Source organism: Pauljensenia hongkongensis (assembly GCF_001746855.1).
GTDB classification, from domain to species: Bacteria; Actinomycetota; Actinomycetes; order Actinomycetales; family Actinomycetaceae; genus Pauljensenia; species Pauljensenia hongkongensis.
In genome coordinates, this window is record NZ_CP017298.1 from 598,388 (window position 1) to 656,058 (window position 57,671).

Consider the following 57,671-nt stretch of genomic DNA (forward strand, 5'->3'; position numbering starts at 1 on the left):
CCTGCCCCGGCCGCCCACGCCTCGAGGGCCTCCGCGAGGCGCACCGTGTCGGTTTCGGCCGGGATGTGGAGGAAACCCGCCGTGCCCCCGTGGGCTGCCGTGGCGGCCAGCGCCGCGTAGAACACGGAATTGCACACGAAGGTGCCCGCGCTCCACGACTCCTCCGCCTCGAATCCCGCCGATCGCAACCCGGTGAGGAGCGCCCGCCAGTCGATCGACGCGAATAGCCCGTCGGGCCCAGAGGGGTCGATGGGCTCGTGGTCGCATGACAGCCCGTCGTTGTCCGTGCCCGTGCGCTCGTTGACGGCGACGCGCTCCACGCACAGGGGCCGACGGGACGCCGCGAGGCCGACGCAGAGGACCGCGCGCGGCCTGATCCGCTCGACGAGGCCGCGCACGAGGCGGGGGCCCGCCTCGAAGCCCACGGGCAGCAGGGCGGTGGCGATCCGGGGCGGCCGACGGGCGCTGAGGCGCTCGATGAGGAGTTGCGAGGGATTGACGGCGTGGGGGCCGAAGGGCCCGAAGCCCGTGAGGAGAACATCCGCGTCCATGGGGGCACATTACCAAGACCCGTGCGGCGGACCGCGGGCGGCGCGGGGTCTGGGCGCGGCCTCGCCCCGGGATGTGGACGCCGACGGGCGCATGGCAAGGTCCGTGGGCATGTGACCTGGTCCGCTCAGGAAGTCTCCCTGGCCGCAAGTCTGTTCGGCGTCTCCGTTGACGCTCTGATGCCGCGCCCGGACGGGGCGGGGGGCTGGGTGCCGGCGGCGTACGTGCCGGGCACGCGGAAGGGCCCGGTCTCGGTTGAGACCGGGCCCTCTGGGTTGGTAGCGGGGACAGGATTTGAACCTGCGACCTCCGGGTTATGAGCCCGGCGAGCTACCGAACTGCTCCACCCCGCGTCGGCCCTACCGAGTTTAGCGTACGGGCACGGGGGGCACAAACTGAACGCGGTGATGTGGGTCCTAACAGCGCGCGGGCACTGCTCCAGCGGGGCGCGGCCGCGGGTTCAGCGCGACGGGCACGGGCGCTCCCGTCACTCCTGGGGCCCTTAAGGGGTTCGCGGCGGGTACTGGCGGCCGCCCGGGGACTGGAAGCCCTGCGCACCCCCCGGGTACTGGCCGTCACTGGGGGACTGGAAGCCCTGGCCCCCACCCGGGTGCTGGCCGAAGCCCTGAGCCGGCACAGGATAGGCGCCCTGCCCGGTCGGGGGGAACTGCCCGCCGGTGGAGCCGTAGGGCGCCATTGCGCCATGGGCCGGCACGGCGCCGCTGGGGCGTCCGTCGGGAACCGCCAGGCAGATCGCGCAGGCGATGCCGACCATGTTCAGCACCCACAGCACCATCGCCCGTATGAAGAAGTAGGCGTCCAACTCAGCCGGCGGCGGGAGGAAAACCTGGTACCAGTCCCCTCCGAAGTAGACCTGGTTCAAAGGGGCGAGCAGCAACGCCACCACGAGGTAGGCGCCGACGAGCGCGTAACGGACGGCGCTACCGCGCCGCGCCAGGAAGACCGCCGCCAGAACGATCAAGACGGCCCTGAGGGCGACCCACAACCAGGCCGCCCAGTGGAGCAGCGTCGCGCCGAACAGGCTCAGATCCTCGAAGTTCCACGGGACGAACTGGTTGAGGAGCAGGCACGCCTCGACGACGAGGATCGTTCCCGCGCACGCGCGCGCACGGGGCGAGGCGAACGCGCCCGGGCGGGCGCCCTGCTGGACGGGCGCGCCCGGCGCCGCCAATCCGTACTGGTAGGGCGCGCCTTGGGGAGGGTCGAACTGGCGAGGCGCCCCTTGGGGAGGGGCGAACTGGTAGGGCGCCCCTTGGGGGACGGACGACTGCTGCGCCCCGCCGGAATTGAGATCCGCGGAGTACGGGCCTTGGGGAGCGGTCATAGTGCTCCTTCCACTGAGTTGAGGGTTCAGCACTGCATGTGCTCTGCACCATAGTAGCAAGCCGCTGCTGACTGAACCGCATTGCCCCGCCCCGTCGACGGCGGTGGCCCCCGCCTCGACTGGGCGGGGGCCACCGGGGGCGGTGCTCTGCTCTAGGAGCCGGACTGCCCCCCGCCTGGAGCGGCGCTCGGGCTCGGAGCGGGCGCGCCCGCGGCGGCCTGGGCGGCCTCGGCGCGGTTCAGCGCGTCCTTCAAACGGTTCTGGGCCTCGCCGTAGGCGCTCCAATCGCCCCTGCTCATGGCCGACTCGGCGTCCCGCATCGCCGCGGAGGCGTCGGCGAGCGCCTGGGCCACCGTGGGCGTGCGGGGCTGCGCCGTGGAACCGGACTGGGCGCCGGACTGCGATCCGTCGCCGCCGCCCCCGCCGCCCGGCGACGGCCTCGTCGAGGACCCGTCGTCGGAGATCAGCTGCTTGAGCGACTCCTCCAACGTGGAGGCGAAGCCCACCTTGTCGCCGAAGGCGGTGAGCACCGAGCGGAGCACCGGGTACGAGGCGCTCCCCGTCCCCTGCACGTACACGGGCTGGACGTAGAGCAGGCCGCCGCCGACGGGCAGTGTGAGCAGGTTGCCCCTGATGACCGTCGAGTCGGCCTGGTTGAGCAGGTTGAGCTGCGTGGCGATCTTCTCGTCGGAGTCGTACTTGTTCTGCACCTGCCCGGGGCCTGGCACAGTGGTCGACGACGGCAGCGCCAGCAGCCTCAGTTTCCCGTAGCCCTCGCGCACCACGCCCGGCTGGGAGCCGGTCTCCGAATCGACTGCCAGGAAGCCGGCCATCGCCTCGCGCCGTCCCTCGCCGCCGCCTCCGGGCACGAACACGCTGGTGAGCGAGAACTCAGCGCTCTCCTGGCCCGGCATCTGCATGGTGAGGTAGTACGGCGGCTGCAGCGAAGTCGAGGCGGGCGCCTGCGAAGCGGCGGCCTGGGCCTGGGAGGCGCCGATCGTGGAGGTCTCCTCGGCCAGGCGCCACCTGTCGCCGCCCGCGTAGAAGCCGGCCGCGTCGGTCACGTGGTAGGTGGCCAGCAGGTTGCGCTGCACCTTGAACATGTCCTCCGGGTAGCGCAGGTGGCTCATGAGGTCGCCGGAGACGCTGGCGATGGGCTCGACCGACCCCGGGTAGATCTTCTCCCAGGTCTTGAGGATCGGGTCCTTGTCGTCCCAGCGGAACAGCCGCACGGAGCCGTCGTAGGCGTCGACGACGGCCTTGACGGAGTTGCGCATGTAGTTGATCTTGTTGGCCTGGACGTACTGCCCGACCTGCGTGGCCTGGGAGTCCACCGTCGCGTCGGACAGGGACTCGTGCTGCGAGTACGGGTACTGGTTGGTCGTCGTGTACGCGTCGACCACCCACACGAGGCGCTTGGGGGTCAAGGCGTCGTCGTCCATGTCGACCACCGCCGGGTAGGCGGACTGCTCGAGGGTCAGATAGGGGGCGACCTTGGCCACCCGCTGGAGGGGGTCGCGGTCGTAGAGGATCTGGGACGCCTCGTTGGTCTGCGAGGAGAAGAACAGGTCGGTGGAGCCGAACTTGATGGCGTAGAGGAGCTTGTTCCACACGTTGCCCACCGAGGGCCCGCCGTTGCCGGTGAAGGTCGTGGAGACCTGGCCGCCGACCGCGGTGTCGTCCGGGTAGTCGAGCTCCTGGGGCTCGGATCCCTCGGGCGCTCCGACGATCGAGTAGTCGGGCGCGTTGGGGCTGAAGTAGACGCGCTCCTCGTAGTCGCCCATCTCGCCGACCGAGGGAACGGACTGCTCCCAGTAGGAGGGCAGGCCGTCGCTGGTGAGCTGGTTGCCGTAGGCCGCGATCGCCCCGTACCCGTGGGTGTACACGGTGTGCTGGTTCACCCAGGTCTGCTGTTCGGCGGACAGGCCCGCCAGGTTGAGCTCGCGCACGGAGACCACTGTGTCGCGGCGCTCGCCGCCCACGTTGTAGCGGTCGACCTTCATCCCCGAGTTGAAGCCGTAGTACAGGCGGGACTGCTGCAGCTGCTGAACGGTCTTGGTGATGACCTTCGGGTCGAGCAGGCGCACCTGGCCGGTGAGGGCGTCGTTGTCGAACTGCCCCGCCGAGGCGGTCGTCGCCGCGTCGTAGTTGGTCTGGTAGTCCACGTCGTCCAGGCCGTACGCCTCCAGAGTCGCGTCGATGTTGCGCTGGATGTAGGGGGCCTCCAGAGTCCGCTGGTTGGGGCGCACCCGGAACTGCTGGATGAGGGCGGGGTAGGCCATCCCCAGGACCAGGGCGGCCACGACGGTCACCGCGATGCCCGACCCGGGCAGGCGCCACGTCCCGCGGTAGGCGGCGACCACGAAGAGGACGGCGACCAGCACGGAGATCACCGCCAGGATCGAGTGCGCGGGCAGCGTCGCGTTGATGTCGGAGTACATGGCCCCGTCGATGTTCATGCTGGAGCTCGTGCTGGTGAGCAGCTCGTAGCGGCCCAGCCAGTAGTTCGCGCCGATCAGCAGGGAGACGGCGGCGGCCAGCATGCCCGTCTGCAGGCGGGCGGGCTTGGAGGCGTGGGGGCGGGGGGCCAGTCGGACGGTGCCGTACAGGTAGGAGACGACCAGGCTCGCCACCAGGCAGATCACGGCGGCGCTCATCAGGAAGGACACCAGGACCTTCAGGGCCGGCAGGGTGAAGACGAAGAAGGAGATGTCGAGGCCGAACTCGGGGTCGACGCGGTCGAAGGACGAGCCGTTGACGAACTGCAGGAGGGTCTGCCAGTTAGAGGCCATGCGCGCCCCGGCGGTGAAGCCGAAGAACAGGGCGACGCCCCAGAACGCGAGCTTGCGGACCGGCGCGAGCGCCTTCTGGTAGGCCCGCAGCGACGCGGCGGCCTCCCCCCGCGTCGACGCCTCGCGGTGCTTGTAGGCGTGGGCCATCGACAGGTAAACGACGGCCGTCATCGCGCCGAAGCCCACCAGGAACAGCCCGATGTGGGCGCCCCACTGGGTGAGGAGCACCCGCGTCGCGCGCATCTGGTTGAACCACAGGACCTCGGTCCACACGATCGAGGCGGCGTAGACGATGCCCGCGATTGCGGCGAGGGCGGCGATGGTGATCCCGAGGGGCCCGACCCTGGGCGCGGACCCCCGCGAGGAGGGGCGGCGCTGGGGCCGGCCGCCTTGGGCGAAGGGGAAGGAGCTCACGGCGTTGTCCTCTCTGTCGACGTGCAGCTCCGCCCAGTCTAGCGGTGCCGGGCAGTCGGGACGGCGGCGGGAGTCACGCTGTCCGTGAGACGATGGGTGCATGAACGGATCCATGACCCCGACGGCCCCCGAGGTCGCGCTGGCCAACGTAGTGGTCGACATCGAGAGGGGCGCCGCCCGCGCGGGCTGGGACCAGGCCCCCACGCTGTACGCGCTGGTCCCCACGGCGCGGCTGCTGGGCGACCCCCTGCTGCCCGACGAGGTGGCCGCCCACCTGCGGTCGGGCTGGGACGGCAGCGACGACCACCTGTCTGCGGTCGTCCAGGAGGACATGGCCGACGACGACCTCGAGGAGGTGCTGGGGCACTTGGCGTGGCCGCCCGAGGTCGCGGGGGCCGCGCTGACCGTCGAGCGCGTCGTCGTCCCCCCGGAGGTGGAGGCCCAGGCGCCCGAGGATCCGGAGGCCGCGATCGAGTTCGTGTCCAACCACCCCTCCCGCACGGAAGTGCGCCTGGCCGTCGGCGTCCTGCGCAGCGGGGAGTCGTGGTGCGCGCTGCGCATGCGCCCCTTCGACTCCGACGACAAGGTGGGCCAGGGGTCGGTGCTGGTCCCGGCCCTCGTCGATGCGCTGCGCGTCTCCTTGGAGCCGGACGAGGCGCCGGCCTCGTAAACCGCGGGCCCGGAGCAGGCGCCGGCCTCGTATGACCGCTCAGCAGGGCCGCCCGTCTCACCACGTGGCCAAGTTCCCACGTGATGGGCGCCCGACGGGGTAGTCTAGGCGTATTCCAATTCTTTGACGATTTCTTGGGAGCGGCAATGAAGTTCGGTTTCGTCGGCACCGGGGCGATGGTGAGCGCCATCGTCCGGGGGGCAGCCGCGGCCGGATTCAACGCCTCCGACTTCGTCCTCTCGAACCGCACGCCCCAGGACGCGAAAGCCCTGGCCGACGAGGTGGGCGCCACGACCGCCCGCTCCAACGGCTCCCTGGCCCACCAGGTCGACGTACTGGTGCTGGGCGTCAAGCCCGCCGTCCAGCCCGGGGTCATCGAGCAGATCGCCCACATCGTGCGCGAGCGCCCGGAGATGTGCGTCGTCTCGCTGGCCGCGGGGCGGACCCTGGACGCGATCCTCGAGGACTTCGGCGCATGCGTGCCCCTGGTGCGCGTCATGCCCAACGTCGCGGCGCAGATCGGGCAGTCCATGAGCGCCCTGTGCTCCGTGGGGGCCGCCGACGACCAGGTCGCCGCGGTGCGCCGACTGATGGACGCCGTGGGCCGCACCGTCGTCATCGACGAGAAACTGTTCCCCGTTTTCCAGTCCTTGGCCAGTTGCTCGCCCGCGTGGTTGTTCCAGGTCATCGACAGTCTGGCCCGTGCTGGAGTGAAGCACGGCCTCCCCAAGGACATCGCCGTGCGGGTCGTCGCACAGGCGATGGCGGGTTCGGCCTCCCTGGTGCTCGCAGCATCGGAGGAGGGGCGCGTGCCCGCCCAACTCATCGACCAGGTGTGCTCGCCCGGCGGCACGACAATCGCAGGATTGCTCGCCGCCGAGGAAGGTGGTTTGTCGGCTTCGCTGGTAGGCGCTGTCGACGCATCCATCCACGCCGATTCCCATCTCGGCTGACCCCGCTCCCAGCGGGCATCCCTGCGGGCCGCGCGCCCGCCGGGCACCACCCCAGCGCACCGCCGCACCTCCTCCCCGTCCATGGGAGTCCCCAGCGGTCCGGTTGCGCCCCCTCCCATCACAGGAATAGTCATGTTGATCTTCAACGCGGTTGTCATCTCCGTGCTCGTGATGCTGGTCCTCTCGATCGCCCGCGTGCACGTCGTCATCTCATTGTTCATCGCCTCACTGGTGGGCGGCCTGGTCTCCGGCATGGGCTTGTCGGCGACGATGGTGGCCTTCCAAGAGGGCCTCGCCGGGGGCGCGAAGATCGCCCTCTCCTACGCGCTGCTGGGCGCGTTCGCCATGGCCGTCGCCCACTCGGGCCTGCCGCGGCTGCTGGCCAATTGGATCATCGTCCGGATGAAGAACGCCGACGAGTCCAACCAGGCCAGGATCGCCCGCAACGCCAAATGGGGGATCCTGTGCGGCGTGATCGCCATGGGCATCATGAGCCAGAACCTCATCCCCATCCACATCGCGTTCATCCCCCTGCTGATCCCACCGCTCATCGGCGTGATGAACCGGCTGGGGCTCGACCGCCGGGCCGTGGCGTGCGCGATCACCTTCGGCATCGTCACGACGTACATGTTCCTGCCCGTGGGCTTCGGGCGGATCTTCTTGCACGACATCCTCTACAAGAACATCATCGAGGCGGGCCTGGACGTGTCCGGGGTGAATCCGACTGCCGCTATGGCGATCCCGGCGGCCTCGATGCTGGTGGGCTGCCTCATCGCGCTGCTCATCTCCTACCGGGGGCGCCGCGAGTACGAGGACCGCAGTGACTCCTTCGGGCGCCCGGCCGACGAGCCCATCGACATGAAGCGCGTGTGGGCGGCTCTGGCGGCCCTCGTCCTGTGCTTCGCCATCCAGACGTGGCTGACGCTGATCGAGTCCGAGGCCGATCCCCTGCTGATGGGCGCCATCGTGGGCCTGTGCGTGATGCTGTCGATGCGCGTGGTTCCCTGGCAGCAGGCGAACGACATCTTCAGCACCGGCATGAAGATGATGGCGATGATCGGGCTCATCATGATCTCCGCACAGGGCTACGCCTCGGTCCTGAAGGCGTCCGGCCAGATCGAGCCCCTCGTCACCGGCACGGCCGCCATGTTCTCGGGGTCGAAGGCGCTGGCGGCGTTCGTGATGCTGCTGGTCGGTCTCATCATCACGATGGGCATCGGGTCGTCCTTCTCGACCCTGCCGATCATCTCGGCGATCTACGTGCCCCTGTGCGTGACGCTGGGCTTCTCCCCCATTGCGACGGTGGCGATCATCGGCACCGCGGGGGCGCTGGGCGACGCGGGCTCACCGGCCTCGGACTCGACGCTGGGACCGACGACCGGTCTCAACGTGGACGGCCAGCACGACCACATGCGCGACACGGTGATCCCCACGTTCATCCACTACAACATCCCGCTCCTGGCCGGAGGCTGGATCGCCGCGATGGTCCTGTGACTCCTTCCCCCGTCCCGGCCCGCGCCGGGGCGGGGGAACCGCAGTCAGCGGCGCCGGGGCCGACGAGATCGACGAGGCCGGGGCCGACGAGTGCGCTCATGCGCTGTGGCCGACGACCAGCACCGCCCTGTTGCCCTCCTCCTCCGTCCACACGCCCGCGTCCCATAAGTCCTGTCCCCTCAGCGCCAGGGTGTCGGTCTCCACCCATGACTCGCCGAACTGCTCGTCGGTCCAGGGGTCGTGGACGAGCACGTGGTCCCCGACCGCACCCCACGCCAGGATCCAGTGCGGCATGGTCTCCCCGTTGAGGGAGGCTAGGTCGACGAGCACCACGACGCGCCGCCCGGCCGCCAGCGCCCGCGCGAGGTCCTGGGGAGCGGGCTCGCGGTACTCCCACGTGACCCCGAGGGCGCGCGCCTGGTCGACGTGCTTGCGGTGGATCGCCTCGCGCACGTGCCCGGTGGCCATGTGGGCGCGGCTCACGCCGACGACAGGCCCGGGCGAGGAGGTGATGACGTGGACGCGGGCCCCCCGCCTCGCAATCGCCCCAGCGAGGCCGAAGTGCCCCACCCCCACCGTGTACGTGGCCTCGCGCCATATCTCCATCTCGGCGTCCAGACCGCGCGGCGGCGCGGTTCCGCCGCGGCCCAGGGCCATGAGCGCGCACGCGGGACCGCAGGTGAATTCAGTCTTCTGCCTCTCGTACGCGGGGGCTGGCGCCACAGGGGGCCCGGGAGCGAGCCACCGGATCCACCCGACGGTCCGCTCGTGCGCGAATTCGGCTGGCGGCGCGCCGGACAGCGGGTCGCCGCCCCCTGGCATGCGGGTGAAACCCTCGGCCACGAGCGCGCCCGCCAGGGGGTCCTCCTCCCCCTGGGTCTGCGCTTTGACCATCGGCAGTCCCCGCCTCCCGGCCTCGTCGACGATGGCGCGGATGATCCCGGCCAGGGCCCCGGCGGCGTCTGCCGTCCCGCTTCCGACCAGGGGCGCCCATCCGGCGATGCGCAGGTGCGCCGACAGGGGCCGGTGGACCTCGTGCACGGCGGCGCCCCCACTGATCCACACGGTGGCGCGGGCGATACCGCCGACGCGCGACCACCTGCGCGCGCTCGGCCCGGGGACGCCGAGGCCGGCCAGGGCAGCCCCTGCGCCCTCGCCGACGGGGACCGGCGCACTCCTCATGCCGGGGCCCCACGTCCCGGGACCGCGTCGATGAGGCTCGCCGTGTACGGGTGCGAGGGCGCGGCCAACAGGGCCTCGGTGGCGCCCTCCTCCACGATCGCGCCGTCCTTCATGACGATGATGCGGTCGCTCATCTGGCGGGCCACCGCCAGGTCGTGCGTGATGAACACCAGGGCGAAACCCTGCTCGGCCTGCAACCGGCGCAGCAGGTCGATGATGGTGGCCTGAACGGAAACGTCCAGCGCGGAGACCGCCTCGTCGCATATGAGCAGCTCGGGACGGGCCGCCAGGGCGCGGGCGATGGCGACCCTTTGCCGTTGGCCGCCCGACAGGGCCGCGGGCAGGCGCCGGGCGTGGGCGGCGGACAGGCCGACGGCCCCGAGCAGGTCGGGCACTTGCGCGCCCCCTTGCCCGCCGACCGCCAGGGCTTCGGCGAGGGTCTGCCCGACGGTGCGGGCGGGGTTGAGCGCGGAGTACGGGTTCTGGAAGACGATGCCGACGGGCGGGGGCGCTCCCCGGCCAGCGCCGGGCGCGCGCACGACATCGACGGTGCCCGAGTCCGGGGCTTCCAGGCCGACCATGATCCGCGCCAGGGTGGTCTTCCCCGAGCCGGACTCGCCGACGATCCCCACGGACTGTCCGGGCAGGATGTCGAGGCTGACGCCCGCGAGCGCGAGATGCCCCTCAGCGTGCCTGCCGCCGGAGCGGAACTCCTTGACGACGTCGCGCAGGGCGACGACGGGGCGCTCGTCGGCCACAGTGGTGGCGGGCACGGCACCTGCGGGGCGGGGGCTGGGCCCGTCGAGTCGGAGCTGGGCGTCCAGGAGCTGGCGCGCGTAGTCGGTCGCGGGGCGGGCGAGGACCCGGCGGGCCTGCCCGGCCTCGACGATGGCGCCGTCCCGCATGACGACGATGTCGTCCCCGTAGTCGCGGGCGAGGGCGAGGTCGTGGGTGACGAGCACCAGGGCCATGCCGCGGGCGTCGCGCAGGGAGGCGAGGAGCGTGAGGATCTCCTTCTGGGTGGTGACGTCCAGGGCAGTCGTCGGCTCGTCGGCGATGAGCACACCGGGGGCGGCGTCCAGGGCGGCGGCGATGGCGACGCGCTGGCGCATTCCTCCGGATAGCTGGTGCGGGTAGGCGCGGGCCGCGCGCGCGGGAAGCCCCACTTCTGCCAGGCGCGCGAGGGCCCGCTCCGCGCGTTCGGAGCGGGGGCCCTGGCGGTGGGCGATCACCTGGACGCCGCAGCGGTGCAGGGGGCTCAGGGAGGTGAAGGGGTCCTGGGGCAGCCACACGATGCCTCCCCCGCGCAGGCGGCGCAGGCTGTCGGCTGCGACCCCCAGGTCGATGGTGCGTCCGGCCAGCTCGACGGTGCCCGAGGTGGTGAACTGGGCGGGTGCGAGCCCGCAGATCGCGCGGGCGAGCATGGACTTGCCCGCGCCGGACTCCCCGACGATGACGAGGGTGCGCCCCGGCGCGGCGTCTACCGAGACGTCCGCGACGATCGGGCGGTCGGGGTCGGAGGGGTTGGCGACCCGGATCGCGCGGGCGCGGAGTCCCGTGCCCGTTCCAGTGCTCCCGGCTGTTCCGATGCGTTCTGCGCGCGCGGTCACTGTCCGCCCTTCGCGCTCGAGGACGTCCACCAGTCGCCGGCGATGTTGAAGGCGGCGGCGACCACGATGATGGCGGTGCCCGGTGCCAGGGCGGCCGCGGGGTTGAGGGAGAGGAACGTGCGCGCGTCCGCCAGTTGGCGCCCCCAGTCGGCGGCCTGGGCGGAGACCCCGAAGCCCAGGTAGGACAGCCCCGACAGGGACACCAGTGCGAAGGCGATGTTCACGAAGAGGTTCGCCCACGCGATGGGCGCCACGTTGGGGGCGATGTGCAGGGCGAGGATGCGAGGTGTCGGCAGGCGCAGCACCCGGGCGGACTCGATGTAGGGGGCGCCCATCTGGGCCAGGGCGGCGGCGCGGATCATGCGCACGTCGGAGGGGGCGAAGAGCACGGTGAGCACGGCCACGCTCACCCAGTAGGAGCCGCCGACGACTCCTGCGACCACGATGGCGAGCAGGGTGACGGGCAGGGACAGCAGGACCTCGACCCCCCGGGAGACGAGCGCGTCCCACCAGGAGCCGAACCAGGCGGCGCTGATGCCCGCGGCCATCCCCACCAGCATCGACCCGGCGGCGACCACCACGGGGCCGACCACGGTCGAGCGGGCGCCCGCGATGGTGAGGGCCAGGATGTCGCGCCCCAGCTTGTCGGTGCCCAGCAGGTGGCCGGGGGACCCGGCGGGCAGCGCGGCCGCCCCCAGGTCCTGGTCGAGCGCGCCGGGCGCGAGGAAGCCGGGCAGGGCCGCCCACACGGCGACGACCCCCAGGACCACCAGGGCGACTGCCACGGACCCGGGGAGTCCGCGGAGCCTGTGCCCCGGTCCTCGCGGCGCAGGGCGGGCGGGGGCGGTGTCCGCCCCGGTCATCGCGCCCTCCCCCGTCTGCCGGGACGGGATCCGCGGATGGCGCGCGGCCCCTGCGCGGACAACGCCCGACGGGACTGCGCCCTCCCCCGGGCGGGCCTCGGGTCGAGGATGCGCGCGACGATGTCGACGACCAGCGTGGTCGTCATGATGAGGGCGGCGACGATGAGGACGATGGCCTGCACGACGGGGATGTCCTTGTACGTGATGGAGTCGGCCAGCAGTTGGCCGATGCCGGGCAGTGAGAAGGCCTCCTCGACCAGCACCGTCGACCCGAAGAGGGAACCGAGGATCAGGCCCGCGCTGGTGACGATGGGCAGGGCGGCGCCCTTGAGGTACATGAGGGTAGTCCTGCGCTCGGACAGGCCCCGCGAGCGCGCGAAGAGCACGTAGTCGCTGGCGAGCTCGGTGATGACGGCGGCGCGGGTGACGCGCACGATCATCGCGCAGGTGCCGACAGCCAGCGCCACTGCGGGCAGCGCCAGGTGCCAGAGCCGGTCGGCGAAGCCGCTCCCCTCCCCGTAGATCGGGAAGAGCCCGCCCATGAGGGCGAAGACGTAGAGCAGGACCATGCCGAGGGCGAACCCCGGGGCGCTGACCCCCACGACGGAGGCGCCCACGATGAGCCGGTCGGTGCCAGTGCCCGCCCGGCGCGCGGCGACGACGCCCAGGGGAACGCCGACGGCGACGGCGATGGCGAACGCGAGGGCGGTGAGCTGCCCGGTGAGCGCGACGCGGCCAGCGAGGATGTCGGTGACGGGCGCGGAGTTTCGCACGGAGTCGCCGAAGTCGCCGTGAAGGGCGCGGCCGAGCCACGTCAGGTACTGGGACCACAGGGGCTCGTCCAGGTGGTACTTCGCTGTGATGGCGGCGCGCACGCCGGGGGTGACGGCACGGGTGCCGACCAGCATCTTCACCGGGTCCCCGGGCACCATGTGCGTCAGGGAGAACACGATGACGGAGAGCACCGCCAAGACGGCAGCGAACCCCGCGATCCTGCCCAGCAGGTAGCGCATTGTCATGTGCGGGGCCTCACTGGACGAGGTCGAGGGAGGCCGTCCACGGCGTCATGAAGAAGTAGGGCCCGAAGTCCTTGGGCGCGACCCGGGAAGAGAAGGCGCTGGTGGATTTGCCCCACCAGATGGGCGAGTAGATGACGTTCTCCTGGGCGATCGCGGTCGCGGAGACGAGGTCCTGGGCGCGGGCCGCGGGGTCGGCCTGAGCGTTCGACTGGGCGATCAGGGAGGCGACCTCGGGGTTGGAGTACCTGGCGGGGTTCGCCTCCCCCAGCAGCCACCCGGGGATCTCCCCGGCGTCCCCGGTTGTGGGGGTGTAGCTCATGTAGTAGAGGCCGTACTCCCCGGTGCCGACTTGGGAGATCCACTCCTCGAGGGGCTTGGAGGTGACGGTGAGGGTGACACCGATCTTCTTGAGGTTGTCGGCGATGGCCAGGGCGGCGTTGCCCATCTCCGGGATGGAGGCGGGGTAGGTGAGTTCCGCTTCGAACCCGCTGGGCACGTGCGAGGCGGCCAACTCCTCGCGGGCCTTGTCGAGGTCGAACTCGGTGTTCGGCAGAGTGGCCAGCAGCGCGCGGGCGGCGTCCTCGCCGATCTGGGAGCCCAGCTGGTCGGGCGGTTCGATGCCGGTGGCCGCCTCGCCGCGCCCGGAGAGCACGGAGGCGACGATGGAGGCCCGGTCGACGGCGTGGGCGACGGCGCGGCGCACGTGGATGTCGTTGAAGGGCTCCACCGCCTCGTCGAAGGTGAGGCCCACGTAGGAGCGGTCGGACTCGGTGTGGACGGTGGTGCCGTCGATGGCCTCGAACTGGCCGACCTGGTCGGCGGGGATCTGCACGGAGACGTCGATCTGTCCGGCGCGCTGGGCGAGCAGGCGGGAGTTCTCGTCGGAGAAGAAGTCGAACTCGATCTTCTGGGCGCTGGTGTCTCCACCCCACCAGGTGCCGCTTTTCACGAAGACCGCTTTGGAGTCGGGTTGGAACTCGACGGCGCGGTAGGGGCCCGTGCCCATGATGAGGTCCTTGGCGCTGCCGTAGGCGCCCGCGGCCTCGTAGTAGGACTTCTCGGTGATCCACAGTCCGCCGTTGGCGGTGACGGTCCACCCGAAGTTCTGCGCGGGCGCGGGCAGGGTGATGGTGATCTCGGAGTCGCCGGTCTGGGAGACGTCGGTGCCCGCGGGCCAGTAGACGGACGAGGACGGGGACCTGTCCGGGTCGCGGGCGACGTCGATGGAGAACAGGACGTCGTCGATGGTGACGGGGTTGCCGTCCTGGAAGCGGGCGTCGTCACGGATCTGGAACACCCAGGTCCGGCCGTCGGCGGTGGTGTGGGACGAGGCGACGGCGGGAACCAGTTCGCCCTGGGCGTCCACGCCCAGGAGCCCCTCTGAGGACACTTGGGCGACGTAGTAGTTGATGATGCCGGTCTCGTGGGCGACGTCCAGGGTGGACAGGGATCCGGGCAGTCCGACTGTGAGGGTCCCGGGCTCGGCGGCGGCTTGGGAGGGCGCGGCGGAGCGGGGCGCGCAGGCGGCCAGGGAGCACATGAGCGCGAGTCCTGCGATGGCGGCCGCGGCGGCGGGTTTCCTTGTCATCACGTGTGGTCCTTTCGCTTTGCCTTCCGGCCGGTGGCCGTGTTGCCCCAGGTGGTGGCCGTCGTCCACGGTATTGCGCCCGTGGGCGGGGGATCCGGCGGGGCCCGAGGCATGGTCTTTTGTAAACGCTGCCGTGGGCACCGCGCCCCGCCCCTCAGCGGGCGCCGAGGAAGTCGGCGGCCACGGCCGCCAACGCCCGCACGGTGAGGTCGACGTCGGACAGGCGGATGTGCTCGTCGTGCGCGTGCAATCGCGAGTACAGGTCCCCCAGGGCCACGTCCCGCCCGAAGGACCCGAACCCGTAGCCCACTCCCCCCAGGCGCCTGGCGACCCTGAGGTCGGAGCCGCCGGGGAAGAGGACGGGCACCACCCGCGAGCCGGGGTGCTGCGCCCGCAGGGCGCGCTCGATGGCGCGGTACAGGCGCGTGCCGGTGGGCGAGGCCGTCGCCCCCTCCACTAGGAGCCGTTCGATGCGCACGTGCTCCCCCACCTCCCCCAGGGCGCGCCGCAGGGCTGCGTCGACGAAGTCGTCGTCCTGGCCGGGCAGTGTGCGGATGTCGAGGTCGATGTGGGCCGATGAGGGCAGGACGTTGATGGGCCCGCCCGCCCGGACGGCGGTCTGGGCGACGGTGAGGCGGCTGATGGCGTGGGCGTAGGCGGCCAGGTCCCCGAACTCGTGGTAGTCGCCGTCGTAGTCCGCTGCGAGCAGGGCGGCGCGGGTGGCGGGGTCGAACTCGAAGGCGGAGACGAAGCCCTCCCATTCGCCCCCTCCCCCGGCGGGCCAACGGGCGCAGGCCAGGCGCTGGACGACGCGGGCCAGGACCTCGACGGCGCTGTGGCGCCCCAGGGGCACCGATCCGTGGCCGGCGTCCCCGTCGACGTGGAGGCGGCGCTGGGCGGCGCCCTTCTCGCCGACGACGACGGCGATGGAGTCGCTCCCCCGGGCGCCCCGGATGTGCCCGCCGCCCATCTCGGAGATGCAGTTGCGCCAGGGGATGGCCTGGGGCTCGGCTTCCCCGATCCACGGCACGCCCAATCCTCCGCGGGCCTCCTCGTCGGCGGCGGCCACGAAGGTGAGGGTGCCCGCGGGGCGCGCTCCCCCCTCGGCGACCCGCCGGGCCAGGTCCTGGGTGACGACGGCCATCGCGGCGGTGAGGTGCAGCATGTCCACGGTGCCGCGCCCCCACATGACGCCGTCGGAGTCGATGCGCGCGGCGAAGGGCTCGTGGGCCCATTGGGAGTCGTCAGCGGGGACGACGTCGGTGTGCCCGATGAGGGTGAGGGGCTCGGCGGCGGGGTCTGAGCCGTCCAGGGCGACGACCAGGGTGGTGCGCCCGGGCGCGGGCTCGATGCGGCGCATCCGCACGGGCAGGCCCTCGAAAAGGGCCTCCAGGGTGTCGGCGCTGCGGTGCTCGTGGCCCGAGGCGGGTGTGAGGTCGTTGACGCAGGCGTTGCGCACCAGCTCGCCCAGCAGTTCGACGGTTCGGGCCCCAAGGGGTGACAGGTCGGTCATAGCGGTCCTTCCTCGTGCGTGCGTGTGCACCCACGTTAGGGCCGCGCGCGGCGGCGCCGCGGTTGTGACCGCAGTGGGGGCGTTTGTGACGAAGACTCCCGCTCCCCCGGGCGGGGCCGGTGGACCGGGCGCGGCGCCGAAAGTACGCTTGTCGGGTACTAGTCCACGACTCGGATGGAGATAACAGAACATGGCAGATCGACCCGGTCAGCTGCCCGCCACCGCCCGCGCCCCCCGTGTGCCCGACCGCGCGGCGCCGGAGGGCCTGGAGCACAAGTGGGGTTCGGCCTGGGAGGCCGAGGGGACCTACGCCTTCGACCGCACGGCCGCCCGCGAGCAGGTCTACTCGATCGACACCCCGCCCCCCACGGTGTCCGGCTCACTGCACATCGGCCACGTCTTCTCCTACACGCACACCGATGTCGTCGCCCGCTTCCAGCGCATGAGGGGCAGGGCGGTGTTCTACCCGATGGGGTGGGACGACAACGGGCTGCCCACCGAGAGGCGCGTGCAGAACTACTTCGGGGTCCGCGTGGACGCGACGCTGCCCTACGACCCCGATTTCGAGCCGCCGCATGTGGGCGGCGAGGGCAAGTCCATCAAGGCCCGCGACCAGAAGCCCATCTCGCGCCGCAACTTCGTGGAGCTGTGCGAGCGCCTCACCGTCGAGGACGAGGCCCAGTTCGAGGCCCTGTGGCGCTACCTGGGGCTCAGCGTGGACTGGAAGCAGAACTACCAGACGATCGGGCGGCGCGCCCGCAAGGTCGCCCAGGCGGCGTTCTTGCGCAACCTGGCGCGCGGCGAGGCGTACCAGGCGGAGGCGCCGGGCCTGTGGGACGTGACCTTCCAGACGGCGGTCGCCCAGGCCGAGTTGGAGTCCCGCGAGTACCCGGGCTTCTACCACCGCATCGCCTTCCACCTCACGGACGCCTCGGCCGCCGCCGAGGCCGCCCGGGCGGGCACCCCCGTGGAGGACGGCGCCGACGTGTGCGTGGAGACGACCCGCCCGGAGCTGCTGGCCGCGTGCGTGGCGCTGATCGCCCACCCGGACGACGAGCGCTACAAGCCGCTCTTCGGCAAGACGGTGGCCTCCCCCGTCTACGGCGTCGAGGTGCCCGTCCTGGCCCACCCGGCCGCCGAGAAGGACAAGGGCGCGGGCATCGCCATGTGCTGCACCTTCGGCGACACCACGGACATCGACTGGTGGCGCGACCTGGGCCTGCCGCTGCGCGCGATCCTGCGCAAGGACGGGCGCATCGTCGCCGACACGCCCGAGTGGATCACCACGGAGGCGGGCCGGACGGCGTTCGCGGAGATCTCGGGCAAGACGACGTTCTCGGCCCGCGAGGCCGTGGTGGCGCGCCTGCGCGGCAGCGGCGAGCTCAAGGGCGAGCCCACGAAGACGGTCCGCCAGACGAACTTCTTCGAGAAGGGCGACAAGCCCCTGGAGATCGTCACCTCCCGCCAGTGGTACATCCGCAACGGCGGCCGCCCCTGGACGAGGCCCGCCTCGGGCGCCGACCTCAACGACGAACTGGTGGAGCGGGGCCGCCAGCTGGAGTTCCACCCGGATTTCATGCGCGTGCGCTACGAGAACTGGGTGCGGGGTCTGAAGGGCGACTGGCTGGTGTCGCGCCAGCGGTTCTTCGGCGTGCCCTTCCCGCTGTGGTACCGGGTGGGCGCCGACGGCCAGATCGACTACGACGCCGTCATCACGCCCTCGGAGGACAGCCTGCCCGTGGACCCGTCCACGGACGCGCCGGAGGGATTCGCGGAGGAGCAGCGCGGCGAGCCGGGCGGCTTCGTGGGCGAGCTCGACATCATGGACACGTGGGCCACGTCCTCCCTGTCGCCGCAGCTGGCGTGCGGCTGGTTGCACGACGACGACCTGTTCGCCCGCACCTACCCGATGGACCTGCGCCCCCAGGGCCAGGACATCATCCGCACGTGGCTGTTCTCGACGGTGGTGCGCGCCGACTTGGAGTTCGGGGCCCTGCCGTGGCGCCACGCGGGCCTATCGGGGTGGATCCTGGACGCCGACCACAAGAAGATGAGCAAGTCCAAGGGCAATGTGGTGACCCCGATGGGCCTGCTGGAGAAGTACGGGTCGGACGCGGTGCGCTACTGGGCGGCGTCCGCGCGCCTGGGCCTGGACGCCGCTTTCGACGAGCAGCAGATGAAGATCGGGCGGCGCCTGGCGATCAAGGTCCTCAACGCCTCGAAGTTCGCGCTCACCATGGGCGGCGAGGGCGCCCAGCTGGACCTGGATCCGGCTCTGGTGACCGTGGACTTGGACCGTTCCGTGCTGGCGGAGCTGGCCGGGGTGGTCGCCGAGGCGACCGACGCCCTGGCCGCCTACGACCACGCGCGCGCCCTGGAGGTCACGGAGTCGTTCTTCTGGACGTTCTGCGACGACTATCTGGAGCTGGTGAAGGAGCGCGCCTACAACCGCGAGGGCGCGTGGGACGGGGCGTCGGCGGCGTCGGCGCGCGCCGCCCTGGCCCTGGTGATCGACACGGTGGTGCGCCTGCTGGCCCCCTACCTGCCATTCGTGACGGAGGAGGTGTGGAGCTGGTACCGGGAGGGCTCGGTGCACACCGCGCCGTGGCCGACCGGCGCCCCCCTGGCCTCCGCCGCCGGGGACCCGTCCGTGCTGGCCGCGGCCTCCGGCGCCCTGATCGCGCTGCGCCGCGTGAAGTCCGAGGCGAAGGTCTCCCCGCGCACCCCGTTCCTGTCGGTGGTGCTCGAGGCGCCCGCCGCGTCCCTGGGGGCCCTGGAGTCCGTCAAGGGCGACCTGGAGGCCGCGTCGAAGGCCGTGGGCGCGCTGACCGTGGCCGCGTCCGGGGACTCCGAGGCCGCCGACGCCGTGGTCAAGTCTTTCGAACTGGGCGAGGCCCCGGCCAAGCGCAAGAAGGGGTGAGCCTGTAGCCGCGTTGACTGGCGGGCGTGTGCCCCGGGCCCTGCGGCCCGGGGCACGGCCTTGCTGCGGATCCGTACCCGTCACATTCCGGGCGCAATGTGATATAACTTAAATGGATTCTGGCGTCGTCTGTTGAAGGTAAAGACATGCTCACCCGTTTTGAAGTCTCCGGATTCAAGAACCTTGAGAATGTCTCTGTCGACTTCGGACCATTCACCTGCATCGCGGGGCCGAACTCGGTGGGGAAGTCGAACCTCTTCGACGCGATCGAGTTCCTGTCCCTGCTGAGTGATCACAACTTCCTCGAGGCCTGCACGCTCATCAGACCCACGCCCCAGCAGCGCTCAGACATCTCCTCTCTCTTCTCCGTCCACGTGACCCAAGGCAGCGAGAACCTCCGTTTAGCAGCGGAAATGATCCTCCCCTCCCCCGTTTCCGACGAGTTCAACCAACAGGTTGAGTCCGAGCGCACGTTCGTGCGCTACGAGGTCCGACTCGCCGTCCGCCAAGGAGGCCCCCTCTCAACGGGCCTGCAATTGAAGTTGGTCAACGAACAGCTTTCGCCGGTCCAATACCCGAAGGACCATCTCCGCTTCCCGGAGTCCACAGCCTACGTGAAGAGGTTCGTACACGGAGCCCACAGGTTCAGCCCGCTATCCACCACCGAGGAGAACGGTAACACGATCATCCAGATCCAGAACGGAAACAAAGGCCGGCCCAGGAAGATCGCCGCGGACAACGCACAACGAACCGTGCTGTCGGCTACGGCGTCTGCCGAGAATCCGATTATCCTCGCCGCACAGACTGAAATGAGGTCCTGGCGCTTCGTCGCCCTGGAACCGAGCGCGATGCGCGCCCCTGATGACATGGTCGAGGCCCGGCCCATTTCCGCCACCGGCGCCCACATCCCGTCCTCCTTGTTCCGCCAGGAACTCCAGGAGGGGAACGGCAGTAACGTCATGAATCGCGTTCGTGACGCGATCGGAGCACTTGTGGATATACGTCGCCTGCGCGTGGTTCAGGACCGGGCCCGTGACACGCTTGAACTGCGCGCCAAGATCGGGGCGACACCGGAGCTGCCCGCGCGGTCGCTCTCTGACGGCACCCTTCGCTTCCTCGCCCTGTCCGCGATGAAGGTGTCCCGTGACTATTTCGGAATGCTGTGCATGGAAGAACCCGAGAACGGTATCCATCCATCCAAGATCGCCGACATGCACCGGCTCCTGCGGGGGATTTCCGACCCCACGGAGCACTCGGCCCGACAGGTCATTGTCAACACTCATTCCCCCTACTTCGTCCAAGCCACGAAAGACGATGACATCCTGTGCGCCGTCGGAAAGTCGATTCCCGACGGCCAGGGAGGCATCCTACGCAGCGTCGGCTTTCACCCGCTCCCTGGCACATGGAGGGCCAGGACCAAACCGGAGGACAGCACGGGAGCCCGTCCCGTTTCGCGTGGCGAGATCGCGGCGTTCCTTGAGAACCCGGAGAAATGGAACGGCGACGAAGATGAATGAATGGTACTGCTACCTCTTGTGTGAGGGCTCTTCGGATGCGGCACTGACCAACGTGTTGGAGCTCCTGCTCACCCGCCTGACACTCGAGCCCGCTTCAGTCAGCGCCCGCCTCGACTTGAAGGGTTCGGTCCAGGATAAGCTCGTCGCACTGCAGAAGTATGACGCAGGGCTCTACGATCTGGTCTTCGTCCATCGCGACGCGGATAACGCGGGCCTCCAGGCACGCCAGGAGGAGATCAGGCATGCCGTGGATTCAGTTCAAGACGCCGCAGTCACCCCGGTTGTTCCCGTAGTACCAGTGACAATGACTGAGACTTGGGCTCTGGCGTCGCTCTTCGGCGATCCGGATTGCCGTGCCTGGTTGCGGCGCAAGGCGTCAGTATCCGAGAAGACCCTTGAAACCTACCGGGACCCCAAGGATCTTCTCCGTCGTCTTCTGAGTCGCGAGGATCCCGACGGCAGACTTCTGCCCAATGGAGTGTTCTCGGTTCAAAGAGCCCGAGTCCTTGCCGAACTTGACGCAGCGGACGGTTCCGCGCTCTCCCGCCTCACAGCGTGGACCGCCTTGAACAAGGCACTCGCGGACGCCGTCGCCCGCGCCCGCCCATGGCTCTCCTAGGGGAGGACGCCACTGCGAGCTGTCCTGGTTTTCTCCGAGTTCTACGCTGACGCCCTCGAAGCCCTCAGGGAGTACAGTGAACGCTTGTCCGTCGAAGGAATCGAACAGTGGTTGCGCGACGATGCCGCCCCCGCGATCAGGGCGCACGGGGCCGACCCCGAGTCCGGGCACACACTTGACGAACTCGAAGCCGTCCTCGGCTGAAGTGGCTCCCCGGCCGCACCGCCTGGTCATTTCCGATCATGCTTTCAGCCAGCTGTCGAACCTTCACCATGCGATTCCGGCACCTTCGGGGTCGCAGGAAACGGCGGACGGGCATATGCACGCGTTACACGCCTATCTTCGACAGTTGCCGGATTTCCCCATGCGAGGACGGGCGCGGCCCGATATCCATGGTGCTGAGTCGGACACCATCCAGACCCGCGCCTTGGGAGTCTGCCAGTATTTCTGTGTAAGCGGATTTGAGGTAAGGGGCATGCCACCCTTAGGGTTCTCGTACTCGTAATAGCAGAAAATGTTGTGAGGGCACATCTCGCCACCTCTGTATTTGAACGAACGAACCTAACCCAGCGTTGTCTGTTACATCAACAGCAAGAGGCTCAGACCTAAAACTGTCATCTGCGGATACTATTGCGAAACCTCGTTTAGTTGAGGTTGGGCGGATTCGCCAAGTCTGCCAAGGTTTTGATGCCCATTCATCCATGGTGAGGCCGGTGCCCTCGGTCAGGGCCGATCTGCCTGAAACGACCAGGCCAGTTGCGACGGATCTTAGACTCACCGTTCCGCGGCCACGACGGTCGAGATACCATAGTTGATGATTTTCGCAGTGAAGGGACCATACCGTCAGAGGGGCTCCGGAATAGTCCGTTAGACCGGTATCGAAAGACAATCCTTGTGCGTCGCGCTTGACGATGGCTACCGGGTGTGACCGTCCGCTCAATTGGCGGAAGACATTCGCGGGATCTCCCGCAAGCGTGAAAATGCCGGGAATACCGAGAGTTATGTTCACCATAAACACATTCTAGCCTACTATAGGCGTATAAGTGTTGCTTTGCCGATGCTTGGGGGAGCACGGTGGTTAGCAGTTTTCCTGGTTGGTAGGGGTTGCGCCAGGCGCGCGTCGCCAGGATGCTGGACAGGTCGCCGTCGGTGATCAGGGGCGAGATCAAGCGCAACACGGGTGCCGACGGGCGTTACAGGGGAGGGGAGGCGGAGTGCGTAGCCGCGCGGCGGCGTGCACGCCCCGCCAGATCAGCGGGCGCCTCAAGGCCCGGGGCGGACGAGATGGGGCGGGAGGGCCACGGGGATTGATCGTCTGTTTGGAGGCCGCCAGCGCAGAACTTCGGGCCCAGACTGTCAAACTCGCCCGACACCGTGGGGGCCACCGGTCTCGAAGGGCCCCACCTCCGAGGTCGACGGTCTTGGTCGCACTCCCGCTTCCTCGTGTTGGGACGCGCCGACGGAGACGACTCGCCCCTCTCGTAGTTCAGATGATCAGTCAGCTCAGCGGCCAGCCCGCGTTCCAGGGCCACTCTTCGAGCAAAGCGGGGAGCAGACCATCGGTCCCAGTGATCACCGGCCCCACCGGAATCGATCCGCTCGAACAAGCCGTCCAACGCCCCACAGGAACGCAACCGCTCCGCCACACCCACGTCCGCCAACACGAGCCATCACATCATCAATCATCACGTATCGATCCTTTCAAATCAAGGGGATACACAGACAACTGAACACGCCCCTTCGATGTAGGCGCAGATCAGTGCGATGGGCGCTCACGCTCCGCCGCAAAGATAGCCAACGCGTCTTAAACACCCCCAGGCCGACCCAGATCAGCCAGGGCGCCCCGGCGCCAACCGGATCGCTCATCGCCCGAGGTCATCACAGCACTCCCACGCACGGGCATGATCCCTCACCCTTCCGTGGAATGAGCGCCTCGGCTACACACGAGATAATCCACGACTGTTCTCGCCGCCTCCCGGTGGCGCAGCCCGAACGGCTGCCCGGGGCTTCGCGTGGGAGCGTCGCGGATCGGCGGCGGAGGCGGGTTCCCCCCCCACTCGGACTCCCGGACTCCCGCGCGACGGCAGTCCCCCAGGAGGCGGGTTCGGCCCGGTCCCGGCCCCGATTGCCGCGCCGAGCCCCGGTGACCGCATTGCCATTCAGATGGTCACCGGGGGCCGGCGCTGGGCCCCAGTCACTCGCCGACAGCGTCGTCCACTTCTTCCGTTCGCGCGCTCATCGGGCGTGTGGGCGGGACGGGCCCCTGGGCGGACCCCAGTCACTTCCCCGCTGCGTCCGCGTCTTCTCCTCCCAACGTTGTCTCCAGCTGCTTGACGATCTCGGCGTGCTTCTTCTCGCTGAGGGTCACCTTGGCCGCGAACACGGCGGCCGAGGCGACGATGATCGCGAGGGGGACGTAGAAGGCCGCGGTTTTGAACGTCGTGATGTTCCCCGCGGTCAGCGAGGCAGGGTCTGCGTCGTTGGTCATGGCCGCGGCGATCGCGACGAATCCGACTATCGAGTTGGACAGGGCGCCCGCGATCTTGTCGAGCATCGGGCGGACGGAGAGGGTCACCGCCTCGTTCCTCCGGCCCGTCTTGAGCTGTCCGTACTCCACCGAGTCGGTGAGGGTGAGGATGGCGGTCATCTGGATGAAGGTCGAGGGGATGTAGAACAGGACCAGGGCGGCGAAGACGGCCAGGACGTTGTTCGAGAAGAAGATGAAGAGGACGTAGGCCGCCGCCATGAACGCCATGCCCGCCAGGTACAGGATGCGCCTGGGCACGCGCTTGTTGATGAACGGGTAGAGGGGCGTGGTCGCCAGGCCGATTCCGAAGGCGATGAGCCCCACCACCGAGTAGCTGTTCGGCATTTCGAGGACGAACTTGAACAGGTAGATCATGAAGCCGGTGGTCGCCACGTTGGCCACGGAGTACAGGACGTAGGACAAGGACACCCACAGGAGCTGGTCGTTCTTCGCGATCGCGACGAAAGCCTGCACCGGGTTGGAGCTCTCGGCGGCGTGGGCGCGCAAGGGGCTGTCCTGCTCGGTCGTCCCGAACGCGACAGCGAGGCAGGTGACTATGCCCAGTACCGCTATCAACGCCCCGAACCCGGTCCACCCCGCTTGGCTCTCCCCCGTGACCCCGGCGAAGACCGAGCTGAAGAACGCGACGACGGGCACCACGATGGCGGTGACGCCGTTGTACCCGATGGAACCCGTGAACGTGCCGAGGGCCGTGAAGACACCCCGCTCGTGGGACGAGGACGACAGCGCCGGGATCATCCCCCAGTACGAAATGTCACGAAGCGAGTAGAAAATATCAAGGACGATAAAGACAATGACGAAAACGACTATGAACACCATCTTGTTGGTGTTGACCAGGCCGAACAGTCCGGTGAAGATCGCGAAGAGCAGCACGGACGACACCACGCCCCCGATGACCTGCCAGGGGTGGAAGCGCCCGAACCGGGTCGTCGTGTTGTCGACGAGGTTGCCGAGCAGGGGGTCGAGGAAGATCTCAGCGATCCTGATGACGAAGACCAGCACGGTGATGACGCCGATGAGCGCCTCGGCCTCCGTCCTCTCGTACTGGGCGAAGAGGGTCTGCGCCGCGTAGTACGTGACGAAGTAGGTGGACAGCGCGTTGTAGAACGCCGCCTGCCCGAGGTTGCCGAAGGCGTAGCAGATCCTCTGGACCAAGAGGGGGCGGGCCCTGGAGCCGCCCGGTGCGGTAGACATGTTCTTCTCCTTCGAAGTCGGCGAAACTCATCTACCTACCGAAGTATACCCTTTTACCTCCGGATGCAAACTCTCCCAACCCCACTCACGTCCAACAGCACCACAGACCTTGCCACCTCCCCCCTACACCTGTAGAATCAAGGGTAATCCGATTTACCTGATCAGCAGCGCCGCCATCATCCAGGAGGTAGATCCTATGCCACCCGCAGACCCCACGCCCTCAGCCCAGTGGCTCACAGACCCCACCGTGTTCGCCGTGAACCGGCGCCCACAGCGGTCGCAGCACCGCACCGACGCCCCCAGGCAGTCCCTCAACGGCCCGTGGGAGGTGCTCGACACCGACGCGCGCGCCATCGACGTCGCCGATCCAGAGTCGCCCGCCTCCGCGCTGCGGTCCGCGTCGGATCGGATCGCCACCATACCCGTCCCCTCCACCCTCGAGACGAGTGGAGGGTGGAGGCCCGCGTACGTCAACATCCAGATGCCCTGGGACGGTCACGCGGACCCAGAGGCCCCCTCGGTCCCAGACACCAACCGCGTCGCCCTCTACCGCCGCCTCTTCACCCTCGACGAGGACCTCCGGGGCGCCGCGCTCGAAGGCGGAACCGTCCTCCTCTCATTCGGGGGGTTCGCCACGGCGCTCTACGTCTGGTGCGACGGCGCGTTCGTCGGCTACTGCGAAGACGGGTACACCGCCAGTGAGTTCGACATCACCCGCCTCCTCGGCGGGGCGCCCGCGGACACCATCCACGAACTCGTCGTCGCGTGCTACGAGTACTCCAGCGCCTCGTGGCTCGAAGGACAGGACTCCTGGCGTTTCCACGGCCTGTTCCGGGGCGTCTGCCTCACGGCCCTGCCCCCCACCCACGTCGACAGCGTCCGCATCGACGCCGACTTCGACCACCACAGCGAGGTCGGCCGACTCCGCGTCAAAGCGGACGTCGTCGATCCCCTCGGAGGCGCATCGATCCGCGCGGAACTCTTCGACCACTCCGGTGCGCCCGTGTGGAGCACCGAAACACCCCGGAGCGCGGCGACGGACCTCGTGTCCGACGCGATCCCCCGGGTCGCGCCGTGGTCCGCCGAGTCCCCCACCCTCTACCGCCTCCGCCTCGAGGTCATCGACCGCGATGGGCGCACGTGCGAGACGGTGGCCCTCAACGTCGGGTTCAGGCGTTTCGGAATCGACAACGGCATCATGACGCTCAACGGGCGGCGCATCGTCTTCAAGGGCGTCAACCGCCATGAGTTCCACCCGCGCAAAGGGCGCGCGCTCGACGAGGCGGACATGCTCGCCGACATCCGCTTCTGCAAGCTCCACAACATCAACGCGATCCGCACCAGCCACTACCCCAACGACCCCCGCTTCTACGACCTGTGCGACGAGTACGGGATCTACGTCATCGACGAAACCAACCTCGAGACCCATGGAACGTGGAACGTCCCCGGAGACGTCGCGACGCCAGACACGGCCATCCCGGGGTCGCGGACGCAGTGGCAGGACGCGTGCGTCGACCGCCTCGAGCGGATGATCGTCCGCGACTACAGCCACCCGAGCGTTCTCATCTGGTCATTGGGCAACGAGTCCTACGGCGGCGAGGTCTTCCGCACCATGAGCCAGCGTGCCCGTGAACTCGACCCCGCGCGCCCAGTGCACTACGAGGGGATCACCTGGGACCGGGAGTACGACGACGTGAGCGACATCGAGTCCCGCATGTACGCCCACCCGGACGAGATCGAGCAGTACCTCGCGTCCTCGCCCGCCAAACCGTACATCTCCTGCGAGTACATGCACGCCATGGGGAACTCGGTCGGCGGCTTGGGCCTGTACACGGATTTGGAGCGCTACCCCCATTACCAGGGAGGGTTCATCTGGGACCTGATCGACCAGGCCCTGTGGCATCCGGCGACCCCCGCGAGCGCCGGGGAGTTCCTCGCCTACGGAGGGGACTTCGGGGACCGGCCCTGCGACTGGGAATTCTCCGCTGACGGGTTGCTGTTCGCCGACCGCACCCCCTCCCCGGCTGTGCGCGAGGTCAAACAGCTGTACTCGGATTTCTCACTCGTCCCGTCCACAACCGGCGTCGATGTCACGAACCGGTCGCTGTTCACGTCCAGCAGCGCCTACGACCTGGTGTGCTCGCTCCTGGTCGACGGCGAAGCGGTCTGGCAGATCACTGTGCCTTCTGATGTCCGCCCCGGCGATCGCGCCACCGTGCCGTGCCCGTGGCCCATCGACGAGTACTCGGCGCCCGGCCGCGAGATCGTCCTCGAGGCCTCACTGGTCCACCTCCATCGGACCGCGTGGTGCCCGGCGGGGCACGAGGTGTGCTTCGGCCAGTCCGTGCTCCCCCTCGCCGCGCCCCCGTCCCCCCCGGACGCCGCCGACAGGAACCGCGCGACGTACACAGTCGGACGCTGGAACATCGGGATGAGAACGGGCGGTGAGGAGGCGCTCCTGTCCCGGACGGCTGGAGGAATGGTCCTCTGGGCGAAGGACGGCGACCCCCTCGTGCTCCGTCCCCCCAGGCTCACGACGTTCCGGCCCCTCACGGACAACGACCGGGGCGCCTCCCACGGCTTCAAGCGCGCAGTCTGGACCGTCGCGGGCAGGTACGCCCGCTGCTCGGACGTCTCAGTGCGCGAGGAGGACCACAGCGTCGAAGTCGCCTACTGCTACGAGCTCGCCGCAGTGGGCGTCCCGGTGTCCGTGGTCTACCGCCTCAACGACGACGGCACGATCAGGTTCACCGCCTCGTACCCGGGGGCGCCGGATCTGCCGACGCTTCCCTGTTTCGGCGTCGAGTGGGCGCTTCCGCCGTCGCTCTCCCGTTTGCGCTTCTACGGCACCGGCCCCGACGAGACGTACATCGACCGGGTCAGCGGAGGCCGCCTCGGGATTTGGTCGCGCTCCCTCTCAGAGGACCTCACTCCTTACGTGGTGCCGCAGGAATGCGGGAACCACATGGGCGCGCAGTGGGCGGAGGCCAGCGATGAGCAGGGGAACGGGATCCGGGTCGTGAGTGCGGTCGGCAACCCGTTCGAGGTCTCCCTCCTGCCGTACTCGAGCGCCCAGATCGAGGAGGCCGCCCACTGGTGGGAGCTCCCCGAGCCCGGGCGCCGTCCGGCGACCCACTTGCGGCTCCTCGCGGCACAAATGGGCGTTGGGGGCGACGACTCCTGGGGCTCCGAAGTCCACCCGGAGTACCTTGTGCCGTCCGAGCAACCGCACGTCCTGGACGTCGTCCTGTCGATCCTGTGAACGGCGCTGCCGGTGCCCGGGACCATGCGCTCCGGCCCTGGGCACCGGCTGGCGCGCCCTAGACCGCCGTGGCGGGAACGAAACTCGAGCGGACCACCAGCTCAGTGGAGATCAGGACATGGTGGCGCTGCTCGTAGCGGCCGATGATCGAGTCGGACAGGAGGAGGATCGCGGACTCGGCGAGCTCCTCGCGGTTGATCGCGTAGGAGGACAGCGGCGGAGCCGTGTACTCGCACACTTCGAGATTGTTGATCGAGACCACCGCGACGTCATCGGGCACACGCAGTCCAGCCGCCACGAGGCATTGGAGCACCCCAACGGCCAGCGGATCCGCGGCGACGACTACCGCGTCCGGCGCCGGGCCGGTGGAGTCCGCCAGCATCCGCTCCATCTGGCGGCGGCCGTTCTCCACCGTGAAGGAGCCCTCCGCGAAGACCCTGGCGTCGGCGGACAGCCCCAGGCGCTCCGTCCAGTTGACGAACGCGAAGGTCCTGATGTCCTCCTCGTGGAAATGCATGCCCATAATATGGCCATCGCCTCCGACGAAGGAGATCCGCTGACGCCCCTGGTCCCTCAGCGCGTCGATCGCGTCGAGGACCGTCTGCTGGAGGTCGGGGCGCACGGAGTGGAACAGGGTCGGCGCCGGATTGATATCAATGAAAACACCGTGGGGCAGCGCGGCGTGGAGCTTCTCGAGGTCGGCCCCTTTCAAAGGGGAGGGGCCGACCGAGATGAAACCGGAGAAGCGATCAGCCGCGCCGATGAGCGAATCACAATCCGGGAAGGACGCGAGCGACATCATGTGCTCTAAAGCTTTGACCTTCAGCGCCTCGCGGACGTCGAAGAAGTAGGCGTCGTGGAGCCCCCGCTCAGGATCGACGTTGTCGAGGATCGCCACGTTCTGGGGGATTCCCACGCGCCTGCCCTTGAGCGCGTACCCCATCTCGTTGCCGACCTCGATGATCCGGCGGCGCGTGTCCTCCCGGACTGAGAACGTGGGATCCCCGTTGAGCACCCGTGACACCGTCGCCTTCGAGTACCCGGTGGCGGCGGCGATATCACTGAGGCTGACCATTTCGCTCCCCTCCTTCGAGAACAGTTCCTCCGCGGTGTTCGCACCGCTGAGGGCCTCTTCCCGCAATCGGTTCCCTAGTCTAGCGCGTGTCCGTCCGGCGATCCGATCGCCACCAACCGGTCCCGATCCCGCCCCTCCCCCACCCTACGGTGCCGTAGGATAGTGCCCATGCGTGCCACAGACGAAGGAGCAGATATGAGTGACAGCCCGGCCCCCGCCTCGTCGGACGACGGCGCCCAGGAGCTCGAGGCCGTGCCCGTGCCCGCGCCCACCAGCGGGGGCGCCACCCAGGCCCTGGAGTGGCACGCCCCCACCCTGGTGCGCATCGACGAGACCTGCACGATCCCCCGCCTGCTGCAGGACCGCGTGGGCCGCAGCCCCCGCCGCCCGCTCATCCTGCGCAAACTGGGCATGGGCGATGCGTGGCGGCCGGTGAGCGCCCGGGACTTCCACGAGGAGGTCCAGCAGGTGGCCGCCGGGCTCATCGCGCGCGGGCTGGAACCCGGCCAGAGGGTCGCGATCATGAGCCGCACCCGCTATGAGTGGACGCTGCTCGACTTCGCGTGCTGGAGCGCGGGCCTGGTGCCCGTGCCCATCTACGAGACGAGCTCCATCGAGCAGGTCGCCCACGTGCTCTCCGACGCCGACGTCGACCTAGTCGTCACCGAGACCGTGTCCCTGGCGGAGATCGTGCGCACGGCCGCCGAGCGGACCGGGCGCCACCACGTCGTCGTCCTCTCCTTGGACTCCGAAGCCATCGAGACCCTGGTCGCCGACGGAGCCGGAGTGCCCCGCGCCACCGTCGCCGCGCGCACCGGGGCCCTGACGAAGGACGACATCTCCACGATCGTGTACACGTCCGGGACGACGGGCACCCCCAAGGGCACGGTGCTCACCCACGAGAACTTCACGAACCTGTGCCTCAACTCCCACGCGTGGATGCCCGAGATCGCGGCGGGAGAGGACTCCCGGCTGCTGCTTTTCCTGCCGCTTGCCCACGTGTTCGCGCGCTTCCTGCAGGTCTTCCAGATCAGCGGCAACGGCGTCATGGCGCACGTGTCGAACATCAAGAACCTGCTGCCCGACCTGGCCTCCTTCCGGCCCTCCTACCTACTGGTCGTGCCGCGCGTCCTGGAGAAGATCTACAACTCGGCCGACGCGAAGGCCTCCAAGGGCGCGAAGAGGCGGATCTTCCGGTGGGCCGCCCACGTGGCCATCGAGTACTCCAAGGCGCTGGACACCCCGGAGGGCCCGTCGCGCTCGCTGCGCGCCCAGCGCGCCCTGGCGGACAAGCTGGTGTTCCAGACCATCCTCAAACTGGTCGGCGGGAACGCCCGCTACATCGTGTCGGGCGGGGCGCCCCTGGCGACCTGGCTCGGCCACTTCTACCGGGGCCTGGGCATCCCCGTCCTGGAGGGCTACGGCCTGACGGAGACCGTGGGCCCCGTCTCGGTCAACACCCCGCGCCTGTCGAAGATCGGCACCGTCGGCCCGGCGCTGCCGCCCATGTCCTTCAGGGTCTCCGACGAGGGCGAGATCCTGCTCAAGGGCCCGTCGGTCTTCCAGGGCTACAACAACGACCCCGAGGCCACCGCCGCCTGCTTCACCGAGGACGGCTGGTTCAAGACCGGCGACCTGGGCTCCCTGGACCGCGACGGGTACGTGAGGATCACGGGCCGCGCGAAGGAGATCATCGTGACCGCCGGCGGCAAGAACGTGGCCCCGGCCGCCCTGGAGAACCCGATGCGCTCCCACCCGCTGATCTCCCAGGTCCTGGTGGTCGGCGACCAGCGGCCCTTCGTGGCAGCGCTCATCACCCTGGACGCGGAGATGCTGCCCGTGTGGCTGGAGTCCCACGGCCTGCCGGTCATGAGCGTCGCCGAGGCGGCCACGAACGTCGAGGTCCTGGCCTCCTTGCAGAAGGCGGTGGACGGGGCGAACGAGCACGTCTCGCGTGCCGAGTCGATCCGCAAGTTCAAGGTGCTCACCTCGGACTTCACCGAGGCGAACGGCCTGCTCACCCCGTCGTTGAAGGTCAAGCGCGCCGTGGCCGTGCGCCGCCTGGCCCCCGTCATCGACGAGCTCTACGGCGGACCCGTCGAGGAGTGAGCCGCTCCCGGCGCGGGCAGACCAACGCGTTGTAGCCCTCACCAGCAGGCGACCCGGCGGCGCACGGCGGTTCCGGGGCCGCGCTGTACGGATTACCCAGCTATACGGAGTACCCGAACGGGCTCCCGCGGCGCGCACCGGCAGCCAGCGCGGCCGGGGAGACGGGGATCGCGACCCGCCCGGCCCGCAGGCGGCCCGACGCCACGAGCGTCGAGCAGCGAGCGTCCTGCTGCGGGTCGGTTGTGTCCTTCGCCGTCGCGGTGATGTGGTGGGTCGCCGTCCGGGGGCCGTAGTGGTCCAAAATGCGTCTGGGTTTCGCCGTGTTTCGGCGGCGCGGGGGCGAGGTGTTCCATTTTGCGTCTGAGTTCGACGGTTTCGGGCCGATTCCCGTGATTTCGCCTAGACTCAGACGCATTTTGGAACAGCCACCCGGGGATCCCCCGGAAAAGCCCGAGACTCAGACGCATTTTGGACCACCCGGGGGCACTACCGCCCCCTTCGCCCCCCCAGGTGGGAGTGCTGGCACTGGTAGGGGCGGCGGGCGCCGCCGCCGCACCGACACGACGCTTGCACCTCTACTTAGCCCACCCTCTCGTGCGCGCACACAAGAACCCCGAATTAGACAACATCCACACCGGCGGGTGGCGCACCACCGCCCATGTACGCACACAAGGACCCCGAATTAGACAACACTGCTCGCACACAGCGGCTTGATCCCGCCCTTGTGTGCGGTGGTGTGTTGCGTAAATCCGGCCCTTGTGTGCGCCATCAGGAGGGGTAGCGGGTCAGTACCCGCGCATTTCCCACCGCACTATGGGAGCCACCCGGCGCTCGCCCGCACGACCCCGGGCTTGGTGCGAGTGGTGCGGCAGCCCACGGGGATCCGGAGGGATCCGCGACGGATCAGCCACTCAGGTGGTCGAGTGGGGCGCGCCAGTGGTGGGGAGGATCCCGAACGCCCATTCGATCTGGCTGCGCTCCTGCTGCATGCGCGGGTCGCGCAGCGGCGTGTAGGCGCCGGTCTCCCGAGTGTACCCCTTGGCCGCGCCCCAGTTCCAGATGCGCCAGCAGTGGAGGACCGCGAGGGACACGGCTTCCTCCTTCGACATGCGGCTCCACGCGAGGCTGCGCATCGTCACCCGCCGGCCGTCCGGGGCCACCACGCAGACCGTTGCCCTGGGCAAGCGGCGCCGCACCGTGACGAGGACGGGGAACAGTCCGGTCCTCGAGGCGGGCCAGGGAACAGTGCGCCGCCCGAAGACGGATCTCACGTGGAAACCAGTGGAGTCGATGGTGACGCAGAGCACCGCCATGATTCCGATCTCCGCCAGGCACACCGCCGCGCAGACGCAGTAGATGATGACGGAGGACGCGGAAAGCCCGCTCGTTGCCGCCACGACGGCCAGGGAAACGGCAGCGGCCGCGGTGGACAGCAGGACCGAGATCCACTCCACGGGTTTCACCAGGGGAACGGTGACGGTGTCGGCGTCCAGGGGGATCGGGCCGCACGCCGACGCCCTGCACTTGTAGCGATGGCCCCGCATCGGGTCAACCGCGGACGATGCCGTAGAGGTGCTCTTGTTTGGACCGCATGGCCTGCTGGATGCCGAGGCCGCTGAGCTCCACGTACTGGCCGGTCTCGCGGGTGAAGCCCTTGGCCACCGCCCAGTTCCACAGCCGCCAGCACTGCGTGATGCCCTTCACTTCCATTTCCGCCACGTCGATCCCGGCCCAGGCGATGCCGGTGAGCGGCATGGCCCGCCCATCGGGAGTGATGACGCGGGCGGAGACCTCGCTCATAAGAGCGCTGGCCCCCCTGCGCTTCCTCTCAACCCGCACGTAGAACCCGGTCCGCGAAGCCGGCCACGGGACGTCGGCCGACCGCACCATGTTCTTGGCGTGGAACCCGGTGGCGTCGATGGTCATCGACGAGGAGCGGAAGAGGAACCCGCCGAAGAGCAGGAACGCCCCGAAAAAAGCGAGGACAACGATCCCCAGGACGGTCCCCTCGCCACCGAGGTAGATCACGTTCCAGATCGATCCCGCGATGAAGGGAACGGAGAGGATGAACGCGACCCACGCCGCGCCCTTCGCACTCGGCATCACGATGGAGTCCGCCGTCAGGGGGATGGGGGTGGTGTCGTCGCGCTGGTACCGGTAGGCGCCGCCCCCCTGTCCGGGCGCGCCGCCCGCCGGGGCCCCTTGGGCGTAGGGCTGCGCGCCCTGGGCGCTCTGCCCGCCCGAGGACTCCCATCCTGCCCCGGTCCCGCCGGGCGCTCCGTACTGCTGGGCAGAACCGCCGGACGCGGCGTAAGGCTGGGCCGAACCACCCGGGACCCCGTACTGCTGGGCAGAACCGCCGGGCGCCGCGTAGGGCTGGGCCGAACCACCCGGGACCCCGTACTGCTGGGCCGAGCCACCGGGCGCCGCGTAGGGCTGGGCAGAACCGCCAGGCGCACCGTACTGCTGGGCAGAACCACCGGGCGCCGCGTAGGGCTGGGCCGAACCGCCGTAACCGGGGGTCCCGCTCCCCTGTCCGCGACTATCTGCGTTCGGATCGGGCTGGGTGTAGGGCGATGTCATAGTCTGCCTTTCGATTCGGTTCCGTTCGACGGTACCACTGTTGTCGGGCGCAGGGGCGGACTCGGGACGCCCGCCCACTTCCCGCTCGCGAGGGCCACCGCTCCCGCCCGCTTCCCACATGGGAGCGCGCCGTTCCCGCCCAGTTCTCCTATTCGGGCAGGACCGCTCCCAGCTGTTTCCCCCATGAGCCCCGCGCCGCGCCCGCATGCGCCGCCGCGCCCGTCGGCACGTGGCCGACGGGCGCGGGCGCTCCCCATCGCGCGTTCCCCGCCAAGCGCTCCCCATCAGGCGGGGGCTCCCCATCGGGGGCCACATCGGGAGGCAATCGGGGGTCCGGGGCGCTACTGGGCGTTGAGCGCCGCGGTGGGCGGTGTGCGCGAGGCCCTCACTGCTGGGTAGAGGCCTGCGACGGCCCCGATCCCCACTGTCACGGACAGGCCGGCGACGACCACGTACCACGGCAGGGTGAATGGCCATCCGTTCGCCGCGCTCATCCCGAAGGTGACGCCGATGCCGAGCACGCACCCCGCGGCCCCGCCCAGGAACGCCAGCAGCAGCGCCTCGGCCAGGAACTGCACGAGGATGTGCCCGCGCATGGCCCCCAGCGACCGCCGCAGGCCGATCTCCCTGCGCCTCTCCAGAACGGAGATGATCATCGTGTTCGCCACGCCGATGCCGCCGACCAGCAGGGCGATCGAGCCGACCCCCACCAGCAGCGCCGTGAAGGTCTGGTCCGCGGCGTTCTTCGCGGCCAGGGCGTCGGAGGGCCGCGAGACCTTGACGGAGGTCGGGTTCTTCGGACTGAGCGTGGGGCCCAGGAGGGCGCGCACGTCCTCGACCCTGTCCTCGGTGGAGCGCTCGTAGACAGTGGTCGGCTTCCCGTCGAAGCTGAACTGCTGCTCGGCGATGCTCGACCCGATCAGGGCGGAGTTGTCGAGCTCGGGCGCCAGGGTCACGGGATCGAGGATGCCGACGACCGTGAACGAGGTGTGCCCGATCCACACCTGGGTGCCGGGCTCGACGACGCCGAGGCGCTGGGCGGCTTTCGCGCCGAGGACCGTCGCCGGGTACGTGGCCGTCGCCTCGTTGAGCCACGTCCCCCGGGCCACGGAGCCCGCCACCACGTCGAGCAGGGACTGCTCGGCCGCCATGGTGAGGATGCCGCCCGTCGCGTTCTTGTCGGCGAGGCGGGAGCGGTAGACGGACACCCCCGACAGGGTGGCCGTGGAGGTCGCCTTCTCCACCCCGTCGATGAGCCGCATCCGGCCGACCGCGTCATCAGGCAGGCGCGTGGAGGACCCGGACAGGTCCTCGCCGGCCTGGGCGGTGAGCATATTGGTGCCCAGCGCCCGCAGCTGCTCGGCGAGCTGGGCCTGGCTGGAGGTCGACACGCCGATGACGCCCACCATCGCCGCGATGCCGATGGCGATGCCCAGGGCCGACAGGACGGCCCGCGTGGGGCGCGAGCGTATGCCCGTACCGCCCAGGCGCGCCACGTCGGACCAGCGCAGCTTCGAGTACATCGGTTTGGAGTCCTCAGACATGGGCCACCTCCTTCGCGGCGGAGTCGTGGACGATGCGTCCGTCCTTGATGGCGACCTGGCGGGGCAGTTTCATCGCGAGGTCGTTGTCGTGCGTGATGACGACGATGGTCGTCCCCTGCTCGTGGAGCTCGTGGAGCAGTTCCACGATGGACGCGCCCGACACGGAGTCGAGGTTGCCCGTGGGCTCGTCCGCGAGCAGCAGCGGGGGGTCCCCCACGACCGCGCGGGCGATGGCGACGCGTTGGCGCTCGCCGCCCGACATCTGGTGGGGCTTGTGGTGGAGCCGGTGCGACAGCCCGACCCGGATGAGGGCCCTCTCCGCCTTCTGGCGGCGCTCGGCCCGGGGCACTCCCAGGTAGAGCAGGCCGTCCGCGACGTTGTCGATGGCGGTCATGCCCTCGCTGAGGTGGAACTGCTGGAACACGAAGCCGATCAGGTGCGCCCGCAGTCCCGACAGCCTGCGGTCCGACAGGCGCGACACGTCGATCCCGTCGATCTCCACAGTGCCCGAGGTGGGGCGGTCCAGTGTCCCAATGAGGTTGAGCAGGGTGGACTTGCCCGACCCGGAGGGGCCGACGATGGCGACGAACTCACCCCGGTCGATCGAGAGGCTGACCCCGGCGCACGCCGCCACGGGCGGTTGGCCGTAGGTGCGGCGCACGTCGTGCAGTGAGAGTATTCGGCTCATCGGTCGGGCACCACCACGCGCTGGTTCTCGGACAGTTCGTCACTGGTCACCTCAACGCGGTCCCCGGCGAAGAGACCGGTCTTGACCGGCACCTTCCGGATGGTGTTGTCGTCGTTCACCACCTCGACGCCGAACTGGTCGGGCGTGAGGGCGATGAGGGCGCCCAGCGGCACGGACAGGACGTTCTCGCGCTTCTCACTGACCAGGCCCAGCGACACGGACGCCTCCTGGAGGCCCTCCGTCGCCGACGGGTCGTCGGGGGTGACGGTGATCGGGATGACGCGCTCCTTGTCACTGGCGGAATCGGATCCCGAGCCGGAACCCGAACCCGAGCCGGAGCCCTTCTGGTCGCCGGACGCGGATCCCTTGTCGGTGGGCGGTTCCACGGTGGAGATCGTCCCCGTGGTGGTCTCGCCGCCGGGTAGGCGGATCTTGACGCTGTTGCCCACGACGCCCAGTTTCTGGTCGGCCAGTTTGAGGTTGGCGCTGATCACCTGGCGGGTGCTGGACACGTTGAACAGGTCGGTCTCCAGGGTCGCGCGGTCGCCGAGGCGGGCGATCATCGTGCCGACCCGCAGGTCCTCGGGCGCGAAGACCACGCGGCCCAGCGGGAGGATCCCGTTCTGCGTGAGGCCCTTGTCCTTCTGCCACTTCTGGATGGCGGCGCGCGTCAGCCAGTCGTAGTGGGTGTTCGGCTCGCCGGTGAAGTACCCGAGTTCTTTGAGCGCGGTCTCCAGCTGGGTGACGTCGTCGCCGTTGCTCATGTCGGGTTCGAAGGCCCGCCACGCGGGGGTCGCCCCGTGCATGAAGTAGGTGGGCTCGTCGCCGACCTGCTGGATCATGTCCCCCTGGTGGAGCGTCGTGCCCGGGGTGGGGAGTTTCGTGATGACGCCTTCGAAGGCGCCGCGGAACTTGTACTGGTCCGCGTAGCGCAGGGTTCCCACTGCGGTCGTCTCCCCTTCCAGGGTGCCGCGGGTCACCACGCCGGTGCTTCCCGTGAAGACGTTGCCCTCCGACTGGTTCTGCTCGCCGCCGGGCAGTTTGCCCAGCGCGTAGGCGGTTCCCACCCCTGCGAGGGCGACCGCCAGTGCAGCGCAGGCACCGACGACGAGCATCCGGCGCTTACGCGGCGGTTTCGTTTCCGTCGACTCCGTCGTCATTTGGTTTGGGCCCCCTGGTTGTTGAAGCACTTCTGCAGGGCGTCCTGCGGGACGTCCTTGACGTTGAGGCCCTTGCCCGGCTCCGGATCCGGCACGTCGTAGCCGAGTCCGCGCAGGCATTCAGCGCCCTTGACGAGCTGCTGCTGGGCGTCGGCGTCCTTCGTGAGGTCGTTCTCCTCGCCCAGCGCCGGGCCGATCTCCTGCTGGCACTCGTTGAGGGCGTTGTTGAACGCCTCCGAGGTGTCGGAGAGGTTGTCCGGGGTCAAACCGGTGTCGGGCACGTCGAAGCCCTTCCCGCGCATGCACTGCGCGAAGATCAGGTTCGCGTCGTCCGCGGACTTGACGGTGCTCGACGCGCTGGCGGAGGGCTTGTTGCCAGCGGCGCCCGAGTTGCCGTTGGAGCAGGCGCCGAGGACGCCGACGGCGACAGCCAGGCCGATTGCGGCGAAGGCACGGGCGGGGCGGTGTTTCTTCATGGGAAAACTCCTTGAATGTACGTGTCTTTGCGGCGGATCACGCTCGCAGTTGAACATTCAAGACGGCATCCCTGGAAGTTTCCTTAAAGGAACCCTGGAGCCAGACCGGAAACAACCTCTCTCAGTAACCGTGGGGGCGGGGAAGGCGTTCCCCTAGTACCAAAATCCCAGTTCCCGTCACAATTCGGTAACGAACCGACGAGGCACGGCCCGCTATCCCGCGCCCTCGTACTCGGCTTTGATGTCCTCGTGGTGGCGGATGACCTCGCGCACCATGAAGGACAGGAACTTCTCCGCGAAGTCCGGGTCCAGGCCGGAGCGGACCGCCAGCGCCCGCAAGCGCGCGACCTGGCGCGCCTCCCTCTCGGGATCGGCCGGGGGCAGGTCGTGGACCGCTTTGATGTGCCCCACGCGCTGCGTGCAGCGGAAGCGCTCGGCGAGGATGTGGATGAGCGCGGCGTCGATGTTGTCGATGGTGCGGCGCGCCTCGGCGAGCGCCTCGGGGATCCCCGTCACGCCGCGGTCGGCGGGGCCCGCCGCCTCGTCCCCCATTGGCCCGTTCCCCATCACAGAGCCCCTCAGGCGCTGCGCACCCGCTCGGAGGAACGGTCCGTGTACAGCTCGGCGGCGCCGACGCCGTTGACGTGCTCGCGGGTGATGACCACGCGGGCCACGTCGTCGCGGCTCGGCAGCTCGAACATGAGGTCCGACAGGGTGCGCTCCATGATGGAGGACAGCCCCCTGGCGCCGGTCTTGCGCTCGTTGGCCTGGGCCGCGATGGCCAGCAGGGCGCCGCGGGTGAAGTCCAATTCGATTCCGTCGAGCTCGAAGAGGTGCTGGTACTGGCGCACCAGCGAGTTGTTGGGTTCCGTGAGGACCCGGACCAGGTCCTCCTTGGTGAGCTCCTTCGTCGACGTCAGGATCGGCAGGCGGCCGATGAACTCGGGGATCATCCCGAACTTGTGGAGGTCCTCGGCGTTGACGGCCTCGTAGAGGTCCCCCATCTCCGAGGCGGACTTGAGCTCCGAGCCGAAGCCCGTGGAGCGCTGCCCCAGGCGCGCCTTGACGATCTCCTCGATGCCGGCGAAGGCGCCGGCGGCGATGAAGAGGATGCCCGAGGTGTCGATCTCGAGGAACTGCTGGTGGGGGTGCTTGCGCCCCCCCGACGGCGGCACCGAGGCGACGGTGCCCTCGATGATCTTGAGGAGGGCCTGCTGCACGCCCTCGCCCGAGACATCGCGGGTGATGGAGGCGTTCTCGGCCTTGCGCCCGATCTTGTCGATCTCGTCGATGTAGATGATGCCCCGCTCGGCCTTCTTGATGTCGCCATCGGCCTCCTGGATGAGGCGCAGCAGGATGTTCTCCACGTCCTCGCCCACGTAGCCCGCCTCGGTGAGCGCGGTGGCGTCGACGATGGCGAAGGGGACTTCGAGGAGGCGGGCGAGCGATCGCGCCAGGTGGGTCTTCCCCGTGCCCGTGGGCCCCAGGAGCAGGATGTTCGACTTGGTGCCGAGCATGTCCTCCTCATGGCCGGCCTCGCGCGAGCGCACGCGCTTGTAGTGGTTGTAGACGGCGACCGACAGCGCCCGCTTGGCCCTGGTCTGACCGATCACCCATGAATTGAGGAACTCGTTGATCTCACGGGGCTTGGGCAGGGGCGAGGCAGCCGAGGACGAGGGCTGTTTGCCGAGCTCCTCCTCGATGATCTCATTGCACAACTCGATGCATTCGTCGCAGATGTACGCGCCGGAGCCTCCGATGAGCTTGCGCACTTGCTTCTGGCTCTTCCCGCAGAAAGAGCATTTCAGCAGTTCTGCGCCATCAGTGAGTCGAGCCACGGGACCTCCAAGGTTGCTGGGATACCGCCCTGGGACGGCGCCGGTACGCCGGCGGTGTTTCAGTCGTTCAAACTATTGCAACGATAGCGCACGCGCGAGAACACGCAAGGTTTTTCCCGCGAAATGTCGCGATTTCCTCTTCCTCACCCCGCCATCGCGTGGTCCGTCTCCACCCCTATCCGCCGCTGTGAACGGACCGCCCCATCGGGCAGGGCGAGAAACAATCGACTTACCGCTAGGTTAGTTTTTCTCAAACCCTTCGCCAGTTTCCATGACCGGCGCCACAAATTTGCGTATATCGAACGGGAAGGGCCCGTGGAGTCCGATAGATACCGAACACACCACAGGCCCTTCCTTCACTGCGCCTTGCGCGATTCCAGCACCTGGTCGATCAGGCCGTATTCGGCCGCCTGCGGAGCGGTCAGGATCTTGTCGCGCTCGATGTCGCGGCGCACCTGTTCGACCGGGGTTCCGGAGTGTTCCGCCAGGGTGTCCTCCAACCATGCGCGCATCCGGTCAATTTCGTCCGCGACGATCTGGATGTCGGAGGCCTGGCCCTGCATGCCCTCCATGGCCGGCTGGTGGATGAGGACGCGCGCGTTGGGCAGCGCGAGGCGCTTACCGGGGCTGCCCGCCGCGAGCAGGACCGCGGCGGCGGAGGCGGCCTGCCCCAGGCACACCGTCTGGATCTGCGGCTTGATGTACTGCATCGTGTCGTAGATGGCCGTGAGCGCGGTGAACGAGCCGCCGGGGCTGTTGATGTACATGGTGATGAGCGAGTCGGGATCCTGGGACTCCAGCACCAGCAGCTGCGCCATCACGTCGTCCGCCGAGGCGTCGTCCACCTGGACGCCGAGGAAGACGATGCGGTCCTCGAAGAGCTTCGTGTAGGGGTTCTGGCGGCGGAATCCGTAGGCCGTGCGCTCCTCGAAGTCGGGCAGCACGTAGCGGGCCTGCGGCATCTGACGGGCCGCGGCCTCGAAGTAGGGTCGGGTGGTCATCAGAACTGTCCTCCTCGGGTGCCGATCTCCTGCGGGCCCTCGATCAACTGGTCGACGAAACCGTACTCCAGCGCCTCGCGGGCGGTGAACCAGTGGTCGCGGTCGGCGTCGGCCTCGATCTGCTCCACGGACTTGCCGGTGCGCTGCGCGGTGATCTCGGCGAGTTCTTTCTTCATGCCCAGGATCAGGTCCGCGTTGATGCGGATCTCCGTCGCCGAGCCCCCCGCACCGCCCAGCGGCTGGTGCAGGAGGACCCGGGTGTGGGGGGTGATGTACCGCTTGCCGGGGGCGCCGGCCGTCAGCAGGAACTGCCCCATCGAGGCGGCCAGGCCCATGCCCACCGTCACCACGTCCGGCTTGATGTACTGCATGGTGTCGTAGACCGCCATGCCCGCGGTCACGGAACCGCCGGGGCTGTTGATGTACAGGTAGATATCACGGTCGGGGTCCTCGGCCGCCAGAAGCAGCAGCTGGGCGCAGATCGTGTTGGCGTTCTCGTCGCGGACCTCTCCGCCGAGCCATATGATGCGCTCCTTCAGAAGGCGCTGGTAGACAGAGTCCCCCAGCCCCATGATGCTCTCGGCGCCAGGGCCGGCCATGTGCACGCTCACGCGCTCCTCCTCCTATACGTGGACCCTCTTCCCGGGTCGGGCTGCTACCAACGTAGCGGTTCCCGGCCCCCCACGCGCCCCAGCACGGATCTTTTCGCTTTGAGCGCAGGTTCGCCGGGCCCGCGCCCCGCACGGAGGACGGCACGGCACCAGGCCCAGAGCCGGAGGCGGTTGGGCCCACCCGCCCCATGCCGCCCGCCCGCTCGCCCCCGGGCGCACGCGCGCGGTGTGGCGCTGCACCCGCCAGTGGACGGGCGCGGGCGCTTCAGACGAGCATGAGGCCCACGGCCACGGCGATGTAGAACACGTGGACCGCCAGCAGGAAGACGCGCTCGGAGATCCCGAATGCGACGCGCCGCAGGGGGCGCACCACCAGGGCCGACACCAGGGCGACCAAACCCACGGCGGCCACCCAGCTGACGGCCACCAGAAGGGCCATGAGGCCGCCGGGGGCACTCGGGGCGAAGAACCGGATGAAGCCGCCCATGCACGAGTAGGCGATCGCGAACCACGCGATGGCCGCGAGCATGTGGAGGCGCCCGACCAGGGTCGGCGCGCTCCCCTCGACATCGGTGGGCAGCAGGGGCAGGAGCACGAACACCGCGGCGAGGGCCAGCATCCACGCGGCCAGCCCCGGCCCGTCGTTGGCGGGCGCGAGCGCGACGGCCGCAGCCAGGACCAGCCAGAACACCGCGGATGTCCAGGTCATGGTCGCCGCGAGGCGGCGGGTGGGGCCCACCGCGTAGTCGCTCACCGCGTGGTGGACGATGTCGTAGTCGCTGGGCACCAGGTGCAGCGCGACGAACATGGCGGTCCTGGCGACGCCGAGGGCCAGGGCAGCGCAGGCGAGAACAGTCGCCATTGGGACTCATCTCCAAACAGGGGTCTGCGGTCAGTGGATCTGTTGCACGGATCGGGCGGGCCCCGCCCCGTCCATCCCGCCCCGCGGGGAGCGCACCTGGTCGTGGAGCGCCCGTATGGACAGCGCGAGCGATTCCGGATCGACGCCGATGCCCCGGGCGGCGGTGTCGAGGGCGGAGCCGAGCAGGTCCGAGCACCTCGCCCGCAGCCCGACGCCGGCCGGCGTCGCCCTGAGGCGGCGCACGTTGCCGTCCCCCTTCTGGGCGGTGTCCTCGACGAGGCCCGCCTCCAGCAGGGAGCGGACGATGCCGCTCGCGGCCGCCTCCGACACGCGGAGGGGGCCGGCGAGTTGGCGCCCGCTCACGCCGGGGTGCTCGCACACGACGACCAGTGCGACGTAGCGGTTGTAGTTCAACCCGACGGACCGCAGGCGGCGCTCCGCCCACCGGTCGAGGGTGAGCACCAGGTCGTGCAGTTCGTAGGCGAGGTCCACAGCACTAACTTAAGCTCTTAAGTTAGTGGGCGCAAGTCCACGGAGCCGACTGGCCGGCGGCGGGCTCCGCAGAGCCGGGCTGCCCGACGGCGGGCTCCGCGGAGCCTGGATGCGACGGTGCCCGCGCCTACTGGCGCGGGCACCGTCAAGGCCAGTGGGCCGAGGGCCTCACTCGGCGGCGTCCTCCGCATCCGCGGGGGCTTCCGCCTCGTCGGAATCCGCCCCGCCGACGATCTCGGCGTTCTCCGCAGCGGCCGGGTCCTCGCCGAAGAACTTCGACAAGTCCACCTCCGCTCCGGAGGAGTCCTTCACGGTGACGCGCTTGAGCGCCTCGATGAGGGCCTTCGAGCGCCCGAGGTCGGCGACGACGTTCGACATCTGCTGGGGGGAGGAGAACAGCTGGTTGATATCGACGCCGTAGTTCTGCGACATCTGGATCGCGTAGTCGATGAGCTCCTGCTGGGAGACCTGCACGTCGAACTCCTTGGCGACCGCCTCCGACAAGAGCTCGGAGCGCATCTCCCTGACGACCTCGGCGCGCAGGGCGTCCTGGTCGGCGGACTCGCCCGCCGCCTCGACGCGGTGGGAGAGCTCGTGCTCGACAGCCGACTCGGGCAGCTGGATCTCCACCCGCTCCAGCAGCAGGTCGATGAGGCGGTCGCGGGCCTGGAGGGCCTGCTGGGACTCCTTGGACTGGGCGGCCTGCTCCCTCAGGTCCTCGGTGAGCTCGCCGATGGTGTCGAACTCGGAGACCATCTGGGCGAAGTCGTCGTCCGCCGTGGGCAGCTCGCGGACCTTCACCGACTTGACGGTGAGGGAGACCTCCGCCTCCTCGCCCTCGTGGTCGCCGCCCTTGAGGACGGCGGTGAAAGCGACCTCGTCGCCGGCGCTGGCGCCGGACAGCGCCTCGTCCTGGCCGTCGAGCATGTCGCCCGAACCGATCTCGTAGGACACGTCGGACACGGAGTCGACCTCCTCCCCGCCGATGCGGGCGACCAGGTCGATGGTCGTGAAGTCCCCGGCCGCAGCCGCGCGGTCAACGGTCTTGAGGGTCGCGAAACGCCCGCGCAGCTCCTCGAGCTCCTTGTCCACGTCCTCGTCGGCCACCTCGGCCGAGTCCACCACGACCTCGATCGACTCATCGATCGCGGGCAGCTCGAAGGGGGGCACGACGGCGACCTCGGCAGTGAACACCAACTGGCCGCCCTGGGGGCCGGTCGTGTTGGGGATCTCGGTGACCTCGACCTCGGGCTGGGCCATGGGGCGCAGGTCGTTGCTGGCGACCGCACTAGAGTAGTGCCCGGGCAGGACCTCGTTGACGACCTGCTCGATCACGGCGGCCCGGCCGAAACGCTGGTCGATGATGCGCGGGGGCACGTGCCCCTTGCGGAACCCCGGGATGTTGACTTGGCCGGCGATGTCCTTGTACGCCTTGTCCATTTCGGACTTGAGCTCCTCGAAAGGAACCTCAACGGTCAGGCGGACCCTGGTCGGCTCGAGTGTCTCGACACTGCTCTTCACGTGCGTATGCTCCGTTACGTCTGGCTGATTCCGCGCCCTTCTGGGCACATAACGCGCTCAGTCTACGACAGTGCCCCGCCCGTGTCGCCGCGCCACCTCGTTTAGTGGGCAAACGCGCCCCGCACCCCTGGTCTTCCGCCATGGTTTCGGGCACACTGGATCCATGGCAACGACGCTCACATTCCTCGGCGGGGCACGCACCGTGACCGGGTCGAAGTACCTGCTCTCCATCGACCCGCCCGGCGGCGCCCCGGACCGCCCGGGCGCAGGACCGCGCCGGATCCTGGTCGACTGCGGACTCTTCCAGGGGATGAAGAAGCTCCGCCGCGCGAACTGGGCGCCCTTCCCCGTGGATCCGGCGTCCATCGACGACGTGCTGCTCACCCACGCCCACATGGACCACACCGGCTACCTGCCCCGCCTGGTCAAGCACGGGTTCCGCGGCTCGATCTGGGGCACGGACGCCACCCAGGCGCTCACCGAGATCGTCCTGCGCGACTCGGCGTACCTGCAGGAGCGGGACGCCGACTTCGCCAACGAGCACGGGTTCTCGCGCCACGAGAAGGCCCTGCCCCTGTACCGCATCGGCGACGTGGCCAAGACCCTGCCCCTCATGCGCTCCGTCGAGTTCCACCGGCCGCTGGACCTGGGCGACGGGATCGAGGCGACCTGGCACCGGGCGGGCCACATCCTGGGCTCGGCGTCGATCCGGGTCGCCACCCCGGACGGCTCCGTCCTGTTCTCCGGCGACCTGGGACGCACCACCCACCCGGTGCTGCGCAGCCGCGAGATCCCCCCGGGGGCCGACGTGGCGCTCATCGAATCCACCTACGGCGACCGCGAGCACATCGAGCCCGCCTCCCCGCACGAGGCCTTCGCCGCCGCGATCCGCCGCACCGTCTCACTCGGCGGGTCGGTGCTGGTGCCCGCCTTCGCGGTGGACCGCACCGAAGTGGTCCTGGCCGCCCTGGACGGCATGGCCGCCGAGGGGCGGATCCCCCCGGTCCCGGTCTACGTGGACTCCCCCATGGCCCTGCGCTCCCTGGAGATCTACCGCGCCCCCTCCCAGGCCTGCGAGCTGCGCGACGGCGCCCGGCTGCGCCTGCCCCACCTGCGCCTCACCCAGTTGCGCGCCGTCGAGGAGTCCAAGCGCCTCAACACCCTGGGCGCTCCGGCGATCATCATCTCCGCGTCGGGCATGGCCACGGGCGGGCGGGTCCTGCACCACCTGGCGAGGATGCTGCCCGACCCGCGCAACTGCGTCGTCCTGACGGGCTACCAGGCAGTCGGCACGCGGGGGCGGTCGCTGGCCGACGGCGCCCAGTCCCTCAAACTGCTCGGCATGGAGGTCGGCGTGCGCGCCAGCGTGGTCCGCGACGAGGAGTTCTCCGTCCACGCCGACGCCTCCGAGCTGGTGGACTGGGCCCGCGGCCTTTCCCCCGCCCCAGGGCGGATCTTCTGCGTGCACGGCGAACCCGACTCGGCGAGCGCGCTCGCGGGCGCCCTGCGCTCCCGCCTCGGCCTCGACGCCGCCGTGGCCTCGCCCGGGCAGACGATCACCGTGGACCGGAGTTGATCCGGGCGGCGGCGCTCCGGGCGGGCGGCCCGCGGCTGCCGCGTCAGGCCCCGTTACGGGGAGCCGCCATGGAGTCCATCATGTAGAAGACGATGAGGCAGACGTAGGTGCCTATGCTCAGCCACGCGTTGATGGCGCCGAGAACGCACGCGAAGGCGTAGAGGACCGGGCCGAGGGCGAAGCGCAGGCTCATCCTGCGGACCACGGACCGGGGGATCTCGTGCCTCAGATTGCTGGGATTGCGGATGGCCGAGTGCCACAGGGCGTTGAACAGCAGGCCGCCGACCACCATCACGCCGCCGTAGAACACCGCGCCCACGCGCGCTTGGGACCCGCGTTCCAGGCTGTTGGTGAGCACAGAAGTCGCGAACGGCAGGAAGACGACGTCCAGCAGCAGCAGAAGGTTGAAGACCAGCACCCGTTGATCGACGGCCCGGAGGATGTGGAAAACAGCGTGGTGGTTGAGCCAGACCTGGCCGATGAGCATGAAGCTCAGGACGAATCCGACGTAGGTGGGCCACAGTGCGGCCAGATCGTCCAGCAGGTCCCCGCTGTACTCGGGGAGTTTGATATCAAGGCTGAGCAACGTTATGGCGATCGCCATGACCCCGTCGCTGAACGCCTCCAGCCTGCCCGATCCGATCTGCGCGAACCCTTTCGCGCCCCCGCTGCCCTTGGCGGCGGCGCTTCTGGACGAGCGTTTGAGGAACTTCACCGCACGATCACCTTTCCGTGGACGCCGACTCCACGAGATCCGGCCGCCCGGCTCCTCCGCCCGGCGCGCCGATTCTCGCACGGCAGCAGTGGGCCGTCAACCTGCCGGCGCCCCGTTCCCCGTTGGCGCGCTGCCTCCGAAGCCGGCCGATCAGTTCCGGCCCGCGTCGGCCGGCGCGGAGGCGATGGGCCGCGAGCGCCCGTGCACCACTGCGGCCAGCACGGCGCCCGGCACCTCGGCGACTCGGCGCACGCCTGTGAGGATCGCGGCGTGCGAGGCCCGGGCCTCGTCGTCGTCCGCGGCTGCGAAGCGGGCAGTGGCACGCGGCTGGCCCGATACGACCGCGATGTCCCAGGACTCCAGGCGCACCGCGCTGCGGGCCGCCGCCTCGACCTCGCGGGGGTCGTGCCCGGCGCGCACCGCGCCCACTGCCATGATCGACCGGTACGACCGCACAGGACCCCCTTGGTTTCCGTTCGAAGTCGGGGTGACAGGATTTGAACCTGCGACCCTCTGCTCCCAAAGCAGATGCGCTACCAAGCTGCGCCACACCCCGGCGGGGGCACTCCCCCTGCGCAATCATACCCACGGGCCGCGCCCGTTTCGCAATTCGCCTCCCGGTCCGCTAAGGTTGGGGGGTCCCCGACCAGGGGGCGCGCGGATGTAGCTCAATGGTAGAGCCTCTGCCTTCCAAGCAGATCACGCGGGTTCGATTCCCGTCATCCGCTCCACGGCGGGGGCCCCGGACCCAATCGGTCCGGGGCCCCCGCGTTCCCGCGGCCGTATAAAGCGGAAACAGCGCGCGGTGCACACGGACGGACCAACGCATCAGGCGCGCGGCACCCCGAGCCACCGGGGCACCCTTCGGGTGTAGGCGGCGTACTCGTCGGGGAAAGCATTGCGCAACGCCCTCTCCTCAACGGGGATCTGCGCGCGGTCGACCAGGACGACGAAACACGCTGCGGGGAGCCACGCCCACGCCTCGCGGATACTCGCATGGGCGGCGAGCGCGCACGCCATGCCCACGTACATGGGATTGCGGGTGACGCGGTAGACCCCTGTGCTGACGAGGGCGCGGGGGTGGTCGACCCCGACGGGGTCCGCCGAGACGCCTGCGCGGTAGAAGCGCATCGACGAGCCGACCAGCAGAACCCCGCTCGCGAATGCGAACGCGCCCGCCGCCGCCCACCGCCACCACGGGTGGCCGGCGTCCGGGAAGGGCACGAGCGCCTGTACGGCCAAGGCGCCGACGGTGAGGAACATCGGTGGGATTCTCAACATCCCACCATTGTTCCACGCCGCGGCGCCGCCGCAGGCGGACGGAGCGTCAGAAGGTCGCGGTGTCGATGACGTAGCGGTAGCGGACCTTGGAATCCACGACGCGGTCGTAGGCGCCGGTGATGTCCTCGCCGCCGATGATCTCGACCTGGGGCGCCACGCCGTGGGCGGCGCAGAAGTCCAGCATCTCCTGCGTCTGACGGATCCCGCCGATCTGGGAGCCCGCGAAGGACTTGGCGCCGTTGACGAACGCCCGCAGCGGCAGGCGCACCGGCTCCTCGGGCAGGCCGACGTCGACGAAGACGCCGTAGGGGCGCAGCGTCCCCATCAGGCCCTCGTAGTCGAGATTGTTGGCGCTGACGGTGCAGATGATGAGGTCGAAGGATCCGCGCAGGGCCTCGACGGTCCCATCCTCGCTGGTGGCGTGGAAGGCGCAGGCGCCGAAACGGCGCGCGTCGGCCTCCTTGGAGCGCCCGTGGGAGATCACGCTCACCTCGGCGCCCATGGCGGCGGCGAGCTTCACGCCGACGTGCCCCAGGCCGCCCATTCCGACGATGGCGACGCGCGTGCCCGGCCCCGCCCCGTACCGGCGCAGCGGCGAGTACATGGTGATCCCCGCGCACAGCAGGGGCGCGGCGGCGTCGAAGGGGATCTGGTCGGGGATGCGGCAGGCGAAGTCCTCCGAGACGGTGAAGCCCTGCGAGTAGCCGCCGGTCGTCGGGTTGCCGTCGGCGTCGGCGCGGTAGGTCCACAGCGTCCCGGGCGTGCCCGTGCACCACTGCTCGTAGCCTGCGCCGCACATCTCGCACTGGCCGCACGAGCCCACCATGCAGCCCACGCCGACCCGGTCGCCGACGGCGAAGCGGGTGGCGCCCTCGCCGACTCGCGCCACGACGCCGACGAACTCGTGGCCGGGGACCAGCGGGTAGGCGACGGGCCCCCACTCGCCCCTGGCGGTGTGGATGTCGGAGTGGCAGATGCCCGCGTACTTCACGTCGAAGTAGATCTCCCCGGGGCCGGGCTCGCGCAGGTCGATCGTGGTCTTGTGGAAACGGGTGGTCGCGTCGTCGCACGCGTAGGCGAGTACCTGGGGCATCGCTGCTCCTCCAATCGTGGGGCCGTCCCTCCAATCCTACGCCACACACCCCTTTTTGACCGGACAAAGACGGCGGTCCGTCGCGCCCTCCCGGCAGCGGGGCCGGTGCCCGGGGGACGAACCGACCCCCGCGCTCCCGGCGTCACGCCGGCCCCCACATCCTGGCGCGAGGCCGACCCCCCACTCCCCCGCGTCCGGGACGGGCCCCGCACCCCCAGTGGGAGGCCGCCGTCAAGCGGCCCAGTCGCCCAGCGCCCCGCCGAGGCACCCGAGCGCCGCATCCACGAGCGCCCACCGCTCGTCAGGGGGGCAGCCCTTGTCCACCCACCGCAGGCAGGCGGCGTCCACGAAGCCGTAGTACCCCCACAGGGCGTACTCGTGGCGAGCCTGCTCGGAGGGGGCGAGGAGGCCCGCGAGGCGCTCCACGTAATCGGCGCGGACGCGGACGCGCAGTTCCGCGGCCGCCTGGGGCTCCCCCCTCGATCCGCGCAGCGGCGCCGCCCAGGCGTCCGGATGGCTGGCGATGTGGTCGAGGTAGACCAGGGTCGCCGCGCCGATGCGGTCGCGCACGGGGACCCCCTCGTCGAGGGCGTCGAGGGCGGCGGCCTGCTTGTCCAGCAGCTCCTCGATCGCCAGGCCGACGACCTGCGCGTAGAGCTCCTCCTTGCCGGCGAAGTAACGGTAGACCAGTGAGCTGGAGGCCTGGGCATCGGCGGCGATGGAGGCAATGGTCACATCGGCGAAGGGGCGGTCGGCGAAGGCGGCCGCGGCTGCGGCGAGGATCGCCTCGCGCCGCGAGTCCGGGTCGAGTCGGCGCCGGGGGGTGCGGTCTTGTCTCACCATATTGCTCATCCTACCGTTAGTGATATACGATCACTAAGCTTAATGAACGAGATTCACTAGGAGTTCCCCATGGACTGGAAACACCACGCGATCTGGTGGCACGTCTACCCCCTGGGATTCTGCGGGGCGCCGATCCACGAGGCGGACCCCCACCCCGGGCCCCGCCTGCGCGCCCTGATGGGATGGCTCGACTACGCCGTCGGACTCGGCTGCTCGGGCCTGCTGCTCGGCCCCGTCTTCGCCTCGGCGACGCACGGCTACGACACCCTCGACCACTACCGCATCGACCCGCGCCTGGGCTCCGACGCCGACTTCGACGACCTCGTGGGCGCCTGCCGCGAGCGCGGCCTGCGCATCCTGCTCGACGGGGTCTTCTCGCACGTGGGAAGCGGCCACCCCCTCCTGCGGCGCGCCCTGGCCGAGGGACCGGGCAGCGGGGCGGCGGCCATGTTCGACATCGACTGGGGCGCCCCCGGCGGCCCCGCCCCCCGCGTCTTCGAGGGGCACGCCTCCTTGGCGCGCCTCGACCACGCCTCGTCCGCCGCCGCCGAGTACACGGCGGACGTCATGCGCCACTGGCTGGACCGCGGCGCCGACGGGTGGCGCCTGGACGCCGCGTACTCCATCAGCACGGACTTCTGGGCGCGGGTGCTGCCCGGGGTTCGGGCCGCGCACCCCGACGCGTTCTTCCTGGCGGAGGTCATCCACGGCGACTACGCGGGCTTCACCGCCGCCGCGGGCGTCGACACGGTCACCCAGTACGAGTTGTGGAAGGCCGTCTGGTCCTCGATCAAGGACCGGAACCTCTTCGAACTCGACTGGGCGCTGCAGCGCCACAACGCCTTCCTCTCCTCGTTCACGCCCAACACCTTCATCGGCAACCACGACGTGACCCGGATCGCCTCAGCCGTCGGCCCCGACGGGGCTGTCACCGCGCTGGCCGTCCTCATGACCGTGGGCGGGATCCCCTCCATCTACTCCGGCGACGAGCAGGGCTTCACAGGCGTCAAGGAGGAGCGAGCCGGTGGCGACGACGCCGTGCGCCCGGCGTTCCCCGCCTCGCCGGACGGACTGGCGCCCTGGGGATGGGGCGTCTACCGCGCCCACCAGGACCTCATCGGCCTGCGCCGCCGCAACCCGTGGCTCACCACCGCGACCACGTCGGCCGTCGCCCTGGAGAACCAGCGCTACACCTACAGGGTGCGGGCGGCCGACTCCAGCGCCTGCCTGGACGTCTCCATCGACTTGACGTCCACACCCCGGGCCACCATCCGCGACGGGGGCGGGACCGTCCTGTGGGAGCAGGCCGGGCACTGAGCCCAGGGCCCACTGCGACGCGCCCCGACGGTGGGCGCGCCATGGACAGAGCCGTCGGGCTCTGTCCGCGCCACTTAGGCCTGTTGTGCACCACTTAGGACCAGAAGGCCCCTGGTTCTCCCGGCGTGTCGGCGGCCTAAGTGGTGCGCGTACGCGCAATGGTGCAGCCGGGCGCCGCGCAAGCCGCCGCCCCGACGGCGGGCGCGCGCCCGGCCCCTAGTCCCCGTTCTCCGCGGTGATGTCGAAGAACGCCCAGAAAGCGCCCAGAAAGCAGCCGATCAAGAGGAAGTACCACTGCACCGCGACCGGGTTCCCGGTCAGCAACTGGGCGAGCGAGACCACCAGCATGACGACCGCGCCGACTCCGAGCCCCTTGGCCAAACCGAGCAGCTCAACGGTGGGGGGCACCTGCGGGCACCCCCGGCCCACCCACCTGACCAGGCGGACGACGGCGGCGATCCCAACGAGGACGGCCGCTGCCACGACGACGGACCCCAGGAGCACCAGATCCCCGCGTTCCGGGGAGTTGAGCATCAGGAGCAGGCCATGGCCGAACACCATGAAATCGAAGAGGAACACGACGAGAACGAGCCTGCCCTGGCGGCGCGGCATTACCGACAGCTGCTGGAAGAACCTCATGCGCCCACCGGCCCGCCCAGCCCGGTCCCGCCGAGCGCCGCCCGGCGTCCCGCGCCCTTCACAGCTCCCCGCCTTCCAGCCTCTGCTCCACCACGGCAGCGTACCGCAGCGGCCGTTGGTCCTTCCAACGGGGAGCGGCGTACACCTGCCGGATGCGGGCGATCACGGCGCGGCACCCGTCTGTGTCGCCCGTTCTTTCCAGGCACCACAGCATGCAGTGCAGGGGACGCGCCATCGCCTCCAGGTCGTTCTTCACCATGTACCCCGCGCACGCGGCCTCGCAGTGCTCGACGGCCTCGCCGAATTCACCACTGGCTGCGAGCAACGCCGCGTACTGGTCGTGCCAGGCCCCCATCTCGTAAGCGCTGGAGTAGTCGCCGTCATCGCCCAGGGGCGCGATCGCGGCGCGCGACTGCTCCATGAGGGCCCGCGCCTCGTCGAGGCGGAGGCGGGCCTCCTCCTGGGCGAGGCCCCTGATGGCCGTCCTCGCGGCGTCGCGGAGGCAGCGCCCCCGCAGCACGCGGTCGGCCAGGCCGTCGCCGTCGTGGAGGCAGGCGGCCTCCGTGTAGGCGCGGACCGCCCCATCGCGGTCTTCCAGGGCCTCGGCGGCTTCGGCGGCGCGCCGCAGGTGGGACGCCGCGGCGCCCCGGTCGCCGCCCTCGATGTCCCGCTGCGCCAGCTCGCGGGAGTTGTCGAACACGCCCTGGTGCTCGCCGAGGCCCATGAGGGCCCGGCACAGGGTCTCGCGCAGCGCGTACTCCAGCGGGGTGCGCCCGCACCCCTCCACGAGGCCAAGGGCGGACTCGACGACCTCGGCGCACTCCAGGCGGCGCTCGTCCCGTAGGAGCACCTCCCCCAGGTACCGCAGGGCCGAGGCGGCGCGCACGGGCATGCCGACGGCCAGGCAGACGTTGACGATCTCGCGGAGCTGGGCGATGGCCTCGCGGAACTCCGCCATTGCGTCGGAGGCGTCCGCGATGACCTTCCTGGCCCGCATGGCGGTGACCGGGGGGCACGGGTCGTGGCCGCGCACCACCTCGTAGGCGGCGGCGCACGCCTGGTAGGTCCTGCCCCGTTCCAGCAGGACCCTGGCGCGGTTGAGGCGCACCAGGTCCTCCGCGTCACGGCGGTGCTCAGCGCGTCCTACGAGCGCCTCCATGCCCTCCAGCGCGGATCCGGCGCAGTCGTGGTCGCCCACCGAGGACGCGAGCCCCGCGATCACGGAGAGGGCGGAGGAGACAGCGGCCGCGTGCGCGCCGGACTGGGCGGGTCCGCAATCCTCCGCGGCGCAGGCCAGGGCGGTGTCGGCGAGGCGCCGCACCTCTTCGACGCGCTCGTCCCTCAGGACGACGCCCCCACTGGGACGCGCTTCCCTCAGCAAGGAGGCGTCGATGAGGACGCCCAGCGCGCGCAGCACGCACGCGCAGTACCCGTCGGCCCCGGCACCCGGATCCCCGCTGGCGCGGTCGAGCGCACCGGCCACGGCGCCCCGCGCCTCGCGGAGCCACTGGGACGCTCCGTCGTGGTCCCCGACGTTGCGGCGCATCGATGCCAGCAGCATGAAGCGCTCGATGTCGCGCCCGTCCATCGCCTCCAGCTGCGGGCCCAAGCCCCGGGCGCACGCCTGGTCGACCACGAAGGAGCCCTCCGCCCCGTCGCCAGGGTCGAGGAAGGCCGCGGCGTAGCGCTCCAGCGCGTCCTCGGCGCCCGCCAGGGGGGCGGGGCGCGTTGTATCGACGGCGGGGTAGGGCGGCGCGTCGTCGTCGCCCGCCAGCCGCTCGTTCGCGGGGGCCGGCGGCTCGGCCGGCACCACGGTCCCGTCCTCGGCGAGGCGCTCGCCCTCGGGCAGCTGCTCGCCGGCCTCCAGCAGGCCGATCCCCGCGTCGGCGAAGGCGTCCGCGGCGGCGCTGAAAGCGGGGCGGTCGAGTTCGCGCGCGGTCCACGACGTGATGAATCCGTTGCCGTTGCGCTCGTCGAAGAGCCCGGCGACGTCGAGGGCCCATTGGCGGACCCGCGCCTGCGCCTGGGACAGCGTCGCGGCCGCGTCCAGCGCCTCGGCGGGGCACCAGGGGCTGTCCCCCGCGACCTCCACGCCGAGCTCCTCGTCCCCGCGGCCCGCGGCCACCGCCTCGCGCAGGACCACGGCGGCGCCGCGCAGCAGCAGGAGCAGGGAGAAGGCGCTGTCGGCGCGCGACGCGAAGGGCAGGGACTCGCGCAGGACCCTGACGGCGCGGCCCACGTGGCCGGACAGGGCCAGGTACTGCATGTGCCGCGCCAACCCGTTCGTGAAATTCGGGTTGAGGCGCTGGAAGCGGTAGGAGCGCACGTGCGCGTCCCACGCGGCCTTGGGCCGTCCGCTGGCCAGCAGTGCCAGCAGCGCGGAGGACTGGATGTTGGCGGGCTGGTGGGAGCACCCGAGCTCGCCGCTGAGGACGGGCACGGCGCTGGCCACGGCGCGCTCCCAGTCCTCCTCCGCGCTCGCCACGATCACCTGCCGCTCAGGGTCGCACGCCACGCAGTCGGACAGGCGGTCGCGCCCCATGGCGCGCCAAGCGGCGATGTCGCGGCGGACGGCCCCCATGTCCCCGAGGCTGAGGTCCACGTACACGGCAGCGCCGTGCACCGTGTGCATGGAGGCGCCGTGCGCGCGGTAGAACCCCTCCAGGCCATCCATGAGGCGGCGGACCTGCTCCACGGGCACACGGGGGTTGTCAGCGGCGCACTCCACGATCCACTTGTACCGCCATTCGAAGAGGAACAGGCGGCGCCCGGTGAGCAGTTCCGGGTGCTCCTCGAAGGCGGCCAGGCACCACGCGAAGGGCGCCATCGCCTTCCAGCCCTCGTTGCCGTAGGCGTAGGCGTCGGCCAGCGCCAGGTGCGCGTCGGCCCGCAGCCCCAAGTCGTCCACGTCCAGGGACCACGCGGCCGCCTCGGCCACCTGGGCGGACCTTGCGGGCCCCCAGCCCATTGCCCCGGTCTGTGCGAGCCTGTGGCGGATGTCGTCGGCTGTGGTCATGGTCCGTCCTTCCGTGGGTGGTCGAGCGCCGCGTCGATGAGGGCCCCCAGGACCTGCCCGGCCCACGCGCGCTCCTTCGGGCCCAGCGCCTGGCGGCCCTGGAGCAGGCACTGCACGTACAGGCCGCGCAGCACCTGGGCGGCGGCCGCCCCGCCCTCGTCCAGGGCGGCCAGTCGCGCAATCAGTGGATTCGCGCGGTTGAGGACCATCCGGGGCGGCCGGGTGCGCGCGAAGGGGTCGTCGATGCCCAGCAGCTGCGCCCACACTCCCGAGGCCGCCTCCTTCGAGGCGCGGGCGACCTGTCGGCCCGCCAGGTCCGGGTCGGGCAAGTACAGGGCGGGCATGGTCGCGGGCTCGAAGCGCCGCATGACGACCTCGCAGTCGCGGGGGTCGATGGCCCGCCGGGCGGCGAGCATGAGGCCCGCCGCCTCGGCCTCCTCCGTCGGGGAGCACGGGCTGAAACTGTCCAGCAGGCGCGCGGGGTCGACGAGCGCGATGTCCGCGCCTGATCCGCCCAGCGCGGGACTGGCCAGGAAGGCGGAGAGCACCTCCTCCTCGTAGGCGTAGCCCGCGTTCACCAGGACCACGCCCTGGCTGGCGGCCACGTCCGCGAGGGCGCGGTACTGGTCGACCGTGCGCGTGTAGCGCACCGGGACGCCCAGGCCCGCCAGTTGGGCCAGGGTCCTGGGGCCCTGGGTGGTTTCGAAGGGGACGTGCTCGACCACCAGTCCGAGGACGAACCCGTCCGTCGTCGCCACCGACCGCAGGCCCATGGCGTGGGCGGAGACGAAGGCGGCGAAACGCGTGGGGGCGTGCCGGGCCAGGTCGTCCAGCCAGGCGCGCACCCGCTCGCCGACCGCCGCCCGGGCGTCCTCCAGCGCCTCGTCGTCGACCAGTTGCTCGCGTGAGGCCGTCAGGCGCAGGTGCGCGGAGTCGGCGACGACCCACGCGAAGTACGCCCACGGGGGCGCCAGCCCGTAGGCGCTGCGCGAGACCAGCATGCCCTTCGCGTAGACCGTGTGGCGCGCGTCGCCGACGCGCCCCTCCTGCGGGCTGATCGCAATGGCGCCGCGCAGCCCTGCCGCTGCGATGTCGAAGTCGATGACGTCGATGGGGGCGAACCCCAGGTTCTCCTGGCACCACTGGGCCCGGTCGCGCCCGCCCATCCTCCACACGGGCACGGCCCTGCCGTGGCGGGTGACCGCTCCCCCGCCCCGGACCTCGATATCGGCGTCCAGCAGCGAGGCGAACTCGTCGACCAGGGCGCGCACGGTGGCGGGCTCCATCCACGCCTCGCCGGGGAAGGGGCGCAGGACGACCCGGGTCCCGGGGCCGGGAGGGAGGCCCCGGGCCTCGTGGGCGGGCGCGGGGCGCACGCAGTAGGTGCCGTCGGCGCTGCCCGTCCACTCGATGGCGCCGTCGGCCCCCGCCCTGGCTGAGCGCGACACCACGGTGATGTCCGGGCTCACCATGAAGCAGGAGAGCAGCCCGATGCCGAACTGCCCGAGGAAGTCGGCGCGCGCCAGCCCCAGTTCGTCGCGTTTCGACGAGGCCCCGATGGTGGACAGCAGGGAGGCGGCCTCCTCCTCGGTGAGGCCGATCCCCGTGTCCGAACAGGCGAGGCCCCCGTCCCCGACGGTGAGGACGATGCGCGCGGGGCAGTCCGGCTCCAGCTGGCGCCGGGCGGCGATGGCGTCGACCCCGTTCTGCAGCAGCTCCCGCATGTAGACGCGGGGGCCGGAGTAGAGGTTGCGGGAGAGCAGGTCGACCATGCCCCGCAAGTCGACGTGGAACTGCGCCACGCCTACCCCGCTTCCTCTTCGTCGTCGATTCCCAGGAGCTCGCGCAGGGCTTTGAAGCGCTCCACGGTCGTGGTGGTCATCAAGCCCAGGTAGTCGTGCAGTTGCTCGTCGTTCGCGCCCGCCTCGATGTTGACGAGCGCGCGCGTCGCCACGGTGGTCGCGTCGCCCTGGGAGGGCAGGGCGAAGAGCGAGGGCACCCAGCAGGACTCGTTGACCTGGGTAGCCGCGGCCGCCACCCGCTCCTGGGCGCCGGGGCCGTGCCCGGTGCCGTACGTTTCGCGCCCCCTGACGCTGAGCAGGCGCGGATTGGGGATCTCGATGAGGAGCTGGGTCCGCCCGGCCCCCGTGTGGATCTCGTCGTAGTCCCCGCCCCTCCTGCGCTCGTACTCCCAGCCGATCCGCTCCAGCCAGGCGGCCACGCGGTCCATCGTGACGGGGGGCGTGGCCGCGTTGTCCGGGTCCGTCCACCATGCCATCAGCGGGCCCCCTGCCGTTGGGCCAAGTCGGGGAGCGCCTCCGCCGCCTCCTGCAGCGCTCCCCCGATCACGGATACCGCCATATTGAGGTAGTCCGCGAGCTGTTCATTGCTCATGCCCTTCCCGATGAACGCCGTCGTCTGGGCGAACAGGTGCCGCGGCGGCGGCGCCGCCCGCCTGGAGATCCCGAGTTTGACGACCACGCCGCCGAGCGTGTACTGGTGGATGTGCGCGTCGACGCGTTCGAGGTCGGTGTCCGCCAGCTCGGGGCGCCAGTACCCGCGCACGGGCAGCAGGTCGCTGAATTCAGCGCCCACGAAGATGTAAATGGTGAACGCCTCGAAGCGGAGGACGATATTGCGGTCGTCGTCGATGGTGTAGCCCAGGTCCTGGCTCCACAGCCAGTCCGCTATGCGCGCCGTCGTCACCTGTGGCTGTGCGCTCATGTGTGCGGACCCCTTTCATGTTCCGTACCCACTTTAGACCCGGTATCCCACCGGGACAAGGGAGTTACCGCGCAAACAGTCGGAGTCCGGTGGCGGCCGCGCCCCACAATCCTCTGGCCCGGGAACGGGAAAGCCCCTGGGACCTACTGGTCCCAAGGGCTTCGCTGGGGTGGCTGACGGGACTCGAACCCGCGACGTCCTGGACCACAACCAGGTGCTCTACCAACTGAACTACAGCCACCATTGGGCCCGCAAAAGGGCAACGGGAAGAGACTAGCACCCCGCCCCGGCAGGAGGGAAATCAAGCGGTCCGCACCAGTGGTGGCGTGCGCCATAACGCGCCGCAACGGGGTGGGCCGTCCCCTCACCAGTGGGCGCGGGCGGAGATCGCGTCGGCGAAGTTGCCCAGGGCCCGCGGGGTCGTCCCCAGGTAGAGGTCGGCGTCCACCAGGGAG

47 protein-coding genes and 4 tRNA genes (1 of these 51 cut by a window edge) are annotated in these 57,671 nt (G+C 70.0%); 11 read left to right on the plus strand and 40 right to left on the minus strand.

What is annotated here, in order from left to right:
• The 4 genes from BH719_RS02510 to BH719_RS02525 all read right to left on the minus strand — a co-directional run.
• On the minus strand, positions 1–551 hold a 551-nt coding region (locus tag BH719_RS02510; RefSeq protein ID WP_009743170.1), incomplete at its 3' end, for a pyroglutamyl-peptidase I.
• A 274-nt stretch (positions 552–825) separates the two neighbouring features.
• Positions 826–902, minus strand: a tRNA-Met gene (locus BH719_RS02515).
• Between the two features lie 149 nt (positions 903–1,051).
• Positions 1,052–1,894 (minus strand): hypothetical protein, encoded by an 843-nt coding sequence (locus BH719_RS02520; RefSeq protein WP_009743171.1) that lies wholly within the window; start codon positions 1,892–1,894, stop codon positions 1,052–1,054.
• Positions 1,895–2,046: 152 nt separating this feature from the next.
• A complete protein-coding gene (locus BH719_RS02525) occupies positions 2,047–5,100 on the minus strand; it encodes a UPF0182 family membrane protein (protein ID WP_425415308.1) in 3,054 nt (1,017 codons plus the stop codon).
• A 100-nt stretch (positions 5,101–5,200) separates the two neighbouring features.
• Here BH719_RS02525 and BH719_RS02530 point away from each other — a divergent pair, with 100 nt between their 5' ends.
• From BH719_RS02530 to BH719_RS02540, 3 genes are all read left to right on the plus strand, one after another.
• Entirely contained in the window at positions 5,201–5,770 is a 570-nt protein-coding gene (locus BH719_RS02530; protein ID WP_009743173.1) for a PPA1309 family protein, read from the plus strand.
• Positions 5,771–5,916: 146 nt separating this feature from the next.
• Positions 5,917–6,723: a pyrroline-5-carboxylate reductase gene (gene proC, locus BH719_RS02535; protein WP_009743174.1), complete on the plus strand. Its 807-nt coding sequence runs from the start codon at positions 5,917–5,919 to the stop codon at positions 6,721–6,723.
• Between the two features lie 132 nt (positions 6,724–6,855).
• The gene (locus tag BH719_RS02540; RefSeq protein ID WP_009743175.1) at positions 6,856–8,217 is read left to right on the plus strand and encodes a Na+/H+ antiporter family protein; all 1,362 of its coding nucleotides are present in this window, start codon (positions 6,856–6,858) and stop codon (positions 8,215–8,217) included.
• Between the two features lie 96 nt (positions 8,218–8,313).
• Here the strand turns inward: BH719_RS02540 and BH719_RS02545 are convergent, their stop codons facing one another.
• The 6 genes from BH719_RS02545 to BH719_RS02570 all read right to left on the minus strand — a co-directional run bounded on the left by BH719_RS02545 (position 8,314) and on the right by BH719_RS02570 (position 15,992).
• On the minus strand, positions 8,314–9,399 hold the full coding sequence (locus tag BH719_RS02545) for a peptidase C39 family protein (RefSeq protein WP_009743176.1): 1,086 nt from the start codon (positions 9,397–9,399) through the stop codon (positions 8,314–8,316).
• The gene (locus BH719_RS02550) at positions 9,396–11,009 is read right to left on the minus strand and encodes an ATP-binding cassette domain-containing protein (protein ID WP_245683308.1); all 1,614 of its coding nucleotides are present in this window, start codon (positions 11,007–11,009) and stop codon (positions 9,396–9,398) included. The genes BH719_RS02545 and BH719_RS02550 overlap by 4 nt, the downstream gene beginning before the upstream one ends.
• Positions 11,006–11,794 (minus strand): ABC transporter permease, encoded by a 789-nt coding sequence (locus tag BH719_RS02555; protein ID WP_009743178.1) that lies wholly within the window; start codon positions 11,792–11,794, stop codon positions 11,006–11,008. Before BH719_RS02555 ends, BH719_RS02550 begins: the two co-directional genes overlap by 4 nt.
• Positions 11,795–11,868: 74 nt before the next feature.
• Entirely contained in the window at positions 11,869–12,891 is a 1,023-nt protein-coding gene (locus BH719_RS02560) for an ABC transporter permease (RefSeq protein ID WP_009743179.1), read from the minus strand.
• Between the two features lie 10 nt (positions 12,892–12,901).
• Positions 12,902–14,479, minus strand: a complete 1,578-nt coding sequence (locus BH719_RS02565) for an ABC transporter substrate-binding protein (RefSeq protein WP_009743180.1) — start codon at positions 14,477–14,479, stop codon at positions 12,902–12,904.
• A 154-nt stretch (positions 14,480–14,633) separates the two neighbouring features.
• On the minus strand, positions 14,634–15,992 hold the full coding sequence (locus tag BH719_RS02570; protein WP_009743181.1) for a M20/M25/M40 family metallo-hydrolase: 1,359 nt from the start codon (positions 15,990–15,992) through the stop codon (positions 14,634–14,636).
• 190 nt (positions 15,993–16,182) lie between these two features.
• Between BH719_RS02570 and valS the strand changes: the two genes are divergently transcribed.
• Together valS and BH719_RS02580 are read left to right on the plus strand one after the other, a co-directional pair.
• Positions 16,183–18,912 carry a valine--tRNA ligase gene (gene valS / locus BH719_RS02575; RefSeq protein ID WP_009743182.1) on the plus strand — a complete coding sequence of 910 codons (2,730 nt, stop codon included), beginning with the start codon at positions 16,183–16,185 and terminating at the stop codon, positions 18,910–18,912.
• Positions 18,913–19,058: 146 nt separating this feature from the next.
• A complete protein-coding gene (locus BH719_RS02580; protein ID WP_009743183.1) occupies positions 19,059–20,429 on the plus strand; it encodes an AAA family ATPase in 1,371 nt (456 codons plus the stop codon).
• A gap of 94 nt (positions 20,430–20,523) precedes the next feature.
• Here the strand turns inward: BH719_RS02580 and BH719_RS09525 are convergent, their stop codons facing one another.
• On the minus strand, positions 20,524–20,673 hold the full coding sequence (locus BH719_RS09525) for a hypothetical protein (protein WP_173647176.1): 150 nt from the start codon (positions 20,671–20,673) through the stop codon (positions 20,524–20,526).
• Between the two features lie 60 nt (positions 20,674–20,733).
• On the opposite strand from BH719_RS09525, the gene BH719_RS09530 reads away from it, so the two are divergent.
• A complete protein-coding gene (locus tag BH719_RS09530; RefSeq protein WP_173647177.1) occupies positions 20,734–21,048 on the plus strand; it encodes a hypothetical protein in 315 nt (104 codons plus the stop codon).
• Positions 21,049–21,532: 484 nt separating this feature from the next.
• Here BH719_RS09530 and BH719_RS10340 read toward each other — a convergent pair whose 3' ends face one another.
• Positions 21,533–22,060 (minus strand): RICIN domain-containing protein, encoded by a 528-nt coding sequence (locus tag BH719_RS10340; protein WP_083808172.1) that lies wholly within the window; start codon positions 22,058–22,060, stop codon positions 21,533–21,535.
• Between the two features lie 1,266 nt (positions 22,061–23,326).
• On the minus strand, positions 23,327–24,790 hold the full coding sequence (locus tag BH719_RS02585; protein WP_009743186.1) for a glycoside-pentoside-hexuronide (GPH):cation symporter: 1,464 nt from the start codon (positions 24,788–24,790) through the stop codon (positions 23,327–23,329).
• Between the two features lie 196 nt (positions 24,791–24,986).
• On the opposite strand from BH719_RS02585, the gene lacZ reads away from it, so the two are divergent.
• The gene (gene lacZ, locus BH719_RS02590) at positions 24,987–28,052 is read left to right on the plus strand and encodes a beta-galactosidase, LacZ type (protein WP_009743187.1); all 3,066 of its coding nucleotides are present in this window, start codon (positions 24,987–24,989) and stop codon (positions 28,050–28,052) included.
• Positions 28,053–28,110: 58 nt separating this feature from the next.
• On the opposite strand, the gene BH719_RS02595 is transcribed toward lacZ, so the two are convergent.
• Positions 28,111–29,193 carry a substrate-binding domain-containing protein gene (locus BH719_RS02595; RefSeq protein WP_009743188.1) on the minus strand — a complete coding sequence of 361 codons (1,083 nt, stop codon included), beginning with the start codon at positions 29,191–29,193 and terminating at the stop codon, positions 28,111–28,113.
• Positions 29,194–29,322: 129 nt separating this feature from the next.
• Here BH719_RS02595 and BH719_RS02600 point away from each other — a divergent pair, with 129 nt between their 5' ends.
• Complete coding sequence (locus tag BH719_RS02600; RefSeq protein ID WP_009743189.1) at positions 29,323–31,236, plus strand: AMP-dependent synthetase/ligase; 1,914 nt, start codon at positions 29,323–29,325, stop codon at positions 31,234–31,236.
• Between the two features lie 911 nt (positions 31,237–32,147).
• On the opposite strand, the gene BH719_RS02610 is transcribed toward BH719_RS02600, so the two are convergent.
• The 13 genes from BH719_RS02610 to tig form a co-directional block, all read right to left on the minus strand.
• Positions 32,148–32,780, minus strand: a complete 633-nt coding sequence (locus BH719_RS02610) for a hypothetical protein (protein WP_009743192.1) — start codon at positions 32,778–32,780, stop codon at positions 32,148–32,150.
• 4 nt (positions 32,781–32,784) lie between these two features.
• Positions 32,785–33,819: a hypothetical protein gene (locus BH719_RS02615; RefSeq protein ID WP_009743193.1), complete on the minus strand. Its 1,035-nt coding sequence runs from the start codon at positions 33,817–33,819 to the stop codon at positions 32,785–32,787.
• A gap of 341 nt (positions 33,820–34,160) precedes the next feature.
• A complete protein-coding gene (locus BH719_RS02620) occupies positions 34,161–35,363 on the minus strand; it encodes an ABC transporter permease (RefSeq protein WP_009743195.1) in 1,203 nt (400 codons plus the stop codon).
• The gene (locus BH719_RS02625; protein WP_009743196.1) at positions 35,356–36,051 is read right to left on the minus strand and encodes an ABC transporter ATP-binding protein; all 696 of its coding nucleotides are present in this window, start codon (positions 36,049–36,051) and stop codon (positions 35,356–35,358) included. The genes BH719_RS02620 and BH719_RS02625 overlap by 8 nt, the downstream gene beginning before the upstream one ends.
• Positions 36,048–37,211, minus strand: a complete 1,164-nt coding sequence (locus BH719_RS02630; RefSeq protein WP_157098156.1) for a peptidoglycan-binding protein — start codon at positions 37,209–37,211, stop codon at positions 36,048–36,050. Before BH719_RS02630 ends, BH719_RS02625 begins: the two co-directional genes overlap by 4 nt.
• Complete coding sequence (locus BH719_RS02635) at positions 37,208–37,687, minus strand: hypothetical protein (RefSeq protein WP_009743198.1); 480 nt, start codon at positions 37,685–37,687, stop codon at positions 37,208–37,210. The genes BH719_RS02630 and BH719_RS02635 overlap by 4 nt, the downstream gene beginning before the upstream one ends.
• Before the next feature lie 213 nt (positions 37,688–37,900).
• Positions 37,901–38,239 (minus strand): chorismate mutase, encoded by a 339-nt coding sequence (locus tag BH719_RS02640; RefSeq protein WP_009743199.1) that lies wholly within the window; start codon positions 38,237–38,239, stop codon positions 37,901–37,903.
• A 26-nt stretch (positions 38,240–38,265) separates the two neighbouring features.
• Positions 38,266–39,525, minus strand: a complete 1,260-nt coding sequence (clpX, locus tag BH719_RS02645) for an ATP-dependent Clp protease ATP-binding subunit ClpX (RefSeq protein WP_009743200.1) — start codon at positions 39,523–39,525, stop codon at positions 38,266–38,268.
• Positions 39,526–39,881: 356 nt separating this feature from the next.
• Positions 39,882–40,526, minus strand: coding sequence for an ATP-dependent Clp protease proteolytic subunit (locus tag BH719_RS02650; protein WP_009743201.1), 645 nt, complete (start codon positions 40,524–40,526; stop codon positions 39,882–39,884).
• Positions 40,526–41,137 (minus strand): ATP-dependent Clp protease proteolytic subunit, encoded by a 612-nt coding sequence (locus BH719_RS02655; protein ID WP_034255173.1) that lies wholly within the window; start codon positions 41,135–41,137, stop codon positions 40,526–40,528. Before BH719_RS02655 ends, BH719_RS02650 begins: the two co-directional genes overlap by 1 nt.
• A 265-nt stretch (positions 41,138–41,402) precedes the next feature.
• Complete coding sequence (locus tag BH719_RS02660; protein WP_009743203.1) at positions 41,403–41,999, minus strand: DUF998 domain-containing protein; 597 nt, start codon at positions 41,997–41,999, stop codon at positions 41,403–41,405.
• A gap of 30 nt (positions 42,000–42,029) precedes the next feature.
• Positions 42,030–42,491 carry a MarR family winged helix-turn-helix transcriptional regulator gene (locus BH719_RS02665; RefSeq protein WP_009743204.1) on the minus strand — a complete coding sequence of 154 codons (462 nt, stop codon included), beginning with the start codon at positions 42,489–42,491 and terminating at the stop codon, positions 42,030–42,032.
• A gap of 168 nt (positions 42,492–42,659) precedes the next feature.
• Positions 42,660–44,012, minus strand: a complete 1,353-nt coding sequence (tig, locus tag BH719_RS02670) for a trigger factor (RefSeq protein WP_009743205.1) — start codon at positions 44,010–44,012, stop codon at positions 42,660–42,662.
• Between the two features lie 163 nt (positions 44,013–44,175).
• Between tig and BH719_RS02675 the strand changes: the two genes are divergently transcribed.
• The gene (locus BH719_RS02675; protein ID WP_009743206.1) at positions 44,176–45,588 is read left to right on the plus strand and encodes an MBL fold metallo-hydrolase RNA specificity domain-containing protein; all 1,413 of its coding nucleotides are present in this window, start codon (positions 44,176–44,178) and stop codon (positions 45,586–45,588) included.
• Between the two features lie 43 nt (positions 45,589–45,631).
• Here BH719_RS02675 and BH719_RS02680 read toward each other — a convergent pair whose 3' ends face one another.
• The 3 genes from BH719_RS02680 to BH719_RS02690 form a co-directional block, all read right to left on the minus strand.
• A complete protein-coding gene (locus tag BH719_RS02680; RefSeq protein ID WP_009743207.1) occupies positions 45,632–46,303 on the minus strand; it encodes a TMEM175 family protein in 672 nt (223 codons plus the stop codon).
• Positions 46,304–46,453: 150 nt separating this feature from the next.
• Complete coding sequence (locus tag BH719_RS02685; RefSeq protein WP_009743208.1) at positions 46,454–46,759, minus strand: hypothetical protein; 306 nt, start codon at positions 46,757–46,759, stop codon at positions 46,454–46,456.
• A 26-nt stretch (positions 46,760–46,785) separates the two neighbouring features.
• Positions 46,786–46,859: transfer RNA gene (locus tag BH719_RS02690), tRNA-Pro, on the minus strand.
• 101 nt (positions 46,860–46,960) lie between these two features.
• Between BH719_RS02690 and BH719_RS02695 the strand changes: the two genes are divergently transcribed.
• Positions 46,961–47,034, plus strand: a tRNA-Gly gene (locus BH719_RS02695).
• Between the two features lie 97 nt (positions 47,035–47,131).
• Here the strand turns inward: BH719_RS02695 and BH719_RS02700 are convergent.
• The 3 genes from BH719_RS02700 to BH719_RS02710 form a co-directional block, all read right to left on the minus strand.
• Entirely contained in the window at positions 47,132–47,584 is a 453-nt protein-coding gene (locus BH719_RS02700) for a methyltransferase family protein (RefSeq protein WP_157098157.1), read from the minus strand.
• 46 nt (positions 47,585–47,630) lie between these two features.
• The gene (locus BH719_RS02705) at positions 47,631–48,677 is read right to left on the minus strand and encodes an NAD(P)-dependent alcohol dehydrogenase (protein WP_009743210.1); all 1,047 of its coding nucleotides are present in this window, start codon (positions 48,675–48,677) and stop codon (positions 47,631–47,633) included.
• 231 nt (positions 48,678–48,908) lie between these two features.
• The gene (locus tag BH719_RS02710) at positions 48,909–49,520 is read right to left on the minus strand and encodes a TetR/AcrR family transcriptional regulator (RefSeq protein WP_034255174.1); all 612 of its coding nucleotides are present in this window, start codon (positions 49,518–49,520) and stop codon (positions 48,909–48,911) included.
• Positions 49,521–49,589: 69 nt separating this feature from the next.
• Here BH719_RS02710 and BH719_RS02715 point away from each other — a divergent pair, with 69 nt between their 5' ends.
• The gene (locus BH719_RS02715) at positions 49,590–50,837 is read left to right on the plus strand and encodes an alpha-amylase family protein (protein WP_009743211.1); all 1,248 of its coding nucleotides are present in this window, start codon (positions 49,590–49,592) and stop codon (positions 50,835–50,837) included.
• Positions 50,838–51,053: 216 nt separating this feature from the next.
• Here the strand turns inward: BH719_RS02715 and BH719_RS02720 are convergent, their stop codons facing one another.
• From BH719_RS02720 to BH719_RS02750, 7 genes are all read right to left on the minus strand, one after another.
• Positions 51,054–51,476 carry a hypothetical protein gene (locus tag BH719_RS02720; RefSeq protein ID WP_009743212.1) on the minus strand — a complete coding sequence of 141 codons (423 nt, stop codon included), beginning with the start codon at positions 51,474–51,476 and terminating at the stop codon, positions 51,054–51,056.
• Positions 51,477–51,534: 58 nt separating this feature from the next.
• On the minus strand, positions 51,535–54,492 hold the full coding sequence (locus tag BH719_RS02725) for a hypothetical protein (RefSeq protein WP_009743213.1): 2,958 nt from the start codon (positions 54,490–54,492) through the stop codon (positions 51,535–51,537).
• Positions 54,489–56,294 carry an HSP90 family protein gene (locus tag BH719_RS02730; RefSeq protein ID WP_009743214.1) on the minus strand — a complete coding sequence of 602 codons (1,806 nt, stop codon included), beginning with the start codon at positions 56,292–56,294 and terminating at the stop codon, positions 54,489–54,491. Before BH719_RS02730 ends, BH719_RS02725 begins: the two co-directional genes overlap by 4 nt.
• Positions 56,295–56,296: 2 nt before the next feature.
• A complete protein-coding gene (locus BH719_RS02735; protein ID WP_009743215.1) occupies positions 56,297–56,770 on the minus strand; it encodes a YbjN domain-containing protein in 474 nt (157 codons plus the stop codon).
• Positions 56,770–57,216, minus strand: a complete 447-nt coding sequence (locus BH719_RS02740) for a hypothetical protein (protein WP_009743216.1) — start codon at positions 57,214–57,216, stop codon at positions 56,770–56,772. Before BH719_RS02740 ends, BH719_RS02735 begins: the two co-directional genes overlap by 1 nt.
• Positions 57,217–57,381: 165 nt before the next feature.
• Positions 57,382–57,457: transfer RNA gene (locus tag BH719_RS02745), tRNA-His, on the minus strand.
• 123 nt (positions 57,458–57,580) lie between these two features.
• Positions 57,581–57,671, minus strand: the 3' portion of a protein-coding gene (locus tag BH719_RS02750) for an ATP-grasp domain-containing protein (protein ID WP_009743217.1). It continues 827 nt past the right edge of the window; only the last 91 of its 918 coding nucleotides appear in the window; the start codon falls outside the window, past its right edge; the stop codon is at positions 57,581–57,583.

Bases quoted from the DNA above. Each gene is read 5' to 3' on its own strand.
- BH719_RS02520 (WP_009743171.1), bottom strand. From the start codon at position 1,894: ATGACCGCTCCCCAAGGCCCGTACTCCGCGGATCTCAATTCCGGCGGG.
- BH719_RS02530 (WP_009743173.1), top strand. From the start codon at position 5,201: ATGAACGGATCCATGACCCCGACGGCCCCCGAGGTCGCGCTGGCCAAC.
- proC (WP_009743174.1), top strand. From the start codon at position 5,917: ATGAAGTTCGGTTTCGTCGGCACCGGGGCGATGGTGAGCGCCATCGTC.
- BH719_RS02540 (WP_009743175.1), top strand. From the start codon at position 6,856: ATGTTGATCTTCAACGCGGTTGTCATCTCCGTGCTCGTGATGCTGGTC.
- BH719_RS02545 (WP_009743176.1), bottom strand. From the start codon at position 9,399: ATGAGGAGTGCGCCGGTCCCCGTCGGCGAGGGCGCAGGGGCTGCCCTG.
- BH719_RS02560 (WP_009743179.1), bottom strand. From the start codon at position 12,891: ATGACAATGCGCTACCTGCTGGGCAGGATCGCGGGGTTCGCTGCCGTC.
- BH719_RS02565 (WP_009743180.1), bottom strand. From the start codon at position 14,479: ATGACAAGGAAACCCGCCGCCGCGGCCGCCATCGCAGGACTCGCGCTC.
- BH719_RS02570 (WP_009743181.1), bottom strand. From the start codon at position 15,992: ATGACCGACCTGTCACCCCTTGGGGCCCGAACCGTCGAACTGCTGGGC.
- valS (WP_009743182.1), top strand. From the start codon at position 16,183: ATGGCAGATCGACCCGGTCAGCTGCCCGCCACCGCCCGCGCCCCCCGT.
- BH719_RS02580 (WP_009743183.1), top strand. From the start codon at position 19,059: ATGCTCACCCGTTTTGAAGTCTCCGGATTCAAGAACCTTGAGAATGTC.
- BH719_RS09525 (WP_173647176.1), bottom strand. From the start codon at position 20,673: ATGCCTGATCTCCTCCTGGCGTGCCTGGAGGCCCGCGTTATCCGCGTC.
- BH719_RS09530 (WP_173647177.1), top strand. From the start codon at position 20,734: ATGACTGAGACTTGGGCTCTGGCGTCGCTCTTCGGCGATCCGGATTGC.
- BH719_RS10340 (WP_083808172.1), bottom strand. From the start codon at position 22,060: ATGGTGAACATAACTCTCGGTATTCCCGGCATTTTCACGCTTGCGGGA.
- BH719_RS02585 (WP_009743186.1), bottom strand. From the start codon at position 24,790: ATGTCTACCGCACCGGGCGGCTCCAGGGCCCGCCCCCTCTTGGTCCAG.
- lacZ (WP_009743187.1), top strand. From the start codon at position 24,987: ATGCCACCCGCAGACCCCACGCCCTCAGCCCAGTGGCTCACAGACCCC.
- BH719_RS02600 (WP_009743189.1), top strand. From the start codon at position 29,323: ATGAGTGACAGCCCGGCCCCCGCCTCGTCGGACGACGGCGCCCAGGAG.
- BH719_RS02610 (WP_009743192.1), bottom strand. From the start codon at position 32,780: ATGCGGGGCCATCGCTACAAGTGCAGGGCGTCGGCGTGCGGCCCGATC.
- BH719_RS02615 (WP_009743193.1), bottom strand. From the start codon at position 33,819: ATGACATCGCCCTACACCCAGCCCGATCCGAACGCAGATAGTCGCGGA.
- BH719_RS02620 (WP_009743195.1), bottom strand. From the start codon at position 35,363: ATGTCTGAGGACTCCAAACCGATGTACTCGAAGCTGCGCTGGTCCGAC.
- BH719_RS02625 (WP_009743196.1), bottom strand. From the start codon at position 36,051: ATGAGCCGAATACTCTCACTGCACGACGTGCGCCGCACCTACGGCCAA.
- BH719_RS02630 (WP_157098156.1), bottom strand. From the start codon at position 37,211: ATGACGACGGAGTCGACGGAAACGAAACCGCCGCGTAAGCGCCGGATG.
- BH719_RS02635 (WP_009743198.1), bottom strand. From the start codon at position 37,687: ATGAAGAAACACCGCCCCGCCCGTGCCTTCGCCGCAATCGGCCTGGCT.
- BH719_RS02640 (WP_009743199.1), bottom strand. From the start codon at position 38,239: ATGGGGGACGAGGCGGCGGGCCCCGCCGACCGCGGCGTGACGGGGATC.
- BH719_RS02650 (WP_009743201.1), bottom strand. From the start codon at position 40,526: ATGACCACCCGACCCTACTTCGAGGCCGCGGCCCGTCAGATGCCGCAG.
- BH719_RS02660 (WP_009743203.1), bottom strand. From the start codon at position 41,999: ATGGCGACTGTTCTCGCCTGCGCTGCCCTGGCCCTCGGCGTCGCCAGG.
- BH719_RS02675 (WP_009743206.1), top strand. From the start codon at position 44,176: ATGGCAACGACGCTCACATTCCTCGGCGGGGCACGCACCGTGACCGGG.
- BH719_RS02700 (WP_157098157.1), bottom strand. From the start codon at position 47,584: ATGTTGAGAATCCCACCGATGTTCCTCACCGTCGGCGCCTTGGCCGTA.
- BH719_RS02705 (WP_009743210.1), bottom strand. From the start codon at position 48,677: ATGCCCCAGGTACTCGCCTACGCGTGCGACGACGCGACCACCCGTTTC.
- BH719_RS02710 (WP_034255174.1), bottom strand. From the start codon at position 49,520: ATGGTGAGACAAGACCGCACCCCCCGGCGCCGACTCGACCCGGACTCG.
- BH719_RS02715 (WP_009743211.1), top strand. From the start codon at position 49,590: ATGGACTGGAAACACCACGCGATCTGGTGGCACGTCTACCCCCTGGGA.
- BH719_RS02720 (WP_009743212.1), bottom strand. From the start codon at position 51,476: ATGAGGTTCTTCCAGCAGCTGTCGGTAATGCCGCGCCGCCAGGGCAGG.
- BH719_RS02725 (WP_009743213.1), bottom strand. From the start codon at position 54,492: ATGACCACAGCCGACGACATCCGCCACAGGCTCGCACAGACCGGGGCA.
- BH719_RS02735 (WP_009743215.1), bottom strand. From the start codon at position 56,770: ATGGCATGGTGGACGGACCCGGACAACGCGGCCACGCCCCCCGTCACG.
- BH719_RS02740 (WP_009743216.1), bottom strand. From the start codon at position 57,216: ATGAGCGCACAGCCACAGGTGACGACGGCGCGCATAGCGGACTGGCTG.